Source organism: Ekhidna sp., assembly GCF_965212185.1.
Classification (GTDB): Bacteria; Bacteroidota; Bacteroidia; order Cytophagales; family Cyclobacteriaceae; genus Ekhidna.
Genome location: NZ_OZ243102.1, coordinates 1,522,573 through 1,580,243, shown reverse-complemented (window position 1 = coordinate 1,580,243; position 57,671 = coordinate 1,522,573). Strand labels below are relative to the sequence as shown.

Genomic DNA, 57,671 nt, shown 5'->3' with positions numbered 1-57,671 from the left:
GATTGAGCAGATGCACTAAATGTTCCAAGTAGTGCAATTACTGCACTGAGGGTGGTGAGTATCTTCATAGTGAGTGGGCTAGGTTCTTAAAATATCTGCAAGAATAACAATTTTTATTACTTAATTACAAATAGCGACATGAGCTAAACATTAATTTTATTATCAATTGACAATTAACAAATTGACTGTAAGTGCTTTCATTTCAATTAGTTATACGGCCATTAACTATGAGCAAATATTCAATGAAAAATATCATCATCATTTGCTATTAATGGGATGAGTTAAAACGATTACGGGATTGGTAGTGAATATTTTCATTGGGTAGTTTGTTTCATTAAGATTTAGAAAATTCTATGCTTATTGGATAAAAGCCACAACCAATTGATAACAAATACCTCCTTTAAAATAAGGCTAAGATTAGGAGTTATAAAGTGAGTTTTTAAAGCCAGTTGGAATCTATCCATCCTCCAAAGAAAACTAATGCGTGAATAAGGATAAAGGAAAATCTCATCCAATGAACGAAGACCCCATTTTTTTGGATAAGTGGTAGGATCTACTGAACGAATAGAACTTTAAGCATAAAAAAAGGGAGTCAAATGACTCCCTAATTTCTTTATCGGTTCGATTAGTTTAATCGATTATCCTTTGTTCTTGATGTCTTGAACTTCAAGTCTGATTTCCTGCGCAAGGTTTTTCATCTCCTGCATACCTTTTCTTACTCGAGTACCAGCGGCATTGTTTCCTTTATCATAGAACTTTTCGAAATCAGACTCCATTGATTCTACCATAGACTTTAGTTGTTCAAATCTTTTCATTGTTATAAGGTAATTAAGGTTATCGATAAATTTTAAAGTTGTGGGCAATATAGCCTAAAATCGTTAATATACAGTTTAAATAGCAGAAATATTAAGATTTTGCCACCATGGCACCCTCGACTCCTGCTTCTTTATATACTCCACTATCCAGTTTTTCTTTGATCTCTTCAAATGCATTTAATGTTTCTTCTACATCTTCCAATGTATGCATGGCTGTTGGAATGATACGTAAAATCACCATTCCCTTAGGAATCACCGGATAAACGACCATAGAGCAGAAAATCTTATAATTCTCTCTCAAATCCACTACCATGTTACATGCTTCAAATACATCACCATTCATTATTACTGGCGTAACAGGTGAATTGGTAGATCCGATATTAAATCCTCTCTCTTTAAAGCCATTTTGAATAGCATTTACAATTGTCCATAACTTCTCTCGAAGTTCTGGCATTGTTCGTAACATCTCCAAACGCTTCAGTCCTCCAACTACCAGTGGCATTGGAAGTGATTTAGCAAAAATCTGAGAACGAACCTTATATCTTAAATGATTAACAATATCAGATGGTCCAGCTATGAATGCTCCAATACTGGCCATTGATTTGGCAAAGGTAGAAAAATAGATATCTACACCGTCCTGAACGCCATAATACTCTGCAGTTCCAGCACCAGAATCGCCCATCGTTCCAAACCCATGTGCATCATCTACTAAAAGTCTGAAATCAAACTTTTCTTTAAGCTTTACTATCTCATCCAGTTTCCCAGTATTTCCAGTCATCCCGAATACACCTTCGGTAATTAACAAAACACCACCTCCTTGCTCTTTCGCTAGCTTATTTGCTCGCTTTAGCTGTTTTGCACAGTTTTCAATGTCATTATGAGGAAATACAAAACGTTTACCAATATGCATACGCAAAGCATCAATGATACATGCATGACACTCAGCGTCATAAACAATAACGTCTTTTCTGTCAACAAGCGCGTCAATCACAGACATGATCCCCTGGTAACCATAGTTTAGAAGCATACCAGTTGGTTTACCAACAAAATCAGCTAGCTCCTGCTCCAATTGGTCATGGTAATCAGAGTTTCCTGTCATCATACGAGCGCCCATTGGGTACCCTAGTCCCCATTCTGCAGTTGCGTCGGTATCAGCCTTACGTATATCCGGATGGTTTGCTAATCCCAGGTAGTTATTTAAGCTCCAAGCCAATACCTCATTTCCTTTAAAAGTCATTCGAGGTTTTATTTGACCTTCTAACTTTGGAAAGAAATAATAATTCAGATCCTGATCTAAGTACGAATATTGACCTAAAGCCCCTTTATCGCTGAGTAATTTCTCAAATAAATCCATTTACTTGTGTTCACTTTTTCAAACAAGTTGCAAATTTAGCAGAATGCACATACAATGAATGTAGGCTTTTAGATAAACTTGCGCTAACGATTGAAATTATGTCAATAAAGAAAATATTAGTCGCCAACAGAGGCGAAATAGCCATCCGCGTAATGAGATCAGCTAAAGAGCTGGGGATCAAAACAGTAGCTGTTTACAGCGAGGCAGATAAGCTGCTTCCACATGCCTCCTATGCTGATGAAGCTGTAAATATCGGGCCAGCTGCTGCATCTGAGTCTTATTTGGTTCATGATAAAATCATTGATGCCTGTAAGCAAACGGGTGCAGATGCCATCCACCCCGGGTATGGTTTTCTTTCAGAGAATGCTGCTTTTGCTGAGCGAGTAGAAAAAGAAGGGTTGATTTTCATAGGACCATCCCCTGAAGCCATCCGCATCATGGGTGATAAGCTTACTTCTAAGCAGACGGTTCAAAAGTTTAATGTCCCTCTTGTTCCCGGTATGGATGAGCCGATTAATGATGTGGAGAAGGCTAAGAAAGTGGCTAATGAAATCGGATACCCGGTCATGATCAAAGCAAGTGCCGGCGGTGGTGGCAAAGGCATGCGTATCGTCAATGATCCCAAAGATTTTGAAGAACAGATGGATCGTGCGATGAGTGAAGCACGTAATTCGTTTGGTAATGATGAAGTTTTTATAGAAAAATTCATCTCCTCCCCTAAGCACATAGAGGTTCAGATCTTAGGCGATCAGCACGGTAACATCGTCCATCTATTTGAACGAGAATGCAGCATTCAACGTAGGCATCAAAAAGTTGTAGAAGAAGCGCCTTCTGCCCTACTCACACCAGAAAGAAGAAAACAAATAGGAGAAGCGGCAGTAAACGTTGCTAAATCCTGCAGCTACTATGGTGCTGGAACGGTAGAATTCATCGCTGATGAAAATCTTGATTTCTATTTTCTTGAGATGAATACTCGCCTCCAGGTAGAGCATCCGGTTACAGAATTGATTACAGGAGTTGATCTTGTTAAAGAGCAAATTGCAATAGCTAACGGCGAAAAAATAAGCTTTAGTCAAGATGATCTTACCATTAAAGGTCATAGTTTGGAAGTGCGGGTATACGCAGAAGATCCGGAAAATAACTTTTTACCAGATACCGGTAAATTAAAAACATACATCAGACCGCAGGGAGCTGGGGTTCGAGTGGATGATGGGTATGAACAAGGTCAGGAAGTATCCATTTATTATGACCCAATGATTGCCAAACTGATAACTTATGGTAAGGATCGAACAGAAGCCATTGACCGAATGAGACGTGCCATTGCTGAATACCAAATTACAGGTGTAAAAACCACACTTACTTTCTGTGATTATGTTTTAGGACATGAAGAGTTTATAGATGGGTCATTCACAACCAAATTTGTTGAGTCTCATTATAGTCCCGAAGTACTTAAGAAAGAGGTTTCTAAAGAATCAGCTGAAATAGCAGCCTTGATAGCAAATGAATTGGTAAATAAACAAGTCAAAAAGGTTTCAACAGAGGAAAGAAAAGTAGTCCAAAGCAAGTGGAAAGAACGCTTGAAGTAATATTCTAATGGCAGAAATAAAACCACTACGGGCCTGGCGGTACAATAAGGACTTGGTAAAGGACATTGACAAGTTGGTTTCTCCTCTTTTCGACGTTGTATCAGAGAGTCAACGTGAAGCGCTTTATGAGGAAGAATATAACAGTATTCATCTTTCTGTGCCCAGAGGAGATGACTCGGCTGATGGAGCCTCTACCAGATTGTCTTCATGGAAAAAGGACGGTATCATTAACCAAGATGAACTTCCATCCATCTATGTGTACTATCAATACTTTACCCTGCCTGGCTCTGATCGGGAGCGAATACGAAAAGGCTTCATTGCCAATCTCAGAGTCTACGACTGGGAAGAAAAAGTGCTTTTACGTCATGAGAATACCATGCCTTATTCTGTCAATGATAGAATGGAGATTTTGGATAAAACCCAACTAAATGTAAGTCCTACTCACGGCCTCTATACCGACCCTACCCATGAGATCGAAAAGTACCTGGATGAGGCTATGATGGATCCACTTTACGAAACTGAAGATTATCAAGGCGTTCGTGACGTTTTCAGTATCATCCATGATGTAAAGATTATTAAACGTATCATTGAAATTATTGAGGACAAACAGATTATCCTTGCTGATGGGCACCACCGGTATGAAGGTTCTCTATTGTATCAAAAAGAACGCGAAAAGAACAATCCAGATCATACGGGAAACGAAGGATACAATTATCACCTCATGTATTTCACTAATACTGAATCTGATGATTTGAGGATCCTTCCCACTCACAGAATTGTCAAGGATTTGCCTGATTTTTCAAGAGAGGAGCTGCTTTCTCGATTAGAAAAGTACTTTTTCATTAAAACGATACAAGAAGCAACGGATGTCAATGAAGTCATTTTAGGTAAGCAATGGGCCTTTGGTCTTTTAATTGGCGATGAAGCTTATAAAATCCGTTTGAAGCCTGAAATGATAGATACCATCACCTGGGATTTCCCGAGAACAATCAAAGAACTTGACCTGACAGTGATGCATTACTTTGTGTTTGAAAAATGTTTGGGAATCAAGGGGAAAGATCAACGAGGAAGTCAAAATCTCACGTTTGAACGGAACTTTGTAAAATGCTTACAATCCGTAGTAAAAAGTGAAGCTCAATGCGCAATTATCACGAAGGACATTTCAATAGAGACTGTAAAAGAGGTTTGCTATAGCGGATACACGCTTCCTCAAAAGAGTACCTATTTCTACCCAAAAGTGATTTGCGGGTTTCTGTTTGGTTCGATAAAAGAAGACGAATTCAATTCATTTTTTGATGAAGCATTTCAATAATCTCATCTTGGCATCCAATTCTCCGCGAAGAAAGCAATTGCTAGAGGATGCTGGGTTTGAATTTAGCGTTAATACCATTGATTTTGATGAAGTGTTTCCTGAAGATTTGGAAGTTCATAAGGTTGCTGAATACCTGGCCATTGAGAAAAACAAGGCTCACAGAGAGGCTTTTAACAGCGGATTGATATTAACAGCTGATACGGTTGTGATCTTTACGGATAAAATTTTGGGTAAGCCTTCTAGCTCAGAGGAAGCCAGAAAAGTCTTGAAGATACTATCAGGTAAAATCCATGAAGTTATGACTGGCGTTTGCATCAGTAGTGAAGAAAAGCAGGTTGCTTTCTCCAATCTAACTGAGGTGAAATTTCATGAGCTTTCTGAGGATGAAATCGATCACTATGTAAACACTGCAAAACCGATTGATAAGGCCGGAAGTTATGGAATTCAGGAATGGATTGGACTTATTGGTGTGGAGTGGATTAAAGGATCTTACTTTAATGTTGTGGGCTTGCCGGTTGACCAGGTCTATCAGGTACTTAAGCAAGAGTTTTAAGTTTTATGAAACTCATTTGATCCTGGCTTGTTCCAATTATATGGCAACAGTAGTATTCCAAAATGTAGCGCACGAACATATTCGAAAAGCTTTTTTAAACGTCCTCCATCAATATGACAGTTTAAATGATTACAAACTCATTTTAAAACAACGAAAAGTGAAAGGCACAACGATGCAGGCGCAACCTGTCATTAACCTTACAAAACTCCTTGGAGGACCTGATAGATATAAAATCAAATTAGCAAAGTATGTCAGAGACAGTAATTCTCTACTGGTTTCAGAGCTACCAGAAGATGTGTTATGCGGATGGTTTGCGCATGAACTTGGACATGTGGTGGATTATGCTCCTCACTCCACCTTTGGCATGATTAAATACGGTATTAAATATCTTGTCTCAAAGAGTTTCAGAAAAGAAGTAGAGCACAGAGCAGATGAAATAGCCATTGAAGCTGGTTTTCATGAGGAAATACTAGCCACCAAGCGTTATGTTTTTAGCCATGATCTCATTGATGATACTTACAAAGATCAAATGAGAAAATATTATATGTCAATAGAAGATGTTGAGATGTGCATAAACAAAAAAATGCCATTGCAACCTACACCTTAAGAAATATAATCTAAGAAATCTTGCATCTTCTCCTCTCCCATTACTTTCGGAGTTTTCACCTGCCCACCCTTCTTTTTACTGGAATCTAAAAAGTCGAAATACTCATCTTTGCTGATTGCAGAAACTCTGATTCCCGTTAGCGCTTTACCTCGTGCAACTCCATAGTTTTTATTTGCTTCCTTTAGTGCCTCGTCTAATTTTTTGCTGAATAATGTTTTATCGATCTTATTTTCAGAAACAACCACCCATTGATGGATATATTCATCATTTTCATTTTTAACTGCTGCCACACTGTATTCATTCACTGTAACCCCAAGTTCTTCGGAAACTGATAGAAGTGCTTCATCCATTTTTTCCTCAGAAAGCTGCGATCCAACGACATTCAAAAAGAATTTTGTACGCCCTGTGATCTTAATATCATGGGGATCAAGTCTGGTAAATTTGATTGTATCGCCAATCATATATCGCCACGCTCCAGCACACGTACTGATGATCAACACATAATCCTGGTCTGTTTCTACTTCATCTATGGTAAGAGTTAAAGGATTGTCAATCAACTGACCAAAGTCATCTACTCCACGCTCATCAAATGGTACAAACTCATAGAAATAGCCATGTGAAAGTGCCAGTCGCATGTCCATAGAATCAGGATTTGTGCTATAGGAGAAGAAGCCTTCTGAAGCCAGATATGTATCCATAATGGTAAGTGGTTTTTTACAAATTTTTTCAAAATCCGTACGATATGTCTCAAAAGCTACCCCGCCACTTGCATACACAGTGAGATTTGGCCAGATGTCATGAATCGTTTCAAGATTATGACCGCTTATTACTTCTTGGAGCAACAACAATACCCATGATGGAATACCTGCTATTGCACCAATGTTCCAATTAGGGGCCTCTTCTACAATTTTAGCTACACGATTGTCCCAGTCGGAAATACTTGCTATGTCTTTTCCTGGTCGATAAAAGAAATCGTACCAGTCTGGAAAGTTGCTAACATTGATACCACTGATTTCTCCTTCCATATGACCTTTTTCATTCTTGCTGAGATTGGCACTGCTGCTAAGCATCAATATCTCGCTTTCAAACAATTCTTCAGGAAAATCATAATTAGGAAGCTCACGTATCATGGATGTACCAACATCCCTCATGCTTTGAAGAAAGTCTTCAGTGATTGGAATACGCTTGCTAGACTTACCAGTCGTGCCACTACTAAGCGCAAAAAATGATGGTTTTCCTGGCCATGTAATGTCTTCTACCGATTGCTGCTGATGCCACCATCGCTCATGAATATCTCTGTAACTGTGAATAGGTATTTTCGATTGAAACTCTTTGATTGGGTCATTTGAATTTAGGATTTCATCAAATCCATAAAATTTTCCAAATGAAGTACTTTTAGCTTTAGCGAGTAAAGAAATCAGTTGCTCACTTTGTTGCTGTGAACTACTCTTTAGATCAAAGCTTAGCTTCTGATTTAACTCAATTCCTTTTTTTATCAGGTTGCCAAGTAAGGCCATATTGATTAGGTTTAGTTAAGTAACTTAATCCCTTAGCAAAGTGTTCTTTGAAAGTGAAATTTATTATAGATGAAAACATATCCCCTCAGGTGGCAGACATTTTCCGATCACATGGATTGCAGGCTTTTCATATCAATGAGATGAAATCTCACAAAAATCAACGAGTTGTTGATGATCAATTGAGACGACTAACCATTCAAAAAGGATACATCATCGTGACAAAAGATGATGATTTTGTCAAGAGTTACGTAAGCAGAAAGGTGCCTGAAAAATTGGTGTTTATTTACGGAATTAATGAAAAAGAACCACTCCTTGCCCGAATGCAAGAAGTGGTTCCTCAGCTCAGTGCTTTACTAGAGACTCATGATTTCATTGAGATTAAACCCAATGAAATACGACTTCCTTTTTCAAACTAAAACTCGACGATCACAAATTCTGTTCTTCTATTTTTTGCCCTTCCTTCTTTGGTGCTGTTGTCTGCAATCGGGACACTTTCTCCATACCCTTTGGCAATCAATCGTTCACGATCTATTCCAGCAAGCACCATGTATTCTACCACTGATTGTGCTCTTTTTTGTGATAAGCTTTGATTGGTAGCTTCAGCTCCCACATTGTCAGTATGCCCGCCCACTTCTATCTTCATCGTTTTATTATTCTTCATAAGTGTCACCGCCTTATTTAATTCCACATAGGAAATTGGCTTTAACTCCGCCTTTCCAACTTCAAAGAAGATATTATTCAATACCACTTTTGTTCCCTTTTTAATTGGCTCTAAGGGAATGTCATTCATTATTTCAGCGTACGTGGTGTCTTTTGGCAACTCAAAGCTTTGTGAGTAGAAAAAGAACCCTTTAGCATTCGCAGAAACACTGTAATCGCGACCAGCAGGTAATACCACAAGATATTCTCCTGTTGATTCATTGCTCTTATTCGTAGCAATCAGTTCACCTGTATTTAAGTCTTCAACCAACACTAAAGCACTGAGGGGCTGCTGATCTTCAGAGTTGGAGACGATACCTTGTACAATGATGGTTGGCTTTGGTTTTAACTCATCTGGTAATTCTGCCTTGAAAATATCAAAGTTATTTTCATCCATTCTGGAAGATGCCAGATATGCATTTCCGGAAGCCGAGATACTGAAGTTGGTATCATTCCCTTCTGAGTTTATTGGCTTCCCTAAATTCTGAGGAGTGGACCATTTCCCATTCTCAAAAACTGTGTAAAAAACATCAGCTCCTCCCATTCCAGGGTGTCCGGTTGAAGAAAAATAAAGTGTTTTACCATCTGCCGCTAGGAATGGACTGTTTTCTGTGAGTGGAGTATTAACAATGCTTCCAAGGTTTTGAGGAATACCCCAAAGCCCAAGGTGATTCTTCTCAACCATGTAAAGGTCTGAATTACCATAACCCCCAGGTCTACGTGAGGTAAATATGATTCGATTACCATCTGCATTAATGGTTGGCTGACTATCCCATTCTTTATGATTCACCACATTTCCCATGTTCTCAGGATTGCTCCAGGTATTTCCATTGAGTTGCGTGATATAGAGATCACAACTACCAATGGCACCATTTTCATCGCAACGAACAAAAACCATATTCTGACCATCACCGGTAAAGGCTGAACCAAAATCATTGGCCATCGAGTTAATTGGTTTTGGCAACAATTCCGGAGCACTCCATTGATCACCTTCCAGTTTTGAATAATAGATATCTTCTCCAAAATCAAGTTCTGCGCTATTTTCATCCTTGAAATCAAAACCACCTTTTCGCACACTTGTAAAATACAAACGCGTGCCTGTTGGGTTTACAGATGGCATGTAGTCACCCGAAACACTATTCACAGAGGCAATTGGCACAGGTTCTGAAGTGTTTGGAGGCATGGCTCTCAGTTCCTGACTGATATCTATGTAATTCAATCTGTTCATTGCCAGATGAATAAGCTTTGCAGCTTTTGGGCTCTTAGGTGCCTTTTCAAGGTATCGTTTAATGTATATACGCGCACTTCTTAAATTATCAAGTTCGATGTAAGATCTTGCGATATCATAGTAGATGCTTATGTTATAATCTGCATCTACCTTTTCAAGATTTCTATAAGCATTGATTGTTTCTTCTGTTCTATTCAAGAAATCATACGTTTTTCCTAAGTAAAACCAAGCGTCTGCATACTGAGGATTGAGCTTTATAGCCTCCTGAAACTTATCGATGGCTGTTTCATATTTTTGAAACTTGATTGCTTGCATGCCTTGGTTGTATGCTTCCCTATGGGCTTGAGAAAAACTCATAAGTGCTGCAAGCATAAAAATGACTGAATAGCTGATTCTTTTAAATTGCATGGTTGTTATCGTTAAAAATTGGACGAAATTTAGAAAAATAATGATAGAAATAAGATTCTTTCGTTATTCAACCCTATTCTATGTATAAAAATTATGCTCATGAAAAGATCAATTTTAGCCCTGGCACTTATCATCACTGGCTCAATAGCTGCATTCAGTCAAATAGGAGAACAATTTCCTGCTATGGAGGCAGAAACTTTGACCAATGAGTTTGTTGACCTTCCAAAAGATATTTTGGGTAAGTATACACTTGTTGGTATGGCCTACTCTAAAAAGGCTGAAGAATATTTAAAAGGATGGTTTGAGCCAGTTTACAATCAGTTTATTTATAAAAATCCCAACCCGGGTCCATTTGACTTCTCTTTTGATATCAATACATATTTTATTCCAATGTTCACAGGAGCAAAAAGGCCAGCCTATCAAAATGTGATGAAGAAAATGAAAAAAACCATTGACCTTAGGTTGCAACCAAACGTATTGTTTTACAAAGGAACCATCAAAGGATATAAAGAGGCACTTAATTTCGATGGTAAAGAGATTCCATACTTCTATGTTTTGGACCCAAAAGGAAAAGTGGTTTACACAACGTCCGGGAGATTTACAAAACAAAAGATGCAGGAAATTACTGATGCTGTTGAAAGTGCAATGGAGATGGAATGATATTTTTTAACATGGATTAAGAATAGAATTCAATTATGGATGCTAAAAAAATGCTTTCAAAATTTCTTATTGGGTCGTTAATCCTTATCTCATTTGCGTCATATTCTCAAGAAAATTACCTCAGAGTAGATAAAATTGAAGGAGCCACGATGATGAGTCCTTTTATCCAAAATCCCGATCAAAAAATTGAGGGTGACGCATACCTACACAATGAGTGGAAAGAAATAAAAATTGAACGAGTAGATGGTAAAAAATTGCTTGCTCCAAAAGCAAAATATCATATTGAGCAAGAGGAATTAATTGTTGAAGTAGAAGATGTTCTATATCGAATCAACAATAAAACTCAAATCAGGCACTTTCAGATCGATGATCAAACGTTCAGAGCTCTCTTTTACGAGCAGGATAACTTCGGTTTTTTTCAAGAATTGGTAGTCACTTCGAAAATAATTCTTTTGAAGAAACACATTTGTAATGTCATTAAAGGACAAGATACCAATGGTATTATGGCAGCAACCAGCGATAAGTATTCACAGCATAAGACTGAATATTATGTTCAGAAAGTTGTGGAGAACAGCGAGCCTTTACTTCTAAAGGTGAGCAGCAAAAAAATCTCTATTAAATCAGACCAATACCCGGAATTATCAGAATTTCTTGATGGAATAAAAGGAAAGTTTAAAAGTGATGCAAGTCTGGTTCAAGTCTTTCAAGACTTTTAAATGAAACAAGTGGAGCTTTTACCCCACTTGTTTTAAGTTAGATTATTGATTTAACGTATTTCCCTGAATATCTAAAAGAATTGGATCGCCCATTCCAAGTTTTCTGACTTCTTCGAGTTGAGTGGCACCATCGCCTACCACCAGATAGACCATGTTTGATTCATTCATGTAATTGGAGATGAGGCTTTTATAATCCTCCAGAGTCATAGCTGTCAATTCAGCCTGCTCTTTTTCCATGAAGTTTGCATTTTTACCGAATTTGCTGATCTCATGTAGCATTTCAAGCTTAGCGCCAAGACTTTCAAATGCTCTGGTATTGGCTTTAAGAATTTTATTCTTTGTTACTTCTACATCTTCAGCAGTGAAATTCTCAGCATAGTCTGCTAACATACTTTTCATAATTTCCAAGGATGGTAAAGTAGCATTTGCTCTCACACTCGTTCTTGCTGCAAAGGGAGATACAGCAATTCTTTGTGGTATACCGGAAGATGCTCCGTAAGTATATCCTTTTTCTATACGTAAAGTCTGAAACAATTGACCACTGGAACCTCCGCCAATCTTTTCGTTGGCATAAGTGAGTTCATTGTATTGATCATTCATACCAGACATGGCCAATTGTCCAATGTAAATGACTGATTGCTTAGCACCAGGAAAATCAATGAAATACAAATCACCAGCATTGCTAACAGAAGGCTCAGGATAGTTAACAATCTCAACGTCTACAGATTTCCATTCTAAATTAGTAAGCTCACTCACTACTTCATCTTTACTTATACTTCCAGCAACGTGAAAACTGGCAACAGAAGGAGAAAAATTGGTCACATAATAATCCTTTAAATCCTGTAGAGTGATTTTTTCAACTGATTCAAGGGTACCAAATGTTGAATAGCCCATGATGTGATTTTCACCGTATATCAATTTATTGAAGACTGTAGAGGCAACTGCCGTTGGGCTGGCTTCTCTTCCTTTTAATCTAGTTAGCATTGATTGTTTTAGTCGATCAAATTCTTTTTCATCCCATCGGGGCTCTAAAAGAACCTCTCTAACCAGGTCAAAGGTTTCGCTAAAATTTCTTGTAAGGCATGAAGCAGAAATTGTCAATTCCTCACTTCCTGCATAGACATTGATCGAAGCACCCAGAAGTCCAATAGCCTCTTCTAACTCAGCTGGGGTTTTGGTCATTGTTCCTTCGGTCATCAAGTCCGCTAATAATGCAGCAGTGCCCGACTTATCTAATGGATCATGGTAATGCCCTCCTTTAAGCACAATATCGAAATAAACGAGTGGAAGTTCGTTGTTCTCTATTCCGAAAACTTGCATACCGTTATCAAGGTATTCATCCCAAACTTCAGGAGATTTTAATAAAGGAAGCTCACCAAAATCAGGCTCTGATCGATCAAATTTAGAAGGAGTTTTTTCGTACTCTGCCACCTCACCTCGAGTAACATTTTCTGCAGCAACATTGGCTTTAATTTCTTCTACATATACTTCTGCCTTAGTTGAACCTTCAACAGCAAGGCCTAATTGCCCTGCAGGTACCACACTGGTCATAACATAGTTTTGATCTTTTATGTATTTGTTATAAACACGCATTACATCTTCCGCAGTAACTGCCTGAGTGAGCTTGGCTGTTTTTGTGATGTAGCTTGGATCCCCGCCAAATTCATTATCTGTGACCAATTGAAAGGCCTTGTTCAATACGGTGCTTATACCCTGATAAAGATTTGTTTCTAATTCAGCTTTGATGCGCTTTAAATCCTTTTCGTTAATCCCATTCTTTTCGAAACGTTGCAATCCTTCTTCTATAGCAAGTTTCACACTATCAAGGTCAGTTCCAGCATTGGCTCTCACCCGGAAGACAAATTCTCCGGCCACTTCATTGGAACTTTGATAAGTAGATACATTAGGAGCCAGTTTACTTTCATCAACGATCACCTCATATAAGGGAGCCTTTTTACTTCCAGATAATAATTGTCCCAAAACATTAAGCGCATGCATGTCGCTGTTGTAATCTTCTACCGATGGGTATACCATTCTTAGTTCTGGTAGCTTCGCAAATTCATCTTCGAAATAAAGTGATTTAGTTTCGGTTAGTGTGACTGGTTGTGGCTGAGGCTTATCTACCTCCGGTCCCTTTCTAATTTCTCCAAACCATTGTTCTACTTTTCTTTTAGTGTCTTCTGGATCAATATCTCCGGCAATTACTAATGTTGCATTGCCCGCCCCATACCATTGTTCATAAAATTCCTTTACATCGTCTAGTGTTGCGGCCTGAAGATCAGGTAACGATCCAATCACGGTCCAACTATATGGGTGACCCTGCGGATATAGATTTTTTCTAATTATTTCATCAGTATAACCATATGGTGCATTATCTACTCGCTGACGCTTTTCATTTTTCACGACCTGCTTCTCTGCTTCAAGAGCGTCCTCAGTCACAGTATTTATCATATAACCGAATCGGTCTGAGTCGATCCACAAGATTTTGTCAAATGCATCTTTAGGAACCACTTCGTAATAAATAGTACCGTCAGACCATGTGCCGCCATTTCTACTTCCTCCCCACTCAGGAATCAATTTTCTATTTGCCCCTCTTGGAACATTCTCTGAGTCATTAAATGACATGTGCTCAAAAAAGTGAGCGAAACCGGTTCTACCAGGTTTCTCACGATTTGAACCTACGTGCATAAGTGTTGCGACAGCTACGATTGGATCTGAATGATCTTCATGAAGAACTACTTCAAGTCCATTATCCAGCGTAAATTTTTCATAAGTGATTTTAAATTCCTTTTCTTCCATGGTTTCGGTTTCATCGCATCCGAGCAATATGAGAGCGATCAGTATTGAGAATAAGTGTGTGAGTTTCATGTTTTCCAAATTTTTTACCAAGATGTGATAATGCTTTTAAAATGAAAAATAAGTTTTGATGATCGGTTATAAAATAAAAACCCTGACCTGGTATTATCTAGGTCAGGGTTTGAAGTTAATTCTACTAACAACTACTCTTCAGACTCGTTCGACTCTTCCTTTTCATCAGGCTTAGGCTCTACATCATCTCCATCCTTCAGTCTTTTAGACACTGCTAAGAATGGACCGCTAATAACCTGAGTGCCCTCTTCTAGTCCAGACACAATTTCAATTCTATCGAAATCACTAATTCCTGTTTCTACCTCTGTTTTCACAGCTTTTCCTTCCGCAAATACGAAGACCACCTCTTTTACATCCTCATCGTCTGATAACTGTTGTGTAGTACTGCTATCGTTATCATCATCATTGTTTTTCTTATCTTTTTCTGACCGAGTTGTAACTGATGCAAGTGGTACGGTCAATATATCATTCTTCACCTCTGTGATTATGTCAACACTTGCTGTCATACCCGGACGGAATGGATATTTAATACCTTCTTGTTTAACAAGGTCTTGGTACGAGCTGTTAAGTATTTGAATCCGTACCTCAAATTCCGTTACAGCATCAGCTGAAATTTTATCATTAGCGGTATTTGCAATATGTGTAACAACTCCTTTGAAGGTCTTATCCATGTATGAGTAGGAATCAACGTCTATGATGGTAGTATCTCCAACGCTGATTCTAATGATATCATTCTCATTTACATCAACTTGAACCTCCATTTTAGATAGATCAGCAATGCGCATCACTTCAGTACCCTGGAATTGGGAAGTACCCAAAACCGTTTCACCAAGCTCTACCGGTAGTTTAGATACAATTCCACTCATCGGAGCAGTCAAGCTGGTCAAGCGTAGGTTTTCTCGTGCATCTGCTACCCTAGCTGCGGCACTGCTCAAAATGTATTCTGCCGCATTTACACTTTCTTTTGCTGACTCATAATCTTGCTCGGCGATTTGATAGTTAGCCTCTGCAAGCTGAAAATCTGCCTCTGAAATCACTTTCTCTTCAAACAACTTTTGCTGGCGTTTATAATCTTGTTCAGCTCTTTTAAAGTTGGCAGCAGCCCTTGCCCTAGCAGCTTTTGCTTGTGCCAAGGCCGCTTTCTGCTGATTCAATCCTGCAACCGCCTGATCTAGTGCAGACTTAAAATTGTCAGGTCGTATTCTTAGTAAAAAATCTCCTTTACTCACTGAGTCACCTTCTTCTATTTCTAGCTCGATAATTTCACCAGAAACCTCAGGACTCAATTGCACTTCCACAACTGGCTGTACCTGACCAGATGCACTGACCTTCTCGATGATGGTATTCTTCTCAGCAGTAGCTACCTCTACCTCAATTTTCTTTTTCTGACCTACCCAACCTTGAGATTTTCCAACGACAGCAAATAGTATTAATAGGACTACTACACCGCCGAGGATATATAAAACTTTATTATTCGATTTTTTCTTCTTTGCCATGATTTTCTATGTAAAAATTGGTGATCAGTTTTTAAAATGTTAAAGGAATGCCTTGGTAGAATTCAAGAACCTTCTTTCTAAATATGTAATCAAATTTTGCTCTTGAAAGATCTGTTCTTGCCTGATAAAGGTTATTTAATGCGACTTGATAATCTGTGAAGTTTGCAGCTCCATTATTGTATTGGTTTTCTACTGCCCGATACGTTTCTTCTAAAGCAGCTACTTGTCTCTGAGATGCAGTGTATGTCTTTGATGCCGCTAAAGCATTTCTATACGCAGTTTCAATGTTTTGATAAAGAATGTTCTGTTGTTCAGTCTTGTTGATCTCTGCCTGTTGCAAAGTAATCTTAGATCTTTGAATATCGGATCGAGTTCTAAATCCATTGAAAATCGGAACATTTAAACTCAATGTTAATCGCTTGCTTAAGTTGTTATCATACTGGGTAGATAATGGAACTGTAGAGCTTTCTAGGTCAACATCAAATTCTCTTTCAAAAACAGGATCTCCATTATTATCTACAAATAAAGTAGGGCTAAGTTCACCAGTTGGAGTGGCTGATACCACATTTACATTCTGAAATGCATCTGAGTAGTTAGTACTAAAGCTACCACCTAGAGAAAGAGTCGGATACATCGATCCTTTAGAAACATCAAGTCCAACTTTAGCACTTTGTACTCTAAGATCTGCACTTTTCATTTCTGGTTGATTTTCTAATGCAACATTGTAAACATCTATAATAGAACTGGTTTCAATCTCGGTCTGATCTACTTCAATATCTGGAATTACAATTTCAATTTCCTGACCTGGAGGAAGTAACATTGCTTGTTTAAGGCTAAGTAGGGACAGGTCTAAGTTATTTTGTGCATTGATTAATGCAACTTCATTTGATGCCACTTGGCTTACTAATTGCAATTCATTGGCCAATGGAAGGGATCCAGATTCAACCAATATCTTCGTTCTCTCAAGCTGCTGCTGGCTAGACTCTAACTGAAAATTAGCATTATCCAGCAACTCCTTGTTAAGAATTACATTTAAGTAAAAAAGTGAAATATTAAGAGAAATATCATTAACAGATCTTGCGAGATCATATTTTGAAGCCTCTCGATCCAATTTACTTTGCTTGATGGAATTAGTTGTCTGTAAACCATTTAGAACTGGAAGGCTTGTGCTGCCACTCACTCCATTAAAATTAATCCTTTGATCAATGAATTGGTTGGTCGTGGGGTCAATACCTCTACCCCAGTTATAACCGTAATTACCATTCAAATTAGCCGATGGATAACGTTGAGCTTGAGCCTGAAGCAAATTGATTTCTGCTCCTTCAAGATTTAACTCACTCCGTTGAACGGTTAAGTTATTTTCAACTGCGATTTCAATACATTCTTCTAAGGATAGAATACGTTTCTGCTGACTGAATACTGTTATAGTCAGCAAAGTCAGTGTTAAGATTAGTCCTGTTTTTTTCATGTTATTTATCAATGTCCGGTATATAGATGACCTTATGCACCCATTTTCTCTTCTTTAAGTATTGTAATGTTATATCGTCAATGCCTGAATCTGTCTCCAGAATCAAACATGCTAAATCATTTTTTGCTTTCCTTGAAACAGTCATCGTCGCAATGTTGCATTCATCTTGAGAGAGTACCTCCGCAAAAAATGCGATGCTGCCTTTCACATCATCTGCCTCAATTATCATGGTATGCAAGCTCGCAGTAATATTTGAATCAAATCCATTTACTTCTTTGATTCGAATGACACCACCACCCCTACTTTCTCCCAGTATCTCCACATGAGTATCGCCCCTCTTTGCCTTTACTCTCACAGAGTTGGGATGAAATGTTGATGCACTTCCAATGGACCTGAATTTATAGGATAAACCTGCCTCTTCTGTTAAGTCAAGAGCGTTCTTGATACGCTTATCATCCGTATGAAAATCCATTAGTCCTGCGATTATCGCACGATTGCTTCCATGTCCCTCATATGTTCGTGCGAATGAATTATAAAATATGATATCAGCATGATCAGGCATGCCACCAAGTATTTTATTCGTAACACGACCTATTCTCACCACGCCAGCGGTATGAGAGCTTGATGGCCCAATCATCACTGGTCCAATCATATCGAATATGCCACTACTTTCAGCCATTGAATATTATACTTATTTGACTATTTGATCCATCAAAATGTTACACTGCAACCGCTCCTTTTATATGGGGGTGCGGATCATAGTTTACTAATTCAAAATCTTCAAACTTGAAACTGAAAATATCCTTAACCTCAGGATTGATCTTCATAGTCGGCAGTGAGCGAGGTGAGCGACTCAACTGCAAATGAGCCTGCTCCATATGATTGTTATATAAATGTGCGTCACCAAAAGTGTGAACAAAGTCGCCTGGCTTCAAGTCACAAACCTGAGCGACCATCATAGTGAAAAGTGCATAAGAGGCAATATTGAAAGGCACACCAAGGAAAACATCTGCACTTCTCTGATACAACTGACAGCTCAATTTTCCATCGGCCACATAAAACTGGAATAATGTATGGCATGGCGGTAAAGCCATTTCATCTACATCTGCAACGTTCCATGCGCTTACAATATGCCTTCTACTGTTAGGGTTGGTTTTGATACCCTCTATTAGCTTTTTTATTTGATCGATTTTACGACCATCAGGCGTTTCCCAATTTCTCCATTGAACTCCATAAACAGGTCCAAGATTTCCCTCTTCATCTGCCCATTCATCCCAAATGGAAACCCCATTTTCCTTTAGATACTTTATGTTTTGATCCCCTTGAAGGAACCAAAGCAACTCATGAATTATTGATCTCAGGTGCAGTTTTTTAGTTGTTACGCATGGAAAACCCTCGCTAAGATCAAATCTCATTTGATAACCAAACACACTTTTAGTCCCGGTCCCGGTTCTGTCTCCTTTTTCAGTACCATTGTCCAGGATATGTTGCATTAGGTTCAGGTATTGTTGCATTCTGTTCGTAGTTTGGTAACAAAATTAACTTTTAAACGAACAAACACTGAACCCACGATTAGATAAATATGTCGAGCGGTTAATAACCCCAAAGGGAAAGGTGATTATGAGCAGCTTACTGGTAGCTATAACGCTAATATTGGGCTGGAATCTTCAATATGTCACATTCGACTTTGAGTTTGAAAAATTTTTCCCAAAAAATCATCCGGACAGCAGAGCATATACCAAACATGTAGGGCAATTTGGATATGACAATGACTACCTGCACATCATCATTGAAAATGACGGGTGGATATTTAATGAAGATTTCCTAAAGAAGGCACATACATTTGAAAAATCGCTCAACACAATTCCAGATGTACGAAATGTTTACTCTCCTCTTTCCTTACAGCATGTTGTAAAATCCCCAACCGGGCTTGTCATTTTTCCCCTCATGCATTCGGAGAGTCCAACCAATTATCAATTGAAACAAGATAGTCTTCGGATTTTCGGAAATCCATTTTATCGAGCGGCTTTTAGTGAGAATGGTAAGTCACTAAGTATCTATTTAAATCATGCACATTTCAATGATCAAAAAAGAAGTGAACGGTTGCTTGAATCCATAAGGCTTAAAGCTCAGATCTATGAAATCCCTAAAATCAGATTGGTTGGAAAGCTGAGTGCAGCAGGGGTTTTCATCTCATATATTCAAAACGATTTCGGGAAGTTCCTGATAGGCTCGCTTATCCTAAGTTTTTTACTGCTTTTGCTAATTTTCAAAAACCTAAAGTCAGCACTACTTCCTTTTCTTATCAGTCTTCTATCAATCGTATGGCTTTTTGGGCTGGTTGGTTTGTTAGGTTATAAAATCAACTTACTCAGTTCCTTACTACCGCCTATCCTGTTCTTTGTGTCCATGTCTGATGCTGTGCACCTTATGAATGCACTAAAAAAGACCAAAGAAAATGAGGTAAGAGAAAAACTAAAACAGGCCTTGGGAATTGTTTGGACCCCCACTCTATTAACTTCTGTGACCACCTCCATTGGTTTTTTAAGCCTTATTTGGATAAACACCGAGCCCGTTCAGTATCTCGGGTTATTTGCAGCTATTGGCATTTTAATTGCATTCATAATCACCTTCACTTTTGGAATATTGGTAGCATCCGTCACCACCTATTCTGATGACAAAAGAATGATAGAAGTACCATCCCGGTGGCTTCATACTTTGGTAGTCAAGCGAAAAATAATATGGATTGTGGCCATTATCCTTTTAGCCGTATTAATTCCAGGGATTAATCAGCTGAAAATAAACTCATTTCTATTAGATGATCTTCCAAAAGATTCTGAAGTTAGACAAGACTTTGAATACGCTGACGAGCAGCTGGGTGGTTCCAAACCCTATGAGGTGAGAGTGACTGTTTTGGATTCCAGCTATTCTATCTGGGATAAAGAGGTGATGGATCAGATTGTAGTTATCGAAGAGTATCTGCTAAATGAATATCCTATTGCAAAGGTACAATCTCCCGCAACCATCATTAAGTACTTAAATATGGTGAATCAAGGCGGCTTAAATGAAAACTTTCAATACCCAGTAAAAGTATCGCGCTACAAACAAACACTCCAATTAAAGAATCGAATTGATCCTAAACGATTAGACAAATTAGTGACTGAAGATAGTAAGGTAGGAAGGCTCATCGGTTTCTTTCCTGAATTGGGATCGTATGAAACGGACCTTCGCAATCAGAAATTATTGAAGTATTTGGATCAAAATATTGATAAAGAAATTCTCGATTATCGAATTACCGGAACCACCTATTTAATTGATAAAAGCCATGAACTTCTCTCGATAAACCTATTTAAAGGTCTTTTGACAGCCATTGGTGTGATCGGGCTGATTTTGGGGATTTATTTCAAATCCTGGAAGCTGTTGATCATTAGTCTAATTCCAAACATTATTCCACTCATTATAGTTGCTGGTATAATAGGGTGGTTAGGTATTTCATTAAAAATGACTACATCCATCATTTTTACAATGGCTTTTGGGATTGCAGTAGATGATACCATTCATATGATGAGTTATTATTTGAAGAACAAAGAAGAGGACCCTTTAAAACGAATGGAAAGTACTTTTAAACATGCCGGAAGTGCCATGCTGATAACCTCTATAATTATGAGTGCAGGATTTTCTCTCTATTTGTTTTCAAATTTTGGTGCCACGTTTTATTTAGGTTTGTTCGTAAGCCTTTCACTGTTGATTGCTCTTGTCATTGATTTAACAATACTCCCTCTCCTTTTAATAAAATTCAGGAAATATGCTTCATAAAGGAGATCCAATTCCAGATATCAAACTTCAGGATCAGGATGGTAAAGTGGTTTCACTTAACCATTTGAAAGGCACACCATTGGTGATATATTTTTATCCCAAAGACAACACAAAAGTATGCACTGCACAAGCTTGTGGATTCAGAGACAATTATGAACAATTTCAAGGGGCAGGTGCCGAAGTAATTGGGATCAGTCGAGACAGTTCTGGCTCACATAAAAAAGTACAGAATAAAAGAAAGTTACCCTTTATGCTTCTCAGTGATCCTAAAAAGAAGGCTCTTAAGGCTTTTGGAGTTCCCTCTTCCTTGTTTGGACTGATACCTGGCAGGGTCACGTTCGTAATCGATAAAGATGGAAAGATTGCCCATACTTTTAGAGCTGATTTCAATGCAGATAGCCACATCAAAGAAGCTCTAAAGGTACTCAAGGAGCTTTAACAATTATTCATCTTTCAGTACCTCTGAAGGATTCATAAGTGAAGCCTTAGTTGTTTGAAAAATAGCAATTGCAAGAGAAATGAATAACAAAATACCTAGCGATAAAATATAAATATCAATCCCCATACTGATATGATATTCAAAGTCTGATAGCCAGTTATTCATAAAGTAATAAGCTGCAGGTACTGCAATAGCAAATCCAATCAAGAGCAATTTGATATAGTTTTTTGAGAAGAGTAAAACAATGCTTGAAATAGAAGCGCCAAGTACTTTCCTGACACCAATTTCTTTGAGCTTCTGTTCTACTGAAAAAACAACGATTCCAAAGAGTCCTAAAGAGGCAATAATTATGGTTAGTACAGCGAAAAAAGACAGGACGCTACCAAACTGTTTTTCATTCCTGTAAATGCTCTCAAAATGATCCTCCAATAAGAGGTACTCAAATGGTCTGCCGCTCGCAAATTCATCCCACTTGGCATTTACTTCTGCAATTAGATCATTTAGTTCATCCTGAGAAGCATCACTTTTAAGTACCACCCTATATAGTGGTCTTTTTCCTTGCGCATTTGATTCAGAATGAAAGATTGCAAAGGGTTCAATTGGAGAATGAAGCGATAGAAAATTAAAATCCTTTGCAACCCCTATGATGTGATATGTTCCACTCCAATTAGTAATTTTTTGATTCAAGATTTCCTTGTCTATAGACCACCCGATTGTCCTGGCTGCTGTTTCATTTATGATAATACCATTCTTATCATCGGAATATGACGAATTGAACTTTCGCCCCACAACCATCTCAATCTCCAATAAGTCCATGTAATTATCATCTCCCAAAACATAATTGAGCGGCAATGATCCTGCTTCAGGTTTATCCGGAATAAATTGATCTCCATTGTAAACCATGAAAGGAAGAGCGTCACAAACTGTGGTATTTTTTACTCCATCAATTTTAGCTAGCTCGTCAGCAAATTCATCTTGAGATCCCGTCCAATGCGTATTTTCAATAACGATCAAGTTATCTTTCGAAAAACCTAAATCTGCATTTGTTATATGGTTTAATTGCTTATAAATCGTAATGGTGCAGATGATTAATAGAAATGACAGCACATACTGAGTAACAAGCATGCCATTTCGAATGCCCAGACCTTTTTTACCCGAACGGAGCTCGCCTTTCAAGGCAGATATTGGGCCAAAAGAATTAAAGAAGAGGAAAGGATAGAATCCTGCAATCGCACTTACTATAAGGATTAGTATAGAAATAAAAAGAACAATCAATGGCTGCTCCAGAATTGATAGGGATAATTCCGTTCCTGTAAATTGATTAATCAACGGTAACAAGTTCAATATCAAGAATATAGACACAACACATGCTACAATGCAATAGGCCAATGATTCTCCGAAGAATCTTTGTAGAAACACACGACGATCCCCTCCAAGTATCTTTCGAACAGCAACATTTTGAGCCTTATTTGTAAACTGTGAGGTACTGAGATTAATGAAGTTGATGCATGATAAGATCAATAGAAAAATAGCTGATCCAATAAGTGCGGCAACTATCTTAATATTTCCCACATCATTGAGTCGATTATAAATATTACTTGAATGCAAATAGATATCCTCAAATGGTTGTAAGAATAAATTCCATTCTTTTCCTGCAGCTATATACTCTTCATAAGTGTATCCCATTACCTTAAGTGTTTTTATAGCATGCTTTTCAGGTAATTGATTAAGCTTAGACCGTACAACTTCAGGATTTGCTTGTTCATCAAGTAAGATGAAAGTTTCGAAGGTCGTCCACATCCAACTCCAATCACTTCTTGCCACACGATCGATCGTATTCATGGAAATCATCATGTCATAGTCTATGTATGAATGATTATCGATTTTTTTAGCCACTCCTGTCACTCTAAAGGTTTCTCTAAGTGGTCCTCCACCTAAATCAATCAATTGACCAACCGGATTTTCATTTCCGAAATATTTGATTGCTAGGTCTTCGGAAAGAACGATAGAGTTTGGTTTATCAAGAACCGTTGAAGAATCTCCGTACAAAAGTGGAAAACTAAATACTTCATAGAAATTGGTATCAGCCGCTAAGATGTACTCATCATTAAAGAATTTTTCTTCATCATTCAGTTTGAATCGGACAGGATTTAGTTCCGGTGTATGAACGCGAACTACCTGCTCAGCTTCAGGAATTTCCTGAGAAATAGAATAACCAACACCAGGTCCAGTGCTTGCGAATGGGTTTGGATTATCTTCTCCCCAAATGAAGGTTTGATTGATTCGGTAGATTCGATCACCATTCTCATGAAAATCATCATAGCTCATTTCATTTTGAACATACATGTAAATAAGTATGGAGGAAAAAAATCCGACCGTTAGTCCAAGAATGTTTATGAAGCTAAAAAGCTTGTTCCTTTTTATTGCGCGGAAGAATAATTTGAATGATGTAAGCATTGGTATAAAATTAGGATTTCACTCAGCATAGTGTCACAAAGAATGCCAGAAATAATAAATCACTATATGTCAAGCACTTACACAAATGGAATTCGTTCAAGTTGTTCGTAATTGAACAATCTTGTGTTCATCGAAAAAAATTGTCTTCACACTATTTTTTTAGTTAATTGAAACTTTGTTTGAATACAAAATTGAAAGATTTACCTAATCGTTACTAAAAAGCCCCAACAATTTCTTGAAGGGGCTTTTTCTATCTCATAGAGTTTTGTATTTAGAATCCACCAATCTTTAAGGTGATGAAGTAGTTCAATTTATCAAAGGCACCAGGGCGAGTATTGATAAGTTCAAGGTCTTGCGTAAATCGTTTACTTACTCCCATTGCCAATCTGAAATTTCTACTAATGTTGAATTCTAAATCTGCACCTGGCTCTACATACCAAAATACATCTGCGTCAACCTCATTGTCAATCGGCCCAGGCATGGTGTTATCTTCATTGATCCTATGATATCCTAGCCAACCTGCTCCTCCTGAAACTGGAAATGTGACATGAACCACTTCATTGGAAAAGAAAATCAATTCCAGAAACATTCCACCGTATCCTCCCAGGATATTTACTTCCTGCCCAACCTCAATGTCATCAAACTTCGCTGTAGGGATTATCCCATGCCCCTCCACACCTATTCCAAGCGTACGATTAATAATCCATCCGCCTCTTAAACCAGCTAACACTAAAGACTCATCTCTGAATTCTGTGCTTCTAAAGGAAAGTGCTCCAAATCCGCCACTATGACTCATAGAACCGCTGAGTGTTTTTATATCCTGCCTCCTATCTCTTCTTTTTTCAGGCTCAGTGCTTTGATAATAAATAATCTTTGGAGTATCGTCACTTGTATCCTCTACTTTTTGTGAAGGCTTTGGTATTGTATCAGCCGGAACTGGTTTTGGTTCTGTTTTGGTAGAATCACTTTCTTGTGCTTGAGTTACACTAGCGGCGTTAAATATTGCGATGATTACTAAGATATTCTTCATTCCTTTCTATTTGAGTATGTTTTGAAATAAGGACAGCAAATTCATTGAAGGGTTTCCTATTTTGTAAACCAATTTCTACTTTTCATCTTTTACCTTTGCGACCTTCAAAATTAATCTGAATTAAATGGCGGACTACAGTTTTCGTGTAATCGAAAAAAAATGGCAACAGTATTGGAAGGATGAAAAGGTATATGAAGTACCTAACACATCGGATAAGCCTAAGTACTATGTCCTTGACATGTTTCCTTATCCTTCAGGTGCCGGACTTCATGTTGGCCACCCGCTCGGTTACATTGCCTCAGATATTGTGGCTCGCTATAAGCGTTTAAATGGTTTTAATGTACTCCACCCGATGGGCTTTGATAGCTTCGGTCTCCCTGCAGAACAGCATGCCATAAAAACTGGTCAACACCCCGCCATAAGCACAGACACCAATATTAAACGCTTCATTGAACAACTTTCTAATCTTGGTTTCAGTTACGACTGGTCAAGAGAAATCCGAACGAGTGATCCCTCCTTCTACAAGTGGACACAATGGATTTTTCTAAAATTATTTGAAAAGGGTCTTGCATATGAGGAGGATTCCTTAATTAACTGGTGTCCAAATGATAAGGCAGTTTTAGCGAATGAAGAAGTAAAAAATGGCCGATGTGATCGATGTAATACACCTGTCGTAAGAAGAAAACTTAGGCAATGGGTTTTGAAAATTACCGAGTATGCCGATAGGCTGCTTGACGATCTCGATGGTCTGGACTGGCCAGAATCTGTAAAACTTTCTCAAACCAACTGGATAGGCAAAAGCTACGGAGCTGAAATAGATTTTCAAATAAAGGATTTTGATCAAAAGCTTAAGGTTTATACCACAAGACCTGACACCATCTTTGGGGCCACCTATATGGTGATAGCACCGGAACATGACTTAGTTGATAAAATCACTTCACCATCTCAAAAGCAAGCCGTAACAGCCTACGTTGAGGAGGCGAGCAGAAAGAGTGACCTGGAGCGAACCGAGTTGGACAAATCAAAAACAGGCGTATTTACGGGAGCGTATGCAATCAATCCCATTTCAGGTGAAGAAGTCCAGATATGGATTTCTGATTATGTACTTATTTCTTATGGTACGGGAGCAATAATGGCCGTTCCAGGAGGCGATCAACGAGATTTTGAATTTGCCACAAAATTTGATTTACCAATCCTTCAGGTAGTCACACCAGATGGCAAACCATTGGAAGACCAAGGGGAAGCTTATCCCGGAAATGGTATTATGCTTAATTCCGGAGAATACAATGGAATGGATAGTGTGGAATGTAAAGAGAAGATCATTGAAAGGCTGGAAAAAGAAGGAAACGGAAAAGGGGCAGTTAATTACAAGCTGAGAGACTGGATATTCACCCGCCAGAGATACTGGGGTGAGCCAATTCCAATCATCCATTGTGAAAAATGTGGAACTGTACCAGTTCCTGAAGATCAACTACCCGTAGAACTCCCTCAGGTGGTTTCATACCAACCTACTGAAGATGGGCAGTCTCCTCTTGCACATGCGACCGACTGGGTGACTACAACCTGTCCAAAATGTGATGGGCAAGCAAAACGAGAAACGAATACAATGCCCCAATGGGGCGGCAGTTGCTGGTATTATTTACGGTACCTAGATCCTACCAATGACAAAGCACTTGTCGCTCAAGAACTGGAAAAATATTGGATGAATGTAGATTTCTACATTGGTGGTGCAGAGCATGCGGTACTACATTTATTATACGCACGCTTTTGGCACAAAGTCCTGTTTGATTTAGGGTATGTATCTACTTCAGAACCATTCCAAAAACTGATCAATCAGGGGATGATTCAAGGTAGATCAAATTTTGTCTACCGAATTGATGGAGAGAATACCTACGTATCCAAAGGATTGAAAGATGAATATAAAACAGCAGCCATACACGTTGATGTCAATATTGTCAAAGATGATGTGCTGGATGTAGAAGCATTTAAGCAATCCAGAGCAGACGCGAATGATGCAGAATTCATCCTTGAAGACGGAAAATACCATTGTGGTTGGGAAGTGGAGAAAATGTCTAAATCCAAGTATAACGTTGTAAATCCGGATGATCTTGTTGATAAGTATGGTGCAGACACCTTGCGAATGTACGAGATGTTCCTGGGCCCTATTGAACAAAGTAAACCATGGAATACCAATGGTATCGAAGGTGTTTATAAGTTCTTAAGAAAATTCTGGATGCTATTTCATGAAGGAGACAGCTTTAAAGTTTCCGATGAGGCGCCAACTAAAGATGAATTGAAGGTATTGCATGGAACCATCAAGAAGGTAGCCGAGGATGTAGAACGACTTTCTTTGAATACTTCTGTCAGCACATTCATGATTGCGGTCAATGAATTGTCCGCATTGAAATGTAACAAACGAGCCATCCTCGAGCCAATGACTATCATCCTGTCTCCTTTCGCTCCTCATATTGCTGAAGAGCTATGGCACTTACTAGGAAATGAAGGAACGGTAGTGGATGCTCAGTTTCCTACCTACGAGGAAAAGTATCTGGTTGAAGATTCCATAGAATACCCGGTATCAGTTAATGGAAAGATGCGAGCGAAGATCAGCTTCCCTGCTGATGCAAGCAAAGAAGAAGTTGAATCAGGAGCCTTATCAAACGATACCATACAGAAATGGATGGATGGAAAGGATCCTAAGAAGGTGATTGTGGTGCCTAAGAAGATTGTGAATATTGTGGTTTAGATTTCAACAGTAGTTCACTTTTTGAAAAAGCCCTCAATGAAATTCATTGAGGGCTTTCTATTTTTAATCTACCAAAATGAGTTTTACAACCCACTTCTTCCCCTCTCAGGAAGGGATTATATTCCTAGTGCAATACTATCACACGTTTCGATTGTCGTTTACGATCTTCTCCGTATAGATGGATGAAGTAAAGTCCGGAAGGCATTTCGGTTGTCTCCACGGTGAGCTTCTTGGTTCCTTTGCTCATCTCACCTTCTTGTACTTCTCTGCCAGCCTGATCATATATTATCCATTCGGTTTTATCTGAAAGTGGAAAAGCAAACTCTAATATCACCTCTTTATCGGCAGGGTTTGGATATAAGGATACATCAGACAATTCATTTTCTGTACCTAAGATGATAGCACCACCAGTAACAATGGTTGATTCTGCCTGATAAACCTTCTTGCTATTAAGATCCTGTGCATAAACAATCACTTTGAAGCTGGTTGGATCAAACATGTTATTGATTTGCCACTTCTGGTCGGTAATCGATAACACATCATCATCATTTATTGGACCCTGTACATACTGACCGGCAGCATTTGGCAAAAGCTTTCTTAGAACATTGTTAATTCGATCCCCCGCATTATATCCACCCATATCTTGAGAAAGGATTACTTGAGGCTCTACAACTGCCACAAAAAGACCAATTTCTGCATCATTAGGTAAATCCGCTGTGGCGGTAAAGGTCGCATCGACATCCAAAGTATTATCAGCTTCCACACTGGCAGTTACCAGAATATCAAAAATAGGTTCTTCTAACTTCGCATTATTCAATCGAGCCTCTAGTTCATTCAGCTGTGATGCAATATCCTCAACAAGGAACGCATCTCCACTAATCGCTATGCTTGGTACATCTGAAATACCGTAGAATGAGCTCTTAGCTCCAGGGTCTCTGGTATTTCTCAAGTTGATCTGATCAATTCCTGCACCTCCCCCATTTGCAAAATCTGTAAAATAGTTGATGGTCAAGATATCAGTACCGTTATAATTCGGGTCATTATCAATCGCATCGTTAAAGGCGATACTCAGATCATTTAAAGTCGATGAGAATAATTCAACCAACACGATCTGATCTCGATCATAGATTCTAAAATCATCGAAAGCAAAGCCTTCAGCATCTTCTTTTCCTCCTGCTTGCCCAGAGAGTGCAAATCTGAACCTGACATACCTATCATCAGTGACTCCCAAAGGCGAAATAGCTAGCTGCCAATCACTCCCTGGATCACCTTTTACAGTAGCCCATCCAATGCCCGGATTATTTTGACCATTTTCTCCCGCAGGTGCTTGAGTTCCAGGAGCGGCTGTAATCGCTTCACGATCATACCAACCCGGAGTTGAGGCCAGTTCTTCCGGCAAGTTTGAATTATAGGAACCAACATTTATCCATGTCCGCCCATCATCTTCAGTATACTGCAATACAGCACCATCTCTAAACGAAACAAAGCCCGCGTATCGCTGGATACTAATGGTTGGCGAACTAAATCCTGAAATATCAAAGGATGGAGAATAGACAAAAGATATCTCTCGATTAGCTTCTGGATTTGGAATAGAATTGTAGCTAGTATAAACTGATCCAGTACCATTTCCAGATCCTGGAGGTGTTGTGCCCCAAGCCCATGTAGTAATTAAGTCATCCGTTTTACCATCTAAGCTTCTGGTCTCCACAAGCCATCCACCGTTTGGAGATGTTAAGTCAAATGATTCTGAGCTAACAAAATCTTCACTGTAAGTATTGTTTGAATTAAAGCTGGTAAAATGAGGAATAATATCAATCGTTCTACTAATTGTTACATCACAACCGGCAATAGTGGTAATTCTGAGATCTACTCCATATGAGCCACTAGCTGTGAAGACATAATTATAATCCAATGGAAAGACTAGAGGATTTGTTGGATCACCATTCCAAGTATTCACCACAGTTCCATCAATGGACAAATAAACAGAATCAATGTCTGCATCACCCAGCTCTGAATTATCCTCATAAATCGTGAAATCTGTGCCATTTGGATGAATGGCTGTTAAGCCAACCCACGAGATGGCAGGAATTGGTTCCTGGCCTACAGTTACAGATTTACTTAAAGATACTGCCTCACAAACTGTAGTAAATGATGCTCCGGGAGCTGTTGGATCATAGGTTGCCGTAACCGAGAAGTTAGCTGTCGTCTCACCTTGACTAAGAGCATATACCAATGTATCTCCACCAGCAGCACCACTTTGTGTTTGCTCCACATTACCATTTACAGACCATTCATAAATGTACAAGTCACTATCATCTGTCATCTCTACAAATACTCTGATAGAATCAGAGGCACATGAATTAGCCACCTGTATTCCATCAATGTCATCATTGATGTTTGTTCCAACAAATTCAGGTCTAGGATTCACAAAGAATGTTTTCAAAACTGTATTCTCGCAACCATTAGCATCTTGATAGGTGTATTCAACTGAATGAGTACTTCTTGGTGCATAAGGATCTGCACCATGAGCATCAGCTGCAGTGAATACAGCTTCTCCGTTATTGGTTGACAAAGCAATTCCCGGTATATCAAACACACCATCACCTAGTGGTGCTCTTGTCACGTTATTAACACCAATTAGCTGAATGCCTGTATCATCATAACACAGCTCTATGTTATCCATATCCACTCCTTCAAGCGTAAACGAGATATCCGGATTAGGATTTATGATAATTGTTTCAACATAGGTTGTCTCACATAGAGTACTTAAACCCTGATAAGATCTGCTTGGATCTATGTACGTTACATAGATGGAGTGGACAGTTGAATTTCCACCAATACTTTTCCCTCCAGAGAAAGTAGCACCTCCAGCACCTTCGTGCCAGGTTTGTAAATTGATTTGAGGAATAGATGCACCATCAGCATCCTGATCTACAGTAGCATCTGCCCAAAGAGCATTAACTGCATTCTCAATTGTATCTTTTCTATTGGTCTGGTATGAAAGAACTTGCCAGGAAACCACATCTGACTCATCTACTACCGTACTTCCTCCAATAAAATCTACAAGTGTCAGCGTTGGCACTGCATCATCTGAGCAGAACTCCTGGAAATTAAAAATTTCATCAAAATCAAGATCAGGCAAATCTTGTTTAGAATGGAATTCTGAATAATTTACTGTGCAACCATTCAAATCCGTAACATCTACCTCAACTACAAAATCCCTATCGCTAACTGAAATGACATTGGTATTCAACTCTCCATTTGATGGTACGGTTGTAATAATCTGGCCATCTAAAGACCAAGTAAATGTGTATCCGGAATAATCATCCTCTTCAGTTGTTCCAGCAGGGTCCGCTGGGTCAATAAACCTTACTTCTGCAGTTATCTGATTACTATTATCATTACAAATATCCGTAATGAAGAAAATGTTACCATCTTGAGGGCTTCCATTATTAACTGAAATCTCTTCAGGAACCGGATCTACAAATAATGTTGTCTCCACAAAATTGAAGCATCCATTTTCATCGGTGTATTCGAACTGGATTAGTGAACTTGATTGAGTTTCATATGGATATTCTACACCGGTAGTGCCATTAATTATGTTCCAGTACTCATCATGAAGATCAAAAGCATTTACAAATGCTGTATTGTTACTGGTCGGAATATTGAGGTCATTAGTTTCAGTCGAGAAATCATCATCCAGTCCAACAACCAAAACAAATTGGCCTACACTAGTAAACAGCGAACTTGAATCGGGTGCAGAAACACCTGCCAGTTCAATTGTGTTTTCATCATAACAGAATTGGTCTTGTCCGGTCAGGAATCCATTAATATCATTGTTATCAACCAAAATAGTTATGTCAGGGTTTGGATTGATTATGATTGTTTCAGAATATGTGACTGAACAATTTGTAGCGATACCCTGATATTCGCGATTTAAATCTTGATAGGTAATGTAAATGGTATGAACAGTAGAATTACCACCTACACTCCTTCCGTTGACATATGAAACCCCACCTGCTCCTTGATGCCAATTTTGAATATCTACGGTAGGAAATGAACCACCACCTAAATCTTGATCAACAGTTGCTGTTGACCAACCTGCTTCAACAGGGTTATTAACAGTATCTGTTCTATTGGTATTAAATGATAATACTTCCCAACTAATAACTCCAGCAATAGATGCAGCTGTTTGTCCTCCAATGTAATCATCTAAGCTTAGTGAAACATTAGCATCGTCTGCACAAAACTCTTCAAAATTGAATATCTCAGGGAAATCTAAATCTGGTAAGGCTTGTAATTGATGCACCTCAGTAAAGGTCTCCGTACATAAATTAGGATCTGTCACGTCAACTCTCACATTAACGTTAGTAGAGCTTGGTGTAAATGTTAATGTGTTTGTACCAACCTGAATGACTGGATTTCCAAAACCATCATCAGGTACCGGATCCCCGTTAATTGTCCATTCAAAACCATAATTGGTGTAATCTGTAAGAACATCATCCTCACCACCAGTTGGATCCACTAATACAACAGTAACCTGCGCATCACTTCCATCATTACAGAAATCTTGAATACGAATGATATTTGAAAGTCGATCAGAAGCAAGGTCAGCCGGATCTAAATCAGTGACTCGCTCTACGTCATATACTTCTGGTTCTGGCTCTATATATAGGTTCTCAGCTACAGATATTTGACATCCATTGTCATCCGTGAAATTAAAAGTAATAACACTACCATTGGCAGTCCTATTTAAATACTTAGCTCCCTGCCCCGTTTCACCGTAGGCAGCATTATGCTCTGCTCTTGGATTAAATGTTCCCTCTCCAATATTTGATCCAAGTGCTCCTAATTGGTCGCTTGAGAATTGTCCAGAAGTTAAATTGATTGTGTCTGTAATGCCTGTATTATCGTAGATATACTGAACTCCTCTGAGTGTTACATTCCCCTGCTCGTAACAGAAATTATTAAACCCAGAAGTAAAGTTTGCCTCGTTAATGTCTACTCCAAAAACTTCAAAACTAATATGAGGATCTGGATTAATAGTTATCACTTTTGTGACAGAACCCGTACAAAAAGAAGCGGGATCTGTATAATACATGATCAACTCATGCACTGTAGACTCACCACCAATATCCATCGCACCTGGTAATGCATCATGTAAAGCCACCAGATCCAGTACTGGGAAGCTTCCATTAATAAGTGGACCATCAATATCTGCGGGATCATTCGCATCATATGTGCTTTGTAAATAAGAGTTAATTTCATACCCAACATCAGTTGGATCTGTTAGCAATGTTGTGCCAACTCTTATAAATACATCAATATCTCCATCACCCTCTGGATCATCATCTCTGCAGTAAGAGTTACTAATTTCAGCATCTAGAGCATCTACAACTGTTAGTTCCGCCGGATCTGCAATCGTAATCTGAATAGTCGCAATATCACTGTTACAACCATCAAAGAAGTTACCAAATGAATCTGTCAAAGTATCCGTTACCTGAATAACCTCATATGTTACGATTTGAGCACCTAGCCCTACTAGAAATAAGTCAGCGAAGGTTGGTCTCTCTCCGGTAAATAGTAGGTTACCGGTAGAAGCGTTATACCATTCCACGCGCTCATCACCCGCATAAAGATTTTGTGCTTCAAATGCCAGATCAGCAAAGAGTTGATCAGAACAGACTGCAAATTCAAAAAAGTCATCATCATCTGGATCAATATTAGGAAAATCCAGAGGTACAGAAGGGTTTGCTGAATTATCAGATACGATTGTAACAGCATCTTGAATTCCGTGTACAGTAATTGATACAGGTATCGCTTCTGATTCACATCCATCAAAATCTCTTGAGTCTACTACATCATTGTTTCGTGAAACATACACGGTGTATACGCCTGGAACATCAACAAAATTACTTGGGATGGTAGAGGCACTACCTAAGATGGCTTCTGTCATAGGATCACCAACTCCAAGGACATCTCCAATCCTTGTTACTCCGTTGCTACCACCGTCAATGCTTTCATACCAGGTATACTCATCTGTACCAGCTATAAATGTGTGACTGATGTTACCCAATGGATCACCCTCACATATATGAAATTCAGTGGTACCAGCAACAAAATCTGATTCAGTTGGAATTCCAGCTTCCTCATGCGCAAGAATTCGAATAGTTATTGCGTCAGTGCTTGTACATCCAGGGAAGTCAGAAAAAACGTTATCCGGAGCTATGCTTATGTTCTCGGTTTTTGTAATTGTGAAGATTATAGAATCACCAGCAAAAATGTCAGGAACTGGTATACTTTCATCGCTTGTATCGGTATTGCCATCAATCTCTGTAATGGTAGTCATATCGATGATAACTGATCCAGCAGAAAAATCACGAAACTCTCTTGTAACGTTATACCGATCATCATCTAACAGATCATCTAAAATCAATGCATCAGGTGTGGTTGATGCTCCACCATCTTCAACACAATAATCAAAAGTGTAAATATTGCCATTCTGTGCTGCAGGTGGGAATGCGCTGGCATCAATTACTGGTGCATCAGGGATGTCAAAAATATTTACCGTTACCTTTCTTAAATCCGATTCACAACCACTTGAGCCTGTTGTACTAAAGTAAAATTCTGCCTGATCAGCTCCGGTAGTACTTAATCCAACAGCTGCTATATTAACTGTTGGATTAAAATTAACGGCTGCTGGAAGTGGATTTTGATTTTGGTCGTACCATGTGATATCCGTAGGATTGGAGGATACAACTATTGTTTTCATTGTTCCACTTGTTGCACCCGTGATCGTCTGACCTGCAGAAAATGTTCCCACCAGATTATCTAATCCAAGTACATTCCCTTTGTCTGAAACAATCTGTGCAGATCCAGTGAAACTTGTAATGGTTTCTCCAACTCTAAAATTGGTAGTTGTTTCATTAAACGCTGAAATGGCAGAATTAAATAAGGTGGTTTGCCCCTTAATTATTTCCCCCACTTCAAAATTCCCGTTAATATCCCCAATGGTCATTGTTGTGCCATTATCTGTAATTACTTGGGCTGTAGCACCACTAGTGGCTCCTTTTATCGTTTCCCCTACAGTGTAAGTAGGGCTATTTGGGTGAGTAAGAGTTGCTGTTCTTGATGAAGAATAAATCAACTGGCCATCCTCAAAGTTTATAGCCGTAAAACCTGCTGGTGTAGCTCCAACGCAATACTCAAGTTGATACTCATCTGTATTTACAAAGCCAATTGACCTTCCGGCGGCAAGTGTCGCAGCACCTAATTCAAGCATAGCCGGTCTTGGATTTACATAAAAATCAAATGATGTAGAACCGACACAAGATTCAGGACCTAGAGCCTCTGTGTCATAAATAATTCTGAAATAGCCAATATCGTCTGTATCACCATCATCGGCAAACGTATTCCCATCCTGATCAGGATCATTTGGATTAAATACATTACTTAGAGTCCCTCCTGAAGTAAAATCGGCTATTTGTGAATAGCTAATCCCATCTATTGACCGATAGAGATAGTACCCATTTGCAATTACTTCTTCCAGAGTTACATAGGAAGGCTCCCATTGTGCATATTGGTCATTTGGATTGGTTGACTCAAAATCATTTACGTATTTGACACTTCGATTGATTGTGACAAGGTCAGTGTCAGAGTCACAGTATTGTGTGTTTAATCCACTTATTTGAACATATGGGCGACCATAAACTTCTAAGAAATCAAATTCTATCGTTGACTGTGAAGTCATATTATCGAATCTGTTTCTTTCAACATAGAATATACTTCCCTCTCCAGGTGCCATGATAAAGTCATCTCCAAATCCATTTCCACCAAACGCTAAACCAGACCAGGTTTGAGGATCAAACGGAAACTCGAACGTAACTCCTGACCCATATGCTGCTTGGAAGCTGAATAATGCATTATTATAGAAATACATATAGGAATTGTCTAGTGTCTTATCCAGGCCTTGAGCATTCGCACTAATGAAGTTGTCAAAATATATCTGAAAGAAATTGGAAGGGTTACTTGTATAAAAAGTTGCCTCTTCAATGGTAAGATTTCCTGCAAGAGGAAATTCTGAAATACAATAAGCATCGTCTAATGCCGGAGTAAAAAATTCTGTTTCAGGTACCACCTCAAAATCAGCTTGAACGATAAGATTTTCTCCTGTATTGTCATTGGTTACACTGTAAGTGATGGTATGAGTTTCACCTACACCACCATTATCTCCAGCGACAGCTGGGTCAAAGTATGCTACCAATGGATCTGCCCCACCACCAACAACCGAAATACCATTTCCTGTTAATGATACTGTATGATTGGCTGGATTACTTAAGTAGATGGTATCAATTGATCCATTTACTGAAAGCACTTGATCAACAAAGGTTCGACTATCGTTATCAGGATGAACATCATTGTAAACCAATACATTAAACAAAAGAGGTGCGCTTTCACAAGTGGCATCATCGTCAGTAATGGCATAGGTAAATAGGCCAGGCGTTGTAGCAAGTAATGCTGCATTGCTGTTAATTGAAGTAGTCAAATCAGGTGTTGGGTCAACTACTCCATCAAAATACCAATTACTAGTTACAGTAGGACTTGCTTCTAATGAAAAAGGTAATAGATCGCGAGTTAAACCAACTGCATTCGCCGTAGTTGTTGCAGTAAACCCTGAACTAACTTCTGTAATGGTTTCTGCATTCGCCACAGTTCCTGATGTCAAATTAACCTGCATTTGATTCAGTCCATTGTCTGTATTTATAATGCCAGAAGCTCCTCCAGAAAAGTTCACTACTTCTCCAGGAGTAAACATTTGTATAGGATTACCAAGTGTATAATCCACACGTACCCGTGGAAGATATTTAGTTATATATTCGGTAATTGGTGTCCCGGGATCAGCGGTATCCTCTAGATCGGTTAATGCATCTGGTGATAATAAACTGCTTAAATCACCAAAACTTGTTTGATTGGTAAGAATACCAACATCACCACTAACAGTGATTACACTATTTGTGCGTGCAGTACTCCCTGTTCCCTCGACAATCAATCCATCTATGGTAATAACGTCAACAACATCAGCGTCACCGTCATCTATAAGTTCAATACTTAAAGAAGATGTTCCAATATATTCAACAGTTCCTATTGAAATGTTATTACCAACACTTGTACTAAGTATACTTAAAGTTGCTCCGGTATCAAACACAAACCCAGCAGGGAGATTAAGGATATACGTTCCCGTCGAGCTGAAATCTGTTGGGTTAGTTTCTGCCACTCGAATTGTTGGCAATGAAACTTGATCTCCGATACAAACAGTAACAGCTTCTGCGCCTGTAAGGGCTTCAAAACTTGCTGTAGCATCTTCGACAAGCACTCCTCCTTGAACCTCTATTACATTGGGAACTGTAGCGGTTCTAATATTTATTGGACTAGCTAAATCAAAGGTGGTATATGATACAGAATAGGTCTGCAACCCCAGAGGGTTAGTTAATAAACCTCCTGAAAGTGTCCATCCACCTATTCCATCATTCGTAGCAGAAAGTGCTGAATTTGCACCAATACTTATGAGAACTGTTGCATTAGGATCATCAATTGTCCCGGATAAATCTGGAGTTGGATCAGTAGTGACTGTTGGACTAGACGTAGTGATGGTAAAATATGGAGCAGCACCGTCATCGGTATTCGTAAATGTATGAATTGGATTGCTGGCAGTTGCTGCACTCAAATCACGCAAAATATCTGCGACATCAACACTTACATCTGGAGTTATGTACGTATCAGATGAACCACTTTCATTAAGCGTCAATGTTACATCAGGGGACGAAACTGAGAATCCAGCAACTGGAATAGTATACCCACCTGATAAACTAAAGTCTGTGTCATCGATTCCATTATCAGAGAATGGCTCAGAGAAGGTGACCGTGATTTCATCTATCTGACCATTAAGGTCATTATCTGCCGTAATAGCGCTTTGAATAACAGGTCCTGCCGCATCTGTTGGAGTTACGGATCCAGCTAAAATTAAATTACCCGCATCATCTGCAAACGTCAATGTCCCTGCGAAATCCAATGTTCCGTCCACATTTGTGCCAGTGTAGCTTGTAAAAGCTAATGTGAAAATATTGTCATTCGCAACATTAGGATCCACGCCATTCAGCGGAGTTGCGACTACTGAACTTGGAGATATTCCATTATTAGTACCCCCATTAATCGTAAAGTCTGATAAACTGGCAGCCAATGATGCATCATCAATGTCATCAAGGAAAGTGACAACTATTTCATCAATGTTTCCATCAGCATCAGTATCATGGGCTTCTACGTCCGCCGTTACCAGATCATCGAAATCTTCAGCAAACACATCGGGTAAATTAAAGTCGAAAAAATAATCCCCTGGATTTGGCATGTAGGCATCTGTGGTTCTACCCCTGATTTGCGTGTTGCTTCTAGCAGCAAATCGGTAAGTCTCTACTCCCCTAAATTGTCCATTTGGTAAATCAAAGAAGTAAATTCGGTAAGTATCAGATGAATAATCTACATTGTTAGCTAAACTAGCACCAGTATCCCTTCGCCAATCAATATCTGAATTATTATTGTCATTTATAGTTGCTCCACCATTTTGTGTATAAGTAATACAAAGTTCATCTTCATCACATAAAGATGTCCCATTTGTATAGTCACCATTCTTTATAGTGCCGTCGTTGTTAGTGTTTGCAAGCATGGGACTCCTGTTGGTACTTGCATCTCTGTAAAGTCCTTCACTAAAAACCAGCTCGATATATCCTGAATTAGCACCCGTGACGGTGTAGGAAGCAGTAAGAATTTGAGGGAAATTGATCAAGTCCTGAATCGTATATGGCCCAGCTGTTTCAGTCCCTGATAAGGAAATACCCACTGCATCTTCGATGGTAGTTCCATCTGTACTTATACTTACATCATCATCGTTTTCATAAGTACCAAATCCTGGGTCAATATTTATAACAAAAAGAATCGTGTCTTCAACCGCTCCTAGAGGATCACCACCAAGTGTTGTAGCATCATTAAAATTCAAGGTAGTTGGATTTGGTCCGGAATTGAGCGTTATAGACTGATCGAAATCACCAAGAACGATTGACCCTCCGGCAGAACGATAAATTTCCTCAGAGAATACTACCTGCAAATAACTATTTGAACCTTGAAGGAACGAAGAATATATCACCGGAGCTGCTCCATCAGTAACAGCAGCGGAGTACCCCAAAGTCGTATTTACACTTGGTGTAGCCAAATCATCTAATGTACCAGAGGTGAAAGTAAGTGTAGGTGTGGCATCCGTATCTGGATTCGTACTCTCCACCAAAACGATTTCAATTATGTCATCATTTGCAGCACCCCCAACCTGGGTGTCGATACTTGAAATTTGATATCCTCCACCAAGTGCAAACTGTGAAGTTGTACCACCGCCAACCGTCTGATCCAAAGTGGATCCATCTATCGGCTCTGATAAAACAACTGTGATTAGATCAATTTCACCTGAAGTACCTCCTACATCATCCGTAGTAGCACTAAGAATTACTGGAGCAGCACCATCACTCACAGCACCTGATGAAGCGGCATTGGTATTCGGTACGGTGGCAAGATCGCCTAATTCTCCAACTGTAATCGTCAGGTTAGGAGTAGCATCTGTGTCAGGTGATCCACTCTCAGCAAGGGTTATGACAATTTCATCATCATCTGTAGAGCCCCCGGCAAGTGTTGCTGCTGTTATAATATCATACCCGGTTACAACAAAATCATCTGTAAAATCATCCGCTCCCGCAGTAGGAGTGGCATCAATATCATCGAACTCCATCGTCTCGGAAAAAGTAACGATGACCCTATCTATTTGACCATTGGTATCATTATCACCTGTTACGGCTGATATTAGCACTGGATCGGCTCCATCATCGGCTGCTGTAGCACCAATATCTGCCAGTACTTCTCCATTATCTAAATCATTAATGTCATCTCCGCCACCTCCATCATTCGTGTAGGCATAATTCATCACGCCCGTACCACTCACTCCTGCACTGATCGTCAATGCAATAAACTCATCATCCGCATCTGCATCCGCTCCACCACTCACTACATTGGTCGTCGTGTTGAAAGCATCAAAAGAAGCTGCTCCTCCTCCATCATCCAACGTCCAATCAGCAATCGCATTTGCAGTGAAGTCTGAATCGTCGATGGGCTCACTCAGCTCTAACTCCATCGTCTCTACCGTGCCATCTCCACCTACATCTAAAGTGATCGCCTGTATGACCACAATGTCTGCCCCGTCTGTAGCTCCTGTAGTACCAATATCCGCCAGCACATTCGTGCCATCTGTAATATCATCTGCTCCTCCTCCATCATTCGTGTAGGCATAATTCATCGCATCTGTGCCACTGACGCCCGCACTGATCGTTAAGGTCACATACTCATCATTCGCATCTGTATCCGCGCCACCACTCACTACATTGGTCGTTGTGCTGAAACCATCAAAAGAAGCTGCGCCTCCTCCATCGTCTAACGTCCAGTCCGCAATCGCATTTGCTGTAAAGTCCGCATCTACCATCGACTCTGAAAATTGAAGCTCTAAGCCCTCAACAATACCATTACCTCCAGCGTCTACTGTCGTAGCTGCTAATAAAATTGGAGTTGCTCCATCAGCTGCTGCTGTAGCACCAATATCTGCCAGTACTTCTCCATTATCTAAATCATTAATGTCATCTCCGCCACCTCCATCATTCGTGTAGGCATAATTCATCACGCCCGTACCACTCACTCCTGCACTGATCGTCAATGCAATAAACTCATCATCCGCATCTGCATCCGCTCCACCACTCACTACATTGGTCGTCGTGTTGAAAGCATCAAAAGAAGCTGCTCCTCCTCCATCATCCAACGTCCAATCAGCAATCGCATTTGCAGTGAAGTCTGAATCGTCGATGGGCTCACTCAGCTCTAACTCCATCGTCTCTACCGTGCCATCGCCTCCTACATCTAAAGTGATCGCCTGTATGACCACTATGTCTGCCCCGTCTGTAGCTCCTGTAGTACCAATATCCGCCAGCACATTCGTGCCATCTGTAATATCATCTGCTCCTCCTCCATCATTCGTGTAGGCATAATTCATCGCATCTGTGCCACTGACGCCCGCACTGATCGTTAAGGTCACATACTCATCATTCGCATCTGTATCCGCTCCACCACTCACTACATTGGTCGTTGTGCTGAAACCATCAAAAGAAGCTGCGCCTCCTCCATCGTCTAACGTCCAGTCTGCAATCGCATTTGCTGTAAAGTCCGCATCTACCATCGACTCTGAAAATTGAAGCTCTAAGCCCTCAACAATACCATTACCTCCAGCGTCTACTGTCGTAGCTGCTAATAAAATTGGAGTTGCTCCATCAGCTGCTGCTGTAGCACCAATATCTGCCAGTACTTCTCCATTATCTAAATCATTAATGTCATCTCCGCCACCTCCATCATTCGTGTAGGCATAATTCATCACGCCCGTACCACTCACTCCTGCACTGATCGTCAATACAATAAACTCATCATCCGCATCTGCATCCGCTCCACCACTCACTACATTGGTCGTCGTGTTGAAAGCATCAAAAGAAGCTGCTCCTCCTCCATCATCCAACGTCCAATCAGCAATCGCATTTGCAGTGAAGTCTGAATCGTCGATGGGCTCACTCAGCTCTAACTCCATCGTCTCTACCGTGCCATCGCCTCCTACATCTAAAGTGATCGCCTGTATGACCACAATGTCTGCCCCGTCTGTAGCTCCTGTAGTACCAATATCCGCCAGCACATTCGTGCCATCTGTAATATCATCTGCTCCTCCTCCATCATTCGTGTAGGCATAATTCATCGCATCTGTGCCACTGACGCCCGCACTGATCGTTAAGGTCACATACTCATCATTCGCATCTGTATCCGCTCCACCACTCACTACATTGGTCGTTGTGCTGAAACCATCAAAAGAAGCTGCGCCTCCTCCATCGTCTAACGTCCAGTCCGCAATCGCATTTGCTGTAAAGTCCGCATCTACCATCGACTCTGAAAATTGAAGCTCTAAGCCCTCAACAATACCATTACCTCCAGCGTCTACTGTCGTAGCTGCTAATAAAATTGGAGTTGCTCCATCAGCTGCTGCTGTAGCACCAATATCTGCCAGTACTTCTCCATTATCTAAATCATTAATGTCATCTCCGCCACCTCCATCATTCGTGTAGGCATAATTCATCACGCCCGTACCACTCACTCCTGCACTGATCGTCAATGCAATAAACTCATCATCCGCATCTGCATCCGCTCCACCACTCACTACATTGGTCGTCGTGTTGAAAGCATCAAAAGAAGCTGCTCCTCCTCCATCATCCAACGTCCAATCAGCAATCGCATTTGCAGTGAAGTCTGAATCGTCGATGGGCTCACTCAGCTCTAACTCCATCGTCTCTACCGTGCCATCTCCACCTACATCTAAAGTGATCGCCTGTATGACCACAATGTCTGCCCCGTCTGTAGCTCCTGTAGTACCAATATCCGCCAGCACATTCGTGCCATCTGTAATATCATCTGCTCCTCCTCCATCATTCGTGTAGGCATAATTCATCGCATCTGTGCCACTGACGCCCGCACTGATCGTTAAGGTCACATACTCATCATTCGCATCTGTATCCGCTCCACCACTCACTACATTGGTCGTTGTGCTGAAACCATCAAAAGAAGCTGCGCCTCCTCCATCGTCTAACGTCCAGTCTGCAATCGCATTTGCTGTAAAGTCCGCATCTACCATCGACTCTGAAAATTGAAGCTCTAAGCCCTCAACAATACCATTACCTCCAGCGTCTACTGTCGTAGCTGCTAATAAAATTGGAGTTGCTCCATCAGCTGCTGCTGTAGCACCAATATCTGCCAGTACTTCTCCATTATCTAAATCATTAATGTCATCTCCGCCACCTCCATCATTCGTGTAGGCATAATTCATCACGCCCGTACCACTCACTCCTGCACTGATCGTCAATACAATAAACTCATCATCCGCATCTGCATCCGCTCCACCACTCACTACATTGGTCGTCGTGTTGAAAGCATCAAAAGAAGCTGCGCCTCCTCCATCATCCAACGTCCAATCAGCAATCGCATTTGCAGTGAAGTCTGAATCGTCGATGGGCTCACTCAGCTCTAACTCCATCGTCTCTACCGTGCCATCTCCACCTACATCTAAAGTGATCGCCTGTATGACCACAATGTCTGCCCCGTCTGTAGCTCCTGTAGTACCAATATCCGCCAGCACATTCGTGCCATCTGTAATATCATCTGCTCCTCCTCCATCATTCGTGTAGGCATAATTCATCGCATCTGTGCCACTGACGCCCGCACTGATCGTTAAGGTCACATACTCATCATTCGCATCTGTATCCGCGCCACCACTCACTACATTGGTCGTTGTGCTGAAACCATCAAAAGAAGCTGCGCCTCCTCCATCGTCTAACGTCCAGTCCGCAATCGCATTTGCTGTAAAGTCCGCATCTACCATCGACTCTGAAAATTGAAGCTCTAAGCCCTCAACAATACCATTACCTCCAGCGTCTACTGTCGTAGCTGCTAATAAAATTGGAGTTGCTCCATCAGCTGCTGCTGTAGCACCAATATCTGCCAGTACTTCTCCATTATCTAAATCATTAATGTCATCTCCGCCACCTCCATCATTCGTGTAGGCATAATTCATCACGCCCGTACCACTCACTCCTGCACTGATCGTCAATGCAATAAACTCATCATCCGCATCTGCATCCGCTCCACCACTCACTACATTGGTCGTCGTGTTGAAAGCATCAAAAGAAGCTGCGCCTCCTCCATCATCCAACGTCCAATCAGCAATCGCATTTGCAGTGAAGTCTGAATCGTCGATGGGCTCACTCAGCTCTAACTCCATCGTCTCTACCGTGCCATCGCCTCCTACATCTAAAGTGATCGCCTGTATAACCACAATGTCTGCCCCGTCTGTAGCAGCGACCGTTGTGATGTCCGCAAGAATGCCGGTCTCTCCAACATTTGAAATATCATCTGCTCCTCCTCCATCATTCGTGTAGGCATAATTCATCGCATCTGTGCCACTGACGCCCGCACTAATGGTTAAGGTCACATACTCATCATCTGCATCTGTATCCGCTCCAACAGTAGTATTGAATCCGTCAAAAGATACAGCCCCGCTTCCATCATCCAGCGTCCAATCTGCAATCGCATTCACAGTAAAATCGCTATCATCAATAGGCTCAGAAAATTGGATCTCTAATCTGTCAACAATACCATTACCATCTGAATCGACTGTTGTGGCTGATATAACAGTTGGTTGAGCGTAACTCGAAAAAGAAAATAGAAGAATGAAAAACGTATATAGTAGAGATGGGCCGATCTTTCTCATGAGTAGTAGTTTAGACGCAAATAAAGGTGACAATAGCAATGGTATAAGTTACTCCAAAACTAATTATTAGTGAAGTTTATTAAAGGTTATATCATATCAAAGAACCCACTTCTTTTTTCGATATAGGCTCTATTTGGGTAGATAAGATAAAAATGTGTTAAAATTGAACTATTCTAAGATTAATCCAATGATCCGTCATCATTCAACTTAATGATGGAAATGAGTTTTACTCCACCCCCAAAATCTACATTGGCAACAGCCACAATTTTACCATCTGGTAAGGTTACTGCATCCACAACGGTATCATTACCGTCAGCTAAGCCAAAAAATGATTCTGCTCCAGCAACCGGAGCACTTCCTTGACTGAACTTCACAAACATTCCTTCACCACCTCTGGATAAATTACCGGAGTTAAATGACAAGTATTGACCAAGCATAATCAGCTTATTATCAATTGATTGGGTGATTCCTTTCCCAAGCGTTTCCAGAGTATTAGATTCATCATTGTAGGCTGAAAAATGATGGTTGCTTCCATTCAGATAAACCCCATTGTTGCTAAGATTCATAATAAAAGCAAATTCTTCATTTCCGGAAGTGCTTGAAGTTCCAACAATACTAAAACCAGAAGAAGATTTTATAACATCACTTACAGTCTCATTATATACCGTTGCATCTGTAGGATCACGACTGTCATCAATTCCATATGCTGCTGAATTAAAGGGAGTTCCATTTTCATCCGTCTCAAGATAGAAAACATTGGTACCATTCGATCCAAAATTTTCACCTCTTAAGCTTGGTGTATTTGAATGACCAATCATCACAAGATTTCCATTTGACTTCTCAAAAGCTCTCATTGCAATGTCTTCTTCATCATCACCAGCAATTCCCTGAGTTTCTTCAAAAACAATTCTTTCTAGCACAGGATTTACCTTAAGAAAATAGTTATCGAAATCACTATCCCCTCCTCCCCGATCAATCTCTCGAGCCCCTACCAATAGAAAACTACCATCATTGAGTTGAATGATATCATTCCCTAAAAAATCTAAAAATTCATCTTCTGTTGCATCAGCAAAAGCTATTAATGAATCTCCATCAAATGTCACTGGATTCAGGTCTGCATCCAAAAACCCGAAACTGAACTGTTTCCAATCTGAAATACCTAGGGCATTTATCGTAATGGAAGAAGTACCTATGATTGCAAAACCAGGCCGCCCATTTCTAAAATCATTGATTACATGAATCTGTCCAGCTGTTTCTTCCGCCCTAAACCGATCAGCTACACCATCACCTGTCCAGTCATCAGCCAATGTATCTCCTCCTGGAACAAACTCTCCTTCTTCATCGAAGATAGCAAGTGTATCAGACACCCCCAGTGAAACAGAATCTATCAGATTGCCATCAAGATCAGTTCTCAACACGAAAAAGTCAGTATCACCATTTTCAGATACTTGCGTACCAAAAACAACCAAACCAATCGGATTCACTCCGATAACGTCATAAACAATTTCAATGTCTTTTGCTTCATAGCTTGTCAGCTCACCAAAATATTTGATGAATGCCTCATCCGGAGACGGTGCATTTTCATCTTCAATTTGACAGGCAGATAGAAGAAAGCCAATGGCTATATATAAGTAATATTTATACTTCATGATTTAACGATACTGCTTACGCTTTCTTGGAATGTATAATGAACGAGTATATCCTACAGAGAAAGAAAGAACATTTAAGGTGAGATCATCTTCCACATGACCAATGCCAAAATTCAAATCTTTATTAACCCATCGATTATCCGGATTGATGTAATTTAAAAGTGCATTATCGTACCTCAATTCTAATGAGAAGAAATCCACTTTAGCTCTTCCTATTCTTGACCTAAAACCTACACCTGCTATAATAGATAAATTAGAAGTAGCCACCTGATCTGATCCTTTGAGATCATCACTTCCCGGAGGCAATGTATAAGCTGTACCTCCTGTTCTCTGAGCGTCCACATATTTGGCACTAAGTAATAGATCATATGATCCACCTAAGAAAACATAAGGTAAGAATCCGACGCGATTCCCATCATTATCTTTTTTATCGTAGTTTAAGCTATACCTAACCAAAAGAGGTGTTCTCAGCATATTGCTGGTATTTTTGGCCACATAATTAAGGCTTCCCTCTATTAAATCTCCTTCTATTTCATAGGTAGCTATACGATACTGTAATCCTCCAGCCACTTCAATTCCCTTTGATATATGACGCTCAGCAAGTACTTCTATCCAGAACCCAATTCCTACTCCTGTATTATTCCCATTTTCATTGTAGCGCTTTTGACTACTCTGAAATGTATTGAAACTCTGTATAACTGTAGGTAAACTTTTATTTACTCCACCTCTTGCGGCCACTCTTAATATCGGCTCAGTTTTAAACTTATCTTTTAATAAATAAAGCTCAGCTGGATCTTCTGCAGCTAGTTGGTGTTCTTTATCAACCTTCAGGAGCTTCACAAACATGTCTTCAGCCTGCTCTTCATTGTCCTGAAAAAGGTAGGCTTTTGTTAGAAGCTTGTATGCTCTAATCTTTTCATCAATCGAGAATACATCCCCATCCAGACATCTTGTAAATCCACTATTATCATCTGTATAGATATTGATGATATCAGAAAGTCTGCCTTGTTCAAACGCCAGCTCTGCCTGTGATAAGGCTCGTGCACATTGTGAAGAAGATTGAGAATACGCCCAGAAGGTGCAAGTCAATAAACAAAAAATGATTAGGTGTTTCTTCATATAGGCAGATTAGAGTTCATTTGGTCGTTGTGGCTGGCCTGCACAGGTTTCAACAGGAACAATGCCTTCTCCCACATATTGTCTCCATTCATTGTCAGACATGTTGCCAAGGGTAATATGAGAACATATCTCTTTGGCCAAGACTCCAACATTTGTCGGATAGATTCTTATGTTTCCATCATTCGCAGCAGTCACGAAATACTGACCATCAGGACTAAAGTCAGCGTCATTTACCCATCCCTGGCTATCTCCACTTGTACCTCCGGAACCTTTATAATCCTGCAGAATGATTGGAAGATCAAATGGATTTTCCAAATCCCACATTCTTACCTGTTTGTTTCTGGAAGTAGCTAACAGCAGTCTGTCATCGGGACTGAATTCGATATCGGTGATCGGAGCTCTGAAACCTGTCAGTGTTGGAGGAATTTGTTTCTCCTCTTCCATATCCCAAACTTTGATACGACCATCATCCGTACCAAAAGCCAACAACTTACCATCATTACTGAATTTAACTGACTTTATTGGACTTACCTTGCTTGAGCTTGATGAAACACCGGTTGAATCTGTCGTTGTTGATTTATTTACCAAAGTGGTAGCACCTGCACCCATATTAGTAAGATCCCAGATATATACATTCCCATCATTCCCTGCTCCAACAAGCATTTTGGCATCCGGAGACAATGTAATTTTGTTTATTCGGACATTCGATTTTACGAGTTCGCTACTACTTCTAAAATCACTTCTCAAAATACGGTTGTCTGCGCCTACTGAAATGAAACCTGAATTATCAGGCAAGAAAATCAAATCATAAACGGTACCACCTAAGTGGCCGTCTATTCGAGTAGGTTGAGTATCCATGTTCTTCACATCAAAAAGCATGATGTTGTTTTGATCCGTTCCCAAGGCCAGGTATTGCTCATTTGGACTAATGTTAACCACTCTCGCTACATCCTCATTTTGGAATATTTGCTCCCAATCACGTGTTTCAACGTTCCATTTGATCACTTCACCATCACCATTAGCCGTATAGAAATAGTCACCATCATTTGAGTAAACCACAGATTTTACTGAGATAACCGTATTCTGCGCATCCACATCAATCGGTTTGTGATACTGATTAAATACTGAATCACCAGTTATCGGATCCCCATATTCTACTTCGTATAAACCCTGAAGGGCATTATACACGCCGGCATAAATATCACCGTTGTAATTTTTTCCTTGGTCTTTATATTGTTGATGGAAAAAATAAGCTTGGAGTGCCACAAGGCCTTTCAATTCAGCCAGAGGACGATCATCCGGCACAATCGTTTTCGCTTTGATCGCCATGGATTGGGCGATAGCCTGGTAACGTAAGCGTTCAGCCCTTTTTTGTTCTTCTAAGGCTTGTGCTTGTGCTTTTTTTGCTGCTTGTTCTTGCTCTTGAGCTATTCTTGCTTGATCCTGTGCTTCTTCCTTTGCTTCATCTGCTTCTAGTTTGGCATCTTCAGCCTCTCTTTGTCTTTGAGTAGCAATATCGGCCTGTCTCTGCGCTTCAAGAGATGCTTTTCGTGCATTTTCAGCCTCTCTATCAGCATTCGCTTTTTCCTTTATTGCTTCTGCTGCGGATTCCTGTGCTTGGTTTTGTAATAATACCGCCTCGTCTCTTAATTTCTCAGCTTCTCTTTGTTGCTCTTCCGCAAAGTTCTTTTGTTTCTCAGCCTCATCCGCTTTAATAAATGAGAAAATCAAGAAACTTAAGGATACCAAAACAGCTATGGCCAATACCACCGCCGTAGTACGCATCCTTTTAACTTGTCGTTTCTGGAGGATCTCTTTGTTTCGCTGCTCGGTCAGGTAGGCTTTCTCTGAAGTCTCCAGAAATACCATGGTCCGCTCAAAGGCCGGATTGTAACGCTGACCCCAAACCAATGTCGGTCGGTTTTCTTCTCTCCAGTTCAAGGCAAGTTGCAAATCTGGCATCTGCCACAGACCGGCTTTACCTTCCTGATAGCGTTCTGCCGCTTCAGAAAGCTTCAGGTACATTTCAGCGGCCTTGGATTCTTCATCCAACCATCGCTTCAATCGTACCCAGATACGCATCAAACTTTCATGGGAAATGTCCACTACCGTCTCAGATTCTAATCTAACTCCGAAAGGAGGCATCAATAAGGATCTGCCTGGTTCTCTGAATCGCTCAACCACTCTTGCGGCCTCTTCTTCATTCACCCCCGCAATAGCTGCGATTGTAGCCAGCTTAGTAGGCCGTCTAATGCCCTGATTTTCAGAGCCACGCTCTGTGAGGGCTTTAAACATCACCTCACAAATCTCTTTTTCACGCTTGCTTAATGAGTCATATGCTTCATTGGCATGCATAGACAATGCCTCGCGAAGAGTACCGATGGAATTATAATGCCTTAAATCGATTGGTTCGCCGATCTTTCGGTTGTCTGTCCAGTATGACCAGGTACGCATCAGGGCGTGCTGAAGAATCGGTAATTGATCAGGGTTGTCTCCTACATCATTTAATAGCTGCTGAGTTAAACGTGGTGCAATTTTACCACCTCCCACTGCCACCGGACCTTCAATCGCCGTACGCTTTTGATCCCGTGTCATCTGCGGAATCAGGTAGTGAGAGTCGTTGATCATTTGTGTCAGATCTGGGAATTGTGCACACTCTCCTATAAAATCCGAGCGCATGGTTAATGCGATATACACAGGCTCATCATACTGATGTATCGCTTCTAGTAAAAGATTTACAAATGCAGAAGACTCATCTAAATCAGAGGTGGCTGACTCTAATTTTCTATATCGGAAAAGTTCTTCAAATTGGTCAACAAGGATGAGAACATTCTGAAAATCATCTGTTTTAAGCTGACGGACAACTTCAACAAGTCCAAGCGAACTACTTCGAAGTACTGTACTAATAATGGTTTTTCTTATCAGCTTATCCTCATCGCCAAGGTTGGAATACTCTTTGTCTTTAATTAGAAGAGATTCAGCCAAATTATCAATTGGACCTCCACCGGGCCTTGTTACTACAATCCGCCAGTTGGAACCAGCCTCAGTCATAAACCCTCCATAGAGAGTCGGAATTAGGCCGCAATACATCAAAGAGGATTTACCACTTCCTGATGCACCAAGTATGGCTACAAATTTATTTTCTGATAGTTTGACAAGTACCTCATCACTTTGTCCTTCTCTTCCAAAGAAGAGGTGACTTTCCTCAATCCCAAATGGTCTTAAACCGGGAAAGGGATTGATTAATTGGGTAATGTCAACAATGTCTTGAACCTCTTCATGGCCCTGAACATCAATTTCTTTATCGCTCATCAGCTTTCTATTTTAGTTAGAAAAGGCTTGAGGTGATCCGGACTAAATGTCCCTCCATTATTCCCCAAAACCATGGCGTTGTTTTTCTTATAGTGCTCCATATCCACATCCTTCTGCCCTCTAAAGTAAACCGCTTTAGCTGTTAAAGGCTTTTCACGGCCAAATCCAGGAGCTTTTAATAAGTCCTGTAATTTCGTCTTGATCCAATCTTCAGAAGACTGACCAAAGTATATGATTGATGCATCGCATCTTCTTAAATTTTCCTGATGAATGTACCTTAAGTCCACTAAATCTCCCTCGTAGCTTGGCGACACTACATTGAAACCTTGATCCTTAAGGTAGGATTGTATGTCATCGATATCACTGATGTCTCGTTTATCCGCGATGAGGTAGATCATCTTAGTTTTCTCTCCAGGTTTTTCCTGATCTAACCCTTTAAGATCACGTCTCACATTAAATCGACCTCCGGTAACCAATTCCTCTCTAATGATGGTTTTCAGCTCTTGAAGCGGGATTTGAAGTACTTCTGCTTCTTCTAATGCAGCAGCATCACTTTTAAGGTCTTCTATGAATATTTTTTGTCGTTCAGTGACGTTTTTTAGATCAGGAGATACCCAGATAAGTCTGCTGAATGGCTTTTTCTCATCTTCTTTCGCTTCCTTATTCTTATCAACCATTTGATAGGTATGGTCTGAGGCTGTTCTATTTTGAATGTCAACCACAGAAAGCTCTGAACCTCTTGGTTTATATCCATAATCCTCCCCAACCAAATGAATAGAAAGTCTGCATCTGTCAAGGTCATCCCTAACCATACGTTCTAAAGCTTTGGCCTCTTTTGGAAGACTGTGATCCGGAAGTATTTTATAACCGTGTCTCATGAGCTCCCGCTTTATGATATCCCGCTGTATTACCATATCCACACCGGTACTTGCAAGATAGACGGTTTTTTCACGTGGTGCAGCTTCATATTCATCACCTTCGCTTCCTACTTCTTTGGCATGTAGGACATGATTGATATCATAGGCCATGTCCACCAGCTTCATCCAATAACTACGTTCCGCATCAGATCCAAAAAACCTTGTAAACTCCTGAGGATCACCTGTTAACGGATCAACCAGATAAAAATCGTAGGTCAATAAATCTTCAAACTCTGGTAATGCATCATCCGGATCATATGGACGTTTAAGTACTTTGAAAACCCTAGCCACACCATCAGCTGTGAGTTTCTTCTGCTCTTTTAATTTTTTACCATGAGAATTAAGTGCCTGCATGATCACTTTTTCCTTCGCAAGATTGGATGTTGCCACAACAAGTATAACGCTGTATTCATCTAATTCTACAGGAGAAAAATTGGATTCCGTTATAAGCTCTATTTCAGGATTTTCCCTGGTGATCTGATACATCAAAGTGGACAAAAACTTATGAAAGTTTGTAACCCAGCCTTTGACGCCACCCTCGATCATCGCATCGTCTTTTTCAGAGTAGATTAGTGCTATGGTGCGATTAGTGCTCATTGTACGCGATTAGGGGTTTATATGTGAAATAACTTAATTTTTTATACTATGCAAAGTGCTTCATCGAAATCTCATCCAAACAGTGCATCCACAATTTCTGGCTCTTCTTGGTTAACTACGCCATTCATTATATCAATCCAGCAATCTAAAATCTCAATGTGTTTCGACATAAGATTCAATAACTCCTCCTTGCGCATAAGCAGTAAGGTACATTCATTTCTTGCTAAAGCGGTGAAACCGTAAGTATCTGTCTCTGTAAGGTTTTTCTCTCCAAACACCCCACCTTTTTCACGTTCTGCTACCTTGTGATCTCCCTCGTAAATATCAACAGACCCATCTAAAACGATATACATAGGTTCCATTCCACTATCGCCTTCTCTTATAATGGTTGATCCTAATTTTATTCTTACCTCTTCCATTGATTCAGCCATATAGGTGATTAGCTCTCCAGGAATTGGTTTAAACATTTCAATTTTTTTCAATTCAATTACACGTTCTATAAGCATCAGTTTTTGATGATACTCTTCGTCTTCGTGCCTAAAGACCGGTGGCAATATGGCTTTATCTAATTCCTTCTTAGTAACTGGTCTGAGTCTCTTTGTATGCTCGTGATAGCTTTCCTCGCTGATTTTATACATGACAAACGCTGCAGTTTGTAGTAAGAATGGATCAGGATTGAAGAGGTTAGCGATGAGATCTGCTGTGACATGACTACTTAGTTCTCCAAAACGATACATTGCCAAAGATTTCGTGTATCTATTAATTCTATTATAATCTCTGTTAATTATTTGAAGCAGTAAGTCCTCATACGAATCAAAATCTTCTGGTGGATAGTTACTTTGTAGTTTAGCTAAACGTTCCGAAATTTTAAGCTCGTCCATAACAGGAATTAGCTTAGGCTTAAGTTCTTCTTCCACGAAGATGTCCATCATTTCAACCGCAAATGTGATACTCTCGGTCGTTCCATTTTGAATGTTTTCTTTGACAAGCAATACACTTTGAGGATCATAAATCATCCCCAGTAGCATGAATATATTGTCATAGTTTTTGACATCCTCTTCCAGCATTGCCTCTTTAATCAGATGATCCAATGCACCCTCTTCTGGAATCTCCAAAGCAGATTTTATATTCCAGGCGATATCGCCAATTTCGCCTTCAACCGCTATTTTGATTCGGGCGGCTTGAAAATCACGAGCCACAAAACCGATGTAGCTTAAACTTAAAAGAAGCTGTGAAACAATTTTTCTATCCGGGTAGTCAATCTTCTTCCAAAGAAGTTCTGTAGCTCCTCTGCCACCTATACGTCCCAAGACCTGAATAATCCGTATCATGGTTCCATGATACTGGCCTGTTTTATAAAAGGCTGTATCAACTGTATGAAAGGCGGCTTCACCAGCGGCTTTCAATGCTGACATTGCCACATTTCCGTAGGTTGACAAATGAAGGTTCTCAACTAATATCGGCCATAGCTCAGGCCGTTTCACTTTACCTGCAGAAATCATCGCCGCTGACCGTACATTGGGATTAATGTCTCTAAGTAGCTCTACAATAAAAGCAATGTGTCTGTCTTCTGATGCATTAGCTAACAAGCGCGCACCTCTTTCACGATCTCTCCACTCAGTGGAACGAACCAGTTCCTTAATTGAAACGTCCGTTAATTTAAACTCAGAAGCCTCTTTTAGTTTTCTGAAAGATTCTTTGGCCACCGTAAGTACATCTTCATTCCCCTCCGTATTCAAATCCTTTTCAATGATCTCAACCGCCTCCCAACAAAGCCTATCTCCTAATTTTTGATATGCAAAGCTTCGTAGAACGGGTGATCTGTGATTAAGAAGATCAAGCAATACAAACTCAAATTCAATTGGCTCCAGCTTTTCCAATAACTTCAAAGCATTTAATACTCTTTCCACATCTTTTGAAGCTGCTTCTTCTTTCAGGATGAATAAAGTATTGTTTTTATTGCGCTTACCCTCACCTTGAAGTCCGGCCTTTTGTTTTTCAAGAGTCTTTTTCAGCGTCTTCTTGTATTCTTCGAATAGTTTTCCTGCCATATATATCACTCCTGCAGCAAGCGCTAGAATGAAATATGAATAGTGAATAAGTTTGAAAAATACTAGAAGGCCCAAGGCCATTTGTGCAGCTCCAGCCAGGAATGTTGCAATTTCATTAACCACCCCCTCAATTCTTGTTTGAATGTCAAATCTGATTTTAATATCCAGTGGAAGGAAGAATAGCTTGAATGCCGGACTCTCTAGTGCATCTTTAAGTGCCGCAGTAAAAAGTTTACCAACTGATATCAAAACGAAGAACATGATGTATTCTGCACTCTTTACTTCATAGCCGAAAATGTGCCCAACGATAATTGCTCCTACGGTAAAAAGGATCAGGATCAACGGCATGGTCAGTAATGCCACTTTTAAGCCAAATTTTCCAATGATGATATCATTGATAAAACTTTGAATTAAAAATGATACTACGATTACTGTTCCTGAGAAAAAGGACAAGAAATTGGCAAGATCCTTTTCATCCGGGTACATTGTTTCTGTTGCACTGAGGAAGGTGTAATCCATGAATACAGCCGATCCCATAGAGAAAATTAGAAATATCGAGAGCAACCTCAAGTATCGATCTTTCATCAAGCTTAAAAAGTTCACCTTCTCAACCTGTTCACCAGCCAATACTTTCGTCGCTTTGTTCAAATTGTAGTTGATGGCTAACAGCAACGTAAATACAAATACTCCAAAAGCAGCAATTCCAGATACAAACAATAAGTCATAGGTTGCATTAATAATATATGTTGTCAATACTGGAATACTAAAGAAAGCAATCATGGTCGCCATGAGTTGTCCGGTATCAATTCCTCCAATAATTCTTTTACTGGCCCGTAGATCAAATACACGCCCAAAAACTCCCCAAAATCCTAAAAGAGTGATGGAGGTCACTGGGCCGATCATCACGAAAAGAATAAATGGCAACAGTTGAAATTGACCGGAGATTGTTTCATCATAACCGATGAATTCAAAGGCAGCACGAATTCCGCCGATAAATAAGAGAATAATAAAAGTTGCAGAAATTACTAATGTGGAGAAATTGATTTTACGCTGGAGATAAACAAATAAAGCGGTAGCTACTATACCAGCAGCTCCTGCAGCAAAAAATGCATTATCTAACCACTCATCCCCTAAAACACTCAGAAACAGAGTCTCAGCACCAATCTGGTAAGTAGCCAGGAGAATACCCATGAAAAAGCCCTTTCCGAGCAGAAGCAACATTTGCTTCTCTTCTCCTTGTTCTCCTCCGAGGAATCTTAAGAATGCTTTTACCACAACTAGATGAAAATTTTACAGGCCTATGTGTAAGTTAGATATTTACCTGTAATTGTAGGAAAAATTCAATGAAAGAGCACTTTTAACCCTCCTTAAACTTGGATAAGTTATATTATTTCTTCTTTTTATTACTTTCTCTGCTAGTACTCTTACCTTTTCGCTTTAAATCGCTGTTATATCCAAATAAATAAGCAATTCCGACAGTGCCAATATTGTGGTAATACTCCATATTTTCACGATAGAAATCTAAATCCCCACTTGATCCCCTAATTAAATTTGTATCCTCCCCACTATTGGTAGCCATGCTACTATGAACCCATGTATATCTGAAATCAACCATAAGTCTTCCTCCGGTCGCTAAATCAAAATACATACCTCCACCTAACGTCAGACCAAATTGGAGGCGGTTAGGTTTTTTAACGAAAGCTGTACTAAAATCATCTGGAGAAGACTTATCTGAATTAAATGTGATCTTATATTCAACCGGCAAAGGATTGCCATCTTCATCAGCAACCGGTGGGAATTCGTCGAATGCTGCTAAATCGTGAACACCTTTACCTCCTACCCAATAACTTAATCGAGGACCTCCATTGACAAAGTAATGAAATGGAACTCTTCCAAGAGTTACCCTTAACATAATAGGAGCTGATATAAAATGGTTAGTCATCTCTGAAAAAGCTAAATCACCATCTGTGGGTTTATCTCTGAGGGTTTTTTCTATTTTTTCATAGATCAACTCCCCATAAACGGAATACATATCTGTTGCAGAATAGCTAAATGCGAAACCAGCCTGCCAGTTTATATCACTATCTACATTAAAAGAATCCGTCTTATAAGTTGATTCTTGATACACATGATCGATGTAGCTAATGCCTATTTTAGGCCCAAACCAATACTGGCCTGAGACGCTGTATACTACAATAAGTAGGACAAGTGAGATTAAATACTTCATTTAGTCAATGCACATTATTCATGTAATTATACGAAATCAATTGGAGTCCTATTATGCAATGGTTTGTTTTCTTTTAATTAATAGATGGAACTAAGCATTATTCGGATGTAAATGTTAGGATTAACCCCTGATATTTGTTACGGGTGATGTTAAATACAATAATTTCTCTAATTTAGGGTTTGGATCAAAGTAATTTCCTCTTCTTGAAAAGAACAATAAGCTACAAGATGGTCTGTGCGAAAAAAATTTTCCAATTTTTCCTAATAGGTATTCTTGTCTTTTCTTCCTACAGAATAAGCGCACAACAACCTCAGGTTTACAATCAATTCTTCATGAATCCTTATATGTACAATCCCGCATATGCGGGTGTTGAAGGACACGCTGCTTTTTTTGTCATGTACAGGGATCAATGGACAAACGTTGAGGGTGCACCTCAAATTTCTCATGCGAGCTTTCATGTTCCTTTAGAGGGAGGGATAGGTTTAGGTGGAGCTGCGTTTAATATTTCTCAAGGACTTTTAACAACATCAGCTGCAAAGGCCTCTGCCTCCTACCTTTTAAATATCGATAGAACACATTTCCTAAGATTTGGAATGTCATTAGGGGCTGGAATTAATTCTGTAAATATTACAGAGTTTGATTCGCCAGGAGATCCTGCATTCAATAATTTTTTGGACCAATCCAGTTTTTTTATTGGAGATGTTGGTGTGGCATACCACTTCGGACACTTTAATGTTGGTGTTGCTTTACCAAATTTGTTTAGTTATAATCCCATTACTCAAAAAGAAGTAGCGGATATTAAATTTTCTCCCACCGATAATGTTTTATTTAAAATGAACTATCGGGGACATGTTAGTGACGACTTTGCCTTTGAGCCTCATATTATATATAGGTATAGTAATGTGATCCCTCATCAATTTGAAGCTATCATGATTGCTCACCTTTACCACATAGTATGGGTTGGAACATCCTACCGCCAGGATGCGGGCATCATTGGACTTGCGGGGGCAAAAATTAAAGAGAAGTTCGCAGTTGGATTTGCTTATGAATTGGGTAACTCTAACATCTCTTCTCAATTAGGACCGACTCTGGAAATAAATATTGGTTATCACTTAGGAACTAAGAAGGATCATGCGGAGCATGTTTCCTCATTCATTAAGAGTCACAGACTTTCCGCTGAAGAAAGAGCTAGAAAAGCTGAACTGGAGAGACAAAAGCAATTGGCTGCTTTGCAAGAAAGTAGAGCCTCTGAGACTCAGCAAAATGACGAGGATGCGCTAAGCATTGCTACTCCTACTGTACTTGATGATCCGGAACCTGAAGCTGACATTCCAACAGAACAAGTAGATGATTGGGATCATCAAGAAGAACATGAAGAGATCACACGAGTCAATCAGTTCGGAGAAGAGGAAAGAGGCATCAGATTAGAAAAACCAACTGAAGATGGCGAGAAAAATGTAGTCATAAGTTGGGTTCCTGCTGCTGAAGCTTCGAATCTTGTTGTTGCAGATGATGGTCATCTCGAACGAACGCTTCCGGACGGTTCTAAAGAAGTTGGCATTAAATACGAAAAAATCAATGATGATGGTACC

Annotated in this window: 30 protein-coding genes (2 of these 30 only partly in view); 11 read left to right on the top strand and 19 right to left on the bottom strand. The window is 39.8% G+C overall.

The genetic code is table 11. The annotated features are described in order from the left end of the window. From ACOMC3_RS06920 to ACOMC3_RS06910, 3 genes are all read right to left on the bottom strand, one after another. A protein-coding gene (locus ACOMC3_RS06920; RefSeq protein ID WP_420318806.1) for a hypothetical protein crosses the window boundary here: on the bottom strand, positions 1-68 show its beginning. 481 nt of this gene lie to the left of the window's left edge; only the first 68 of its 549 coding nucleotides appear in the window; its start codon is at positions 66-68; its stop codon lies beyond the left edge, outside the window. A gap of 570 nt (positions 69-638) precedes the next feature. Further along, a complete protein-coding gene (locus ACOMC3_RS06915) occupies positions 639-815 on the bottom strand; it encodes a histone H1 (protein WP_420318805.1) in 177 nt (58 codons plus the stop codon). A 91-nt stretch (positions 816-906) separates the two neighbouring features. Beyond that, positions 907-2,169 (bottom strand): aminotransferase class I/II-fold pyridoxal phosphate-dependent enzyme, encoded by a 1,263-nt coding sequence (locus ACOMC3_RS06910; RefSeq protein WP_420318804.1) that lies wholly within the window; start codon positions 2,167-2,169, stop codon positions 907-909. A gap of 95 nt (positions 2,170-2,264) precedes the next feature. Here ACOMC3_RS06910 and accC point away from each other — a divergent pair, with 95 nt between their 5' ends. Genes accC through ACOMC3_RS06890 form a run of 4 tightly spaced genes read left to right on the top strand, consistent with a single transcriptional unit; the run spans position 2,265 to position 6,227 of the window. After that, positions 2,265-3,755: an acetyl-CoA carboxylase biotin carboxylase subunit gene (gene accC, locus ACOMC3_RS06905; protein WP_420319307.1), complete on the top strand. Its 1,491-nt coding sequence runs from the start codon at positions 2,265-2,267 to the stop codon at positions 3,753-3,755. A 7-nt stretch (positions 3,756-3,762) separates the two neighbouring features. After that, positions 3,763-5,067, top strand: coding sequence for a DUF1015 domain-containing protein (locus ACOMC3_RS06900; protein ID WP_420318803.1), 1,305 nt, complete (start codon positions 3,763-3,765; stop codon positions 5,065-5,067). Beyond that, the gene (locus ACOMC3_RS06895; RefSeq protein ID WP_420318802.1) at positions 5,051-5,620 is read left to right on the top strand and encodes a Maf family nucleotide pyrophosphatase; all 570 of its coding nucleotides are present in this window, start codon (positions 5,051-5,053) and stop codon (positions 5,618-5,620) included. Before ACOMC3_RS06900 ends, ACOMC3_RS06895 begins: the two co-directional genes overlap by 17 nt. A gap of 40 nt (positions 5,621-5,660) precedes the next feature. Next, the gene (locus ACOMC3_RS06890; RefSeq protein ID WP_420318801.1) at positions 5,661-6,227 is read left to right on the top strand and encodes a hypothetical protein; all 567 of its coding nucleotides are present in this window, start codon (positions 5,661-5,663) and stop codon (positions 6,225-6,227) included. Here the strand turns inward: ACOMC3_RS06890 and ACOMC3_RS06885 are convergent. Next, positions 6,224-7,744 (bottom strand): GH3 family domain-containing protein, encoded by a 1,521-nt coding sequence (locus ACOMC3_RS06885; protein WP_420318800.1) that lies wholly within the window; start codon positions 7,742-7,744, stop codon positions 6,224-6,226. The genes ACOMC3_RS06890 and ACOMC3_RS06885 overlap by 4 nt on opposite strands. 53 nt (positions 7,745-7,797) lie before the next feature. Here ACOMC3_RS06885 and ACOMC3_RS06880 point away from each other — a divergent pair, with 53 nt between their 5' ends. Beyond that, complete coding sequence (locus ACOMC3_RS06880; protein ID WP_420318799.1) at positions 7,798-8,160, top strand: DUF5615 family PIN-like protein; 363 nt, start codon at positions 7,798-7,800, stop codon at positions 8,158-8,160. Here ACOMC3_RS06880 and ACOMC3_RS06875 read toward each other — a convergent pair. Beyond that, positions 8,157-10,079, bottom strand: coding sequence for an OmpA family protein (locus ACOMC3_RS06875; RefSeq protein ID WP_420318798.1), 1,923 nt, complete (start codon positions 10,077-10,079; stop codon positions 8,157-8,159). The two genes, ACOMC3_RS06880 and ACOMC3_RS06875, sit on opposite strands and share 4 nt — an antisense overlap. Positions 10,080-10,178: 99 nt before the next feature. On the opposite strand from ACOMC3_RS06875, the gene ACOMC3_RS06870 reads away from it, so the two are divergent. Together ACOMC3_RS06870 and ACOMC3_RS06865 are read left to right on the top strand one after the other, a co-directional pair. Then, on the top strand, positions 10,179-10,739 hold the full coding sequence (locus tag ACOMC3_RS06870; protein WP_420318797.1) for a hypothetical protein: 561 nt from the start codon (positions 10,179-10,181) through the stop codon (positions 10,737-10,739). Positions 10,740-10,774: 35 nt separating this feature from the next. Continuing rightward, positions 10,775-11,455, top strand: coding sequence for a hypothetical protein (locus tag ACOMC3_RS06865; RefSeq protein WP_420318796.1), 681 nt, complete (start codon positions 10,775-10,777; stop codon positions 11,453-11,455). A 42-nt stretch (positions 11,456-11,497) separates the two neighbouring features. Here the strand turns inward: ACOMC3_RS06865 and ACOMC3_RS06860 are convergent, their stop codons facing one another. The 5 genes from ACOMC3_RS06860 to ACOMC3_RS06840 all read right to left on the bottom strand — a co-directional run bounded on the left by ACOMC3_RS06860 (position 11,498) and on the right by ACOMC3_RS06840 (position 18,801). Beyond that, on the bottom strand, positions 11,498-14,323 hold the full coding sequence (locus tag ACOMC3_RS06860) for a M16 family metallopeptidase (RefSeq protein ID WP_420318795.1): 2,826 nt from the start codon (positions 14,321-14,323) through the stop codon (positions 11,498-11,500). A 131-nt stretch (positions 14,324-14,454) separates the two neighbouring features. Further along, complete coding sequence (locus tag ACOMC3_RS06855) at positions 14,455-15,819, bottom strand: efflux RND transporter periplasmic adaptor subunit (RefSeq protein ID WP_420318794.1); 1,365 nt, start codon at positions 15,817-15,819, stop codon at positions 14,455-14,457. Between the two features lie 31 nt (positions 15,820-15,850). Beyond that, positions 15,851-17,287, bottom strand: coding sequence for a TolC family protein (locus tag ACOMC3_RS06850; protein ID WP_420318793.1), 1,437 nt, complete (start codon positions 17,285-17,287; stop codon positions 15,851-15,853). Between the two features lies 1 nt (position 17,288). After that, complete coding sequence (gene sdaAB, locus ACOMC3_RS06845; RefSeq protein WP_420318792.1) at positions 17,289-17,966, bottom strand: L-serine ammonia-lyase, iron-sulfur-dependent subunit beta; 678 nt, start codon at positions 17,964-17,966, stop codon at positions 17,289-17,291. A gap of 40 nt (positions 17,967-18,006) precedes the next feature. Beyond that, the gene (locus ACOMC3_RS06840; protein WP_420318791.1) at positions 18,007-18,801 is read right to left on the bottom strand and encodes a thymidylate synthase; all 795 of its coding nucleotides are present in this window, start codon (positions 18,799-18,801) and stop codon (positions 18,007-18,009) included. A gap of 106 nt (positions 18,802-18,907) precedes the next feature. Here ACOMC3_RS06840 and ACOMC3_RS06835 point away from each other — a divergent pair, with 106 nt between their 5' ends. Further along, positions 18,908-21,103 (top strand): efflux RND transporter permease subunit, encoded by a 2,196-nt coding sequence (locus tag ACOMC3_RS06835; protein WP_420318790.1) that lies wholly within the window; start codon positions 18,908-18,910, stop codon positions 21,101-21,103. After that, positions 21,093-21,542, top strand: coding sequence for a peroxiredoxin (locus ACOMC3_RS06830; RefSeq protein ID WP_420318789.1), 450 nt, complete (start codon positions 21,093-21,095; stop codon positions 21,540-21,542). Before ACOMC3_RS06835 ends, ACOMC3_RS06830 begins: the two co-directional genes overlap by 11 nt. 3 nt (positions 21,543-21,545) lie before the next feature. On the opposite strand, the gene ACOMC3_RS06825 is transcribed toward ACOMC3_RS06830, so the two are convergent. Beyond that, positions 21,546-23,999, bottom strand: coding sequence for an ABC transporter permease (locus ACOMC3_RS06825; protein ID WP_420318788.1), 2,454 nt, complete (start codon positions 23,997-23,999; stop codon positions 21,546-21,548). Between the two features lie 271 nt (positions 24,000-24,270). Next, complete coding sequence (locus ACOMC3_RS06820; protein WP_420318787.1) at positions 24,271-25,029, bottom strand: hypothetical protein; 759 nt, start codon at positions 25,027-25,029, stop codon at positions 24,271-24,273. 124 nt (positions 25,030-25,153) lie between these two features. Here ACOMC3_RS06820 and leuS point away from each other — a divergent pair, with 124 nt between their 5' ends. Further along, positions 25,154-27,775 carry a leucine--tRNA ligase gene (leuS, locus tag ACOMC3_RS06815; RefSeq protein WP_420318786.1) on the top strand — a complete coding sequence of 874 codons (2,622 nt, stop codon included), beginning with the start codon at positions 25,154-25,156 and terminating at the stop codon, positions 27,773-27,775. 124 nt (positions 27,776-27,899) lie between these two features. On the opposite strand, the gene ACOMC3_RS06810 is transcribed toward leuS, so the two are convergent. From ACOMC3_RS06810 to ACOMC3_RS06780, 7 genes are all read right to left on the bottom strand, one after another. After that, complete coding sequence (locus tag ACOMC3_RS06810) at positions 27,900-44,207, bottom strand: T9SS type A sorting domain-containing protein (RefSeq protein ID WP_420318785.1); 16,308 nt, start codon at positions 44,205-44,207, stop codon at positions 27,900-27,902. 179 nt (positions 44,208-44,386) lie between these two features. Further along, positions 44,387-45,856 carry a hypothetical protein gene (locus tag ACOMC3_RS06805; RefSeq protein WP_420318784.1) on the bottom strand — a complete coding sequence of 490 codons (1,470 nt, stop codon included), beginning with the start codon at positions 45,854-45,856 and terminating at the stop codon, positions 44,387-44,389. A 3-nt stretch (positions 45,857-45,859) separates the two neighbouring features. Further along, positions 45,860-46,975 carry an outer membrane beta-barrel protein gene (locus tag ACOMC3_RS06800; protein ID WP_420318783.1) on the bottom strand — a complete coding sequence of 372 codons (1,116 nt, stop codon included), beginning with the start codon at positions 46,973-46,975 and terminating at the stop codon, positions 45,860-45,862. Between the two features lie 9 nt (positions 46,976-46,984). Continuing rightward, positions 46,985-50,287 carry a High-affnity carbon uptake protein Hat/HatR gene (locus tag ACOMC3_RS06795; RefSeq protein WP_420318782.1) on the bottom strand — a complete coding sequence of 1,101 codons (3,303 nt, stop codon included), beginning with the start codon at positions 50,285-50,287 and terminating at the stop codon, positions 46,985-46,987. Then, positions 50,287-51,801 carry a DUF4062 domain-containing protein gene (locus ACOMC3_RS06790; RefSeq protein ID WP_420318781.1) on the bottom strand — a complete coding sequence of 505 codons (1,515 nt, stop codon included), beginning with the start codon at positions 51,799-51,801 and terminating at the stop codon, positions 50,287-50,289. The genes ACOMC3_RS06795 and ACOMC3_RS06790 overlap by 1 nt, the downstream gene beginning before the upstream one ends. 71 nt (positions 51,802-51,872) lie before the next feature. Continuing rightward, the gene (locus tag ACOMC3_RS06785; RefSeq protein ID WP_420318780.1) at positions 51,873-55,127 is read right to left on the bottom strand and encodes a HEAT repeat domain-containing protein; all 3,255 of its coding nucleotides are present in this window, start codon (positions 55,125-55,127) and stop codon (positions 51,873-51,875) included. A 112-nt stretch (positions 55,128-55,239) separates the two neighbouring features. After that, positions 55,240-56,079 carry a hypothetical protein gene (locus tag ACOMC3_RS06780; protein WP_420318779.1) on the bottom strand — a complete coding sequence of 280 codons (840 nt, stop codon included), beginning with the start codon at positions 56,077-56,079 and terminating at the stop codon, positions 55,240-55,242. A 203-nt stretch (positions 56,080-56,282) separates the two neighbouring features. Between ACOMC3_RS06780 and ACOMC3_RS06775 the strand changes: the two genes are divergently transcribed. Next, a protein-coding gene (locus tag ACOMC3_RS06775; protein WP_420318778.1) for a type IX secretion system membrane protein PorP/SprF crosses the window boundary here: on the top strand, positions 56,283-57,671 show its 5' portion. 444 nt of this gene lie beyond the right edge of the window; 1,389 of the gene's 1,833 nt are visible here — the first part of the coding sequence; it begins with the start codon at positions 56,283-56,285; its stop codon lies off the right edge, out of view.

What these genes read in the sequence shown, in the direction of transcription:
- ACOMC3_RS06780 (WP_420318779.1), bottom strand. Translation starts at nt 56,079, where the DNA reads ATGAAGTATTTAATCTCACTTGTCCTACTTATTGTAGTATACAGCGTC.
- ACOMC3_RS06890 (WP_420318801.1), top strand. Translation starts at nt 5,661, where the DNA reads ATGGCAACAGTAGTATTCCAAAATGTAGCGCACGAACATATTCGAAAA.
- ACOMC3_RS06870 (WP_420318797.1), top strand. Translation starts at nt 10,179, where the DNA reads ATGAAAAGATCAATTTTAGCCCTGGCACTTATCATCACTGGCTCAATA.
- ACOMC3_RS06790 (WP_420318781.1), bottom strand. Translation starts at nt 51,801, where the DNA reads ATGAGCACTAATCGCACCATAGCACTAATCTACTCTGAAAAAGACGAT.
- ACOMC3_RS06840 (WP_420318791.1), bottom strand. Translation starts at nt 18,801, where the DNA reads ATGCAACAATACCTGAACCTAATGCAACATATCCTGGACAATGGTACT.
- ACOMC3_RS06830 (WP_420318789.1), top strand. Translation starts at nt 21,093, where the DNA reads ATGCTTCATAAAGGAGATCCAATTCCAGATATCAAACTTCAGGATCAG.
- ACOMC3_RS06820 (WP_420318787.1), bottom strand. Translation starts at nt 25,029, where the DNA reads ATGAAGAATATCTTAGTAATCATCGCAATATTTAACGCCGCTAGTGTA.
- sdaAB (WP_420318792.1), bottom strand. Translation starts at nt 17,966, where the DNA reads ATGGCTGAAAGTAGTGGCATATTCGATATGATTGGACCAGTGATGATT.
- ACOMC3_RS06865 (WP_420318796.1), top strand. Translation starts at nt 10,775, where the DNA reads ATGGATGCTAAAAAAATGCTTTCAAAATTTCTTATTGGGTCGTTAATC.
- ACOMC3_RS06900 (WP_420318803.1), top strand. Translation starts at nt 3,763, where the DNA reads ATGGCAGAAATAAAACCACTACGGGCCTGGCGGTACAATAAGGACTTG.
- ACOMC3_RS06850 (WP_420318793.1), bottom strand. Translation starts at nt 17,287, where the DNA reads ATGAAAAAAACAGGACTAATCTTAACACTGACTTTGCTGACTATAACA.
- ACOMC3_RS06885 (WP_420318800.1), bottom strand. Translation starts at nt 7,744, where the DNA reads ATGGCCTTACTTGGCAACCTGATAAAAAAAGGAATTGAGTTAAATCAG.
- ACOMC3_RS06855 (WP_420318794.1), bottom strand. Translation starts at nt 15,819, where the DNA reads ATGGCAAAGAAGAAAAAATCGAATAATAAAGTTTTATATATCCTCGGC.
- ACOMC3_RS06910 (WP_420318804.1), bottom strand. Translation starts at nt 2,169, where the DNA reads ATGGATTTATTTGAGAAATTACTCAGCGATAAAGGGGCTTTAGGTCAA.
- ACOMC3_RS06810 (WP_420318785.1), bottom strand. Translation starts at nt 44,207, where the DNA reads ATGAGAAAGATCGGCCCATCTCTACTATATACGTTTTTCATTCTTCTA.
- leuS (WP_420318786.1), top strand. Translation starts at nt 25,154, where the DNA reads ATGGCGGACTACAGTTTTCGTGTAATCGAAAAAAAATGGCAACAGTAT.
- ACOMC3_RS06875 (WP_420318798.1), bottom strand. Translation starts at nt 10,079, where the DNA reads ATGCAATTTAAAAGAATCAGCTATTCAGTCATTTTTATGCTTGCAGCA.
- ACOMC3_RS06915 (WP_420318805.1), bottom strand. Translation starts at nt 815, where the DNA reads ATGAAAAGATTTGAACAACTAAAGTCTATGGTAGAATCAATGGAGTCT.
- ACOMC3_RS06805 (WP_420318784.1), bottom strand. Translation starts at nt 45,856, where the DNA reads ATGAAGTATAAATATTACTTATATATAGCCATTGGCTTTCTTCTATCT.
- ACOMC3_RS06835 (WP_420318790.1), top strand. Translation starts at nt 18,908, where the DNA reads ATGAGCAGCTTACTGGTAGCTATAACGCTAATATTGGGCTGGAATCTT.
- ACOMC3_RS06895 (WP_420318802.1), top strand. Translation starts at nt 5,051, where the DNA reads ATGAAGCATTTCAATAATCTCATCTTGGCATCCAATTCTCCGCGAAGA.
- ACOMC3_RS06800 (WP_420318783.1), bottom strand. Translation starts at nt 46,975, where the DNA reads ATGAAGAAACACCTAATCATTTTTTGTTTATTGACTTGCACCTTCTGG.
- ACOMC3_RS06795 (WP_420318782.1), bottom strand. Translation starts at nt 50,287, where the DNA reads ATGAGCGATAAAGAAATTGATGTTCAGGGCCATGAAGAGGTTCAAGAC.
- ACOMC3_RS06860 (WP_420318795.1), bottom strand. Translation starts at nt 14,323, where the DNA reads ATGAAACTCACACACTTATTCTCAATACTGATCGCTCTCATATTGCTC.
- ACOMC3_RS06825 (WP_420318788.1), bottom strand. Translation starts at nt 23,999, where the DNA reads ATGCTTACATCATTCAAATTATTCTTCCGCGCAATAAAAAGGAACAAG.